Annotated in this window: 45 protein-coding genes and 1 riboswitch; all 45 genes read left to right on the top strand. The window is 49.1% G+C overall.

Annotated features, from left to right (window positions below):
* Nucleotides 1–378: 378 nt before the first annotated feature.
* The 45 genes from ychF to murA all read left to right on the top strand — a co-directional run bounded on the left by ychF (nucleotide 379) and on the right by murA (nucleotide 44,737).
* Entirely contained in the window at nucleotides 379–1,479 is a 1,101-nt protein-coding gene (ychF, locus tag ACESLK_RS23460; protein ID WP_373232140.1) for a redox-regulated ATPase YchF, read from the top strand.
* Nucleotides 1,480–1,661: 182 nt separating this feature from the next.
* Complete coding sequence (locus ACESLK_RS23465) at nucleotides 1,662–2,783, top strand: stalk domain-containing protein (protein WP_373232141.1); 1,122 nt, start codon at nucleotides 1,662–1,664, stop codon at nucleotides 2,781–2,783.
* A gap of 141 nt (nucleotides 2,784–2,924) precedes the next feature.
* A complete protein-coding gene (locus ACESLK_RS23470) occupies nucleotides 2,925–3,725 on the top strand; it encodes an ABC transporter permease (RefSeq protein WP_373232142.1) in 801 nt (266 codons plus the stop codon).
* A gap of 8 nt (nucleotides 3,726–3,733) precedes the next feature.
* Entirely contained in the window at nucleotides 3,734–4,546 is an 813-nt protein-coding gene (locus ACESLK_RS23475) for an ABC transporter permease (RefSeq protein WP_373232143.1), read from the top strand.
* An 11-nt stretch (nucleotides 4,547–4,557) separates the two neighbouring features.
* A complete protein-coding gene (locus ACESLK_RS23480) occupies nucleotides 4,558–5,538 on the top strand; it encodes an ABC transporter ATP-binding protein (protein WP_373232144.1) in 981 nt (326 codons plus the stop codon).
* Between the two features lie 95 nt (nucleotides 5,539–5,633).
* Entirely contained in the window at nucleotides 5,634–6,707 is a 1,074-nt protein-coding gene (gene prfA, locus ACESLK_RS23485) for a peptide chain release factor 1 (protein ID WP_373232145.1), read from the top strand.
* Nucleotides 6,691–7,635, top strand: a complete 945-nt coding sequence (prmC, locus tag ACESLK_RS23490) for a peptide chain release factor N(5)-glutamine methyltransferase (RefSeq protein WP_373232146.1) — start codon at nucleotides 6,691–6,693, stop codon at nucleotides 7,633–7,635. The genes prfA and prmC overlap by 17 nt, the downstream gene beginning before the upstream one ends.
* Nucleotides 7,636–7,853: 218 nt before the next feature.
* Nucleotides 7,854–8,576, top strand: a complete 723-nt coding sequence (locus tag ACESLK_RS23495) for a stage II sporulation protein R (protein ID WP_373232147.1) — start codon at nucleotides 7,854–7,856, stop codon at nucleotides 8,574–8,576.
* Between the two features lie 75 nt (nucleotides 8,577–8,651).
* Nucleotides 8,652–9,725 (top strand): L-threonylcarbamoyladenylate synthase, encoded by a 1,074-nt coding sequence (locus ACESLK_RS23500; RefSeq protein WP_373232148.1) that lies wholly within the window; start codon nucleotides 8,652–8,654, stop codon nucleotides 9,723–9,725.
* A gap of 118 nt (nucleotides 9,726–9,843) precedes the next feature.
* Nucleotides 9,844–10,404 carry a manganese efflux pump MntP gene (locus ACESLK_RS23505; RefSeq protein ID WP_373232149.1) on the top strand — a complete coding sequence of 187 codons (561 nt, stop codon included), beginning with the start codon at nucleotides 9,844–9,846 and terminating at the stop codon, nucleotides 10,402–10,404.
* 27 nt (nucleotides 10,405–10,431) lie between these two features.
* Nucleotides 10,432–11,022, top strand: a complete 591-nt coding sequence (locus tag ACESLK_RS23510) for a low molecular weight protein arginine phosphatase (RefSeq protein WP_373232150.1) — start codon at nucleotides 10,432–10,434, stop codon at nucleotides 11,020–11,022.
* 44 nt (nucleotides 11,023–11,066) lie between these two features.
* Nucleotides 11,067–11,149: riboswitch (ZMP/ZTP riboswitch) on the top strand.
* A 252-nt stretch (nucleotides 11,150–11,401) separates the two neighbouring features.
* Nucleotides 11,402–11,854: a ribose 5-phosphate isomerase B gene (gene rpiB / locus ACESLK_RS23515; RefSeq protein WP_373232151.1), complete on the top strand. Its 453-nt coding sequence runs from the start codon at nucleotides 11,402–11,404 to the stop codon at nucleotides 11,852–11,854.
* 12 nt (nucleotides 11,855–11,866) lie between these two features.
* Nucleotides 11,867–12,472, top strand: a complete 606-nt coding sequence (locus ACESLK_RS23520) for a TIGR01440 family protein (protein ID WP_373232152.1) — start codon at nucleotides 11,867–11,869, stop codon at nucleotides 12,470–12,472.
* Between the two features lie 45 nt (nucleotides 12,473–12,517).
* A complete protein-coding gene (locus ACESLK_RS23525; protein ID WP_373232181.1) occupies nucleotides 12,518–13,765 on the top strand; it encodes a serine hydroxymethyltransferase in 1,248 nt (415 codons plus the stop codon).
* 394 nt (nucleotides 13,766–14,159) lie between these two features.
* On the top strand, nucleotides 14,160–14,789 hold the full coding sequence (gene upp, locus ACESLK_RS23530) for a uracil phosphoribosyltransferase (protein WP_373232153.1): 630 nt from the start codon (nucleotides 14,160–14,162) through the stop codon (nucleotides 14,787–14,789).
* Nucleotides 14,790–14,825: 36 nt separating this feature from the next.
* Complete coding sequence (gene wecB / locus ACESLK_RS23535) at nucleotides 14,826–15,947, top strand: non-hydrolyzing UDP-N-acetylglucosamine 2-epimerase (RefSeq protein ID WP_373232182.1); 1,122 nt, start codon at nucleotides 14,826–14,828, stop codon at nucleotides 15,945–15,947.
* 239 nt (nucleotides 15,948–16,186) lie between these two features.
* Nucleotides 16,187–16,429, top strand: a complete 243-nt coding sequence (locus tag ACESLK_RS23540; protein WP_373232154.1) for an AtpZ/AtpI family protein — start codon at nucleotides 16,187–16,189, stop codon at nucleotides 16,427–16,429.
* Nucleotides 16,426–16,839, top strand: a complete 414-nt coding sequence (locus ACESLK_RS23545; RefSeq protein WP_373232155.1) for an ATP synthase subunit I — start codon at nucleotides 16,426–16,428, stop codon at nucleotides 16,837–16,839. The genes ACESLK_RS23540 and ACESLK_RS23545 overlap by 4 nt, the downstream gene beginning before the upstream one ends.
* Nucleotides 16,817–17,602 carry a F0F1 ATP synthase subunit A gene (gene atpB, locus ACESLK_RS23550; RefSeq protein WP_373232156.1) on the top strand — a complete coding sequence of 262 codons (786 nt, stop codon included), beginning with the start codon at nucleotides 16,817–16,819 and terminating at the stop codon, nucleotides 17,600–17,602. Before ACESLK_RS23545 ends, atpB begins: the two co-directional genes overlap by 23 nt.
* 44 nt (nucleotides 17,603–17,646) lie before the next feature.
* On the top strand, nucleotides 17,647–17,871 hold the full coding sequence (atpE, locus tag ACESLK_RS23555) for a F0F1 ATP synthase subunit C (protein ID WP_373232157.1): 225 nt from the start codon (nucleotides 17,647–17,649) through the stop codon (nucleotides 17,869–17,871).
* 100 nt (nucleotides 17,872–17,971) lie between these two features.
* A complete protein-coding gene (gene atpF / locus ACESLK_RS23560) occupies nucleotides 17,972–18,457 on the top strand; it encodes a F0F1 ATP synthase subunit B (protein WP_373232183.1) in 486 nt (161 codons plus the stop codon).
* Nucleotides 18,454–19,002 carry a F0F1 ATP synthase subunit delta gene (locus ACESLK_RS23565; RefSeq protein WP_373232158.1) on the top strand — a complete coding sequence of 183 codons (549 nt, stop codon included), beginning with the start codon at nucleotides 18,454–18,456 and terminating at the stop codon, nucleotides 19,000–19,002. Before atpF ends, ACESLK_RS23565 begins: the two co-directional genes overlap by 4 nt.
* Before the next feature lie 44 nt (nucleotides 19,003–19,046).
* A complete protein-coding gene (atpA, locus tag ACESLK_RS23570; RefSeq protein ID WP_373232159.1) occupies nucleotides 19,047–20,564 on the top strand; it encodes a F0F1 ATP synthase subunit alpha in 1,518 nt (505 codons plus the stop codon).
* 95 nt (nucleotides 20,565–20,659) lie between these two features.
* A complete protein-coding gene (atpG, locus tag ACESLK_RS23575) occupies nucleotides 20,660–21,520 on the top strand; it encodes an ATP synthase F1 subunit gamma (protein ID WP_373232160.1) in 861 nt (286 codons plus the stop codon).
* Nucleotides 21,521–21,541: 21 nt separating this feature from the next.
* Nucleotides 21,542–22,960: a F0F1 ATP synthase subunit beta gene (atpD, locus tag ACESLK_RS23580; protein ID WP_373232161.1), complete on the top strand. Its 1,419-nt coding sequence runs from the start codon at nucleotides 21,542–21,544 to the stop codon at nucleotides 22,958–22,960.
* A gap of 27 nt (nucleotides 22,961–22,987) precedes the next feature.
* On the top strand, nucleotides 22,988–23,404 hold the full coding sequence (locus tag ACESLK_RS23585; protein ID WP_373232162.1) for a F0F1 ATP synthase subunit epsilon: 417 nt from the start codon (nucleotides 22,988–22,990) through the stop codon (nucleotides 23,402–23,404).
* Nucleotides 23,405–23,590: 186 nt separating this feature from the next.
* On the top strand, nucleotides 23,591–25,351 hold the full coding sequence (locus tag ACESLK_RS23590; RefSeq protein WP_373232163.1) for a sensor histidine kinase: 1,761 nt from the start codon (nucleotides 23,591–23,593) through the stop codon (nucleotides 25,349–25,351).
* The gene (locus ACESLK_RS23595; protein ID WP_373232164.1) at nucleotides 25,348–26,955 is read left to right on the top strand and encodes a response regulator; all 1,608 of its coding nucleotides are present in this window, start codon (nucleotides 25,348–25,350) and stop codon (nucleotides 26,953–26,955) included. The genes ACESLK_RS23590 and ACESLK_RS23595 overlap by 4 nt, the downstream gene beginning before the upstream one ends.
* Nucleotides 26,956–27,067: 112 nt before the next feature.
* Nucleotides 27,068–28,411 (top strand): ABC transporter substrate-binding protein, encoded by a 1,344-nt coding sequence (locus ACESLK_RS23600; RefSeq protein ID WP_373232165.1) that lies wholly within the window; start codon nucleotides 27,068–27,070, stop codon nucleotides 28,409–28,411.
* Between the two features lie 109 nt (nucleotides 28,412–28,520).
* Nucleotides 28,521–29,402 (top strand): carbohydrate ABC transporter permease, encoded by an 882-nt coding sequence (locus ACESLK_RS23605; RefSeq protein ID WP_373232166.1) that lies wholly within the window; start codon nucleotides 28,521–28,523, stop codon nucleotides 29,400–29,402.
* A gap of 12 nt (nucleotides 29,403–29,414) precedes the next feature.
* Nucleotides 29,415–30,257, top strand: coding sequence for a carbohydrate ABC transporter permease (locus ACESLK_RS23610; RefSeq protein ID WP_373232167.1), 843 nt, complete (start codon nucleotides 29,415–29,417; stop codon nucleotides 30,255–30,257).
* 197 nt (nucleotides 30,258–30,454) lie between these two features.
* Nucleotides 30,455–30,826, top strand: a complete 372-nt coding sequence (locus ACESLK_RS23615) for an NADH-quinone oxidoreductase subunit A (protein WP_373232168.1) — start codon at nucleotides 30,455–30,457, stop codon at nucleotides 30,824–30,826.
* Entirely contained in the window at nucleotides 30,811–31,329 is a 519-nt protein-coding gene (locus tag ACESLK_RS23620) for a NuoB/complex I 20 kDa subunit family protein (RefSeq protein WP_373232169.1), read from the top strand. Before ACESLK_RS23615 ends, ACESLK_RS23620 begins: the two co-directional genes overlap by 16 nt.
* Entirely contained in the window at nucleotides 31,326–32,099 is a 774-nt protein-coding gene (locus ACESLK_RS23625; RefSeq protein WP_373232170.1) for an NADH-quinone oxidoreductase subunit C, read from the top strand. Before ACESLK_RS23620 ends, ACESLK_RS23625 begins: the two co-directional genes overlap by 4 nt.
* Before the next feature lie 7 nt (nucleotides 32,100–32,106).
* A complete protein-coding gene (locus ACESLK_RS23630) occupies nucleotides 32,107–33,207 on the top strand; it encodes an NADH-quinone oxidoreductase subunit D (RefSeq protein WP_373232171.1) in 1,101 nt (366 codons plus the stop codon).
* The gene (gene nuoH / locus ACESLK_RS23635; protein ID WP_373232172.1) at nucleotides 33,207–34,214 is read left to right on the top strand and encodes an NADH-quinone oxidoreductase subunit NuoH; all 1,008 of its coding nucleotides are present in this window, start codon (nucleotides 33,207–33,209) and stop codon (nucleotides 34,212–34,214) included. Before ACESLK_RS23630 ends, nuoH begins: the two co-directional genes overlap by 1 nt.
* Nucleotides 34,215–34,226: 12 nt before the next feature.
* Entirely contained in the window at nucleotides 34,227–34,673 is a 447-nt protein-coding gene (gene nuoI, locus ACESLK_RS23640) for an NADH-quinone oxidoreductase subunit NuoI (RefSeq protein WP_373232173.1), read from the top strand.
* Nucleotides 34,674–34,676: 3 nt separating this feature from the next.
* A complete protein-coding gene (locus ACESLK_RS23645; RefSeq protein WP_373232174.1) occupies nucleotides 34,677–35,201 on the top strand; it encodes an NADH-quinone oxidoreductase subunit J in 525 nt (174 codons plus the stop codon).
* Between the two features lie 2 nt (nucleotides 35,202–35,203).
* Nucleotides 35,204–35,506 (top strand): NADH-quinone oxidoreductase subunit NuoK, encoded by a 303-nt coding sequence (gene nuoK / locus ACESLK_RS23650; RefSeq protein ID WP_373232184.1) that lies wholly within the window; start codon nucleotides 35,204–35,206, stop codon nucleotides 35,504–35,506.
* 5 nt (nucleotides 35,507–35,511) lie between these two features.
* Nucleotides 35,512–37,380: an NADH-quinone oxidoreductase subunit L gene (gene nuoL, locus ACESLK_RS23655; protein ID WP_373232175.1), complete on the top strand. Its 1,869-nt coding sequence runs from the start codon at nucleotides 35,512–35,514 to the stop codon at nucleotides 37,378–37,380.
* Entirely contained in the window at nucleotides 37,380–39,002 is a 1,623-nt protein-coding gene (locus ACESLK_RS23660; protein ID WP_373232176.1) for a complex I subunit 4 family protein, read from the top strand. Before nuoL ends, ACESLK_RS23660 begins: the two co-directional genes overlap by 1 nt.
* A 1-nt stretch (nucleotide 39,003) precedes the next feature.
* Nucleotides 39,004–40,554: an NADH-quinone oxidoreductase subunit N gene (locus tag ACESLK_RS23665; protein WP_373232177.1), complete on the top strand. Its 1,551-nt coding sequence runs from the start codon at nucleotides 39,004–39,006 to the stop codon at nucleotides 40,552–40,554.
* Between the two features lie 230 nt (nucleotides 40,555–40,784).
* On the top strand, nucleotides 40,785–42,794 hold the full coding sequence (locus tag ACESLK_RS23670) for a S8 family serine peptidase (RefSeq protein WP_373232178.1): 2,010 nt from the start codon (nucleotides 40,785–40,787) through the stop codon (nucleotides 42,792–42,794).
* A 54-nt stretch (nucleotides 42,795–42,848) separates the two neighbouring features.
* Complete coding sequence (locus ACESLK_RS23675) at nucleotides 42,849–43,109, top strand: DUF1146 family protein (RefSeq protein ID WP_373232179.1); 261 nt, start codon at nucleotides 42,849–42,851, stop codon at nucleotides 43,107–43,109.
* Nucleotides 43,110–43,351: 242 nt separating this feature from the next.
* Complete coding sequence (murA, locus tag ACESLK_RS23680; RefSeq protein WP_373232180.1) at nucleotides 43,352–44,737, top strand: UDP-N-acetylglucosamine 1-carboxyvinyltransferase; 1,386 nt, start codon at nucleotides 43,352–43,354, stop codon at nucleotides 44,735–44,737.
* Nucleotides 44,738–45,165: the final 428 nt, after the last annotated feature.

Consider the following 45,165-nt stretch of genomic DNA (forward strand, 5'->3'; position numbering starts at 1 on the left):
AACTTCATAGTAGAGCATCTCCTAGGATAGAATGTAGTGCCTTCGTGGGGCCTACCTCTATCCTATAGGGGTGCTTCATTATTTACAAAGTGGAAATTTAACGCTCTACAGGAATGCTGAGCTAATGGGATATCGTCGTAAAGGGGCGTGAGTGAACCGTCCTGAGTTAATGGGATATCGTCGTAAAGGGGCGCGAGTGGACCGTCCTGAGTTAATGGGATATCGTCGTAAAGGGGTAAAACTACCTTAATTCACTCACTTGCTGTGGACGTTGCACCGTTCATCCGTTATAATTGCGTGAGAATTGAACAGCTTGACGATCGGTCCTAAGCGAATGCTAACGGATGGCGGTCGCGAGGAGTCAGGAGTGTTAGAATAATGGCATTATCGTGCGGAATTGTCGGACTTCCCAATGTGGGCAAGTCGACCTTGTTTAATGCAATAACTCAAGCAGGTGCCGAAATGGCGAACTATCCGTTCTGCACTATCGATCCTAACGTTGGAGTCGTTGAGGTGCCGGACGAGCGTCTGCAGAAGCTGGCTGAGATCGTTAATCCTAACCGGATCGTGCCCACTGCATTCGAATTCGTAGACATTGCGGGCCTTGTGAAGGGCGCAAGTCGCGGAGAAGGTCTAGGCAATAAGTTTCTAGCTAACATTCGTGAAGTGGATGCAATCGTACACGTTGTACGCTGCTTCCAGGACGAGAACATTACCCATGTTTCCGGTAAGATCGACCCGATTAACGACATCGAGGTTATTAACTTAGAGCTTGTCCTTACGGATATCGATTCCATCGAGAAGCGCATAGATCGTTCTCGTAAAGGCCTAAAAGGCGGCGATAAGAAGGTTGCTCAAGAGCTCGAGGCTTTGGAGCGCGTTCATGCAGCATTGCTTGAAGAAAAGCCGGCTAGAAGCGTTGAGCTCTCCGATGAGGAGAAGCTGCTCATTCGTGATCTCCACTTGCTTACAATGAAGCCAGTGCTTTACGCGTGTAATGTGAGCGAGAGCGAAGCGGCAAACGCGGACGACAACCCCTATGTTCAGAAGGTTCGCGAGTTCGCGGCCCTAGAAGGCTCCGAAGCGGTTTTCATTAGCGCGAAGGTGGAATCGGAAATCGCTGAGCTTGAAGGCGAGGACAAGGAGCTATTCTTCGAAGAGCTTGGGCTGACAGAATCCGGCTTGGATCGTCTGATTCGCGCTTCCTATAAGCTGCTAGGCTTATACACTTATTTCACAGCGGGTGTTCAAGAGGTTCGGGCTTGGACAATTCGTAAAGGAACGAAGGCTCCGCAAGCTGCTGCAGTTATTCATACAGACTTCGAGAGGGGCTTTATCCGTGCTGAGGTCGTTTCTTATGAGGCGTTAATTAGCACGGGCTCGATGAAAGCAGCCAAGGAAAAAGGGCGGACACGCTTAGAAGGTAAAGAGTACGTCGTTGCGGATGGCGATGTTATGCATTTCTTATTTAACGTGTAATTTTAATCTGATAAGCGGATGGGCAAAGGGGTAACCCTTGTCTATCCGCTTTTTTTGTATGGAAAGGCCTGTTTTATCTGATAATTTTCTAATGTAACCTTTATCTGCCTGTGTGCGTCTGAGAAATTGAAAACAAGTGAAACAATAATGGAGACAGCGCAAAGGCGGAAGGAGAAATTGTAATGAATAACAAAAGAATCATCGTTCTTATGACAGCGGTAGGCTTGCTTGGTGCAGCTGCAGGAGTCGGAGCTTCAGGCATGGTAAGCAAAGTAACCGGGGTTCTTCATAAGAACATCGCCGTTTCAGTGAATGGCACAGCAACGTCGATGCACCCGGTTTACATCCAAGGCAAGGCTTATCTGCCCGCTCGGGATACAGCATCCGCGCTCGGGTACAACCTGAATTGGAGCTCCAAAACTATCGAGCTTAACCAGAAGGAAGTGCTGCCGGTGGAAGTGGAATACTTGCGCACTATGGGTGTAATTGTAAGTGTGGAACCAACAGAGGATGAAGGCAGATACCGGCTCGAGGTGCTTGGCAAAGGGCCATACTCCTGGATTATCCTTTATGCGGACAAGGAAACTGAACTGACGGATTCTAGCGGCGCAGTCGTAGCGGCTAAGGATCTTAAAGCGGGTATGCGTATTGAGGCTGAGTTCGGCCCGATGATCGCGATGAGCTTCCCGGGGCAATCCCATGCCGCCAAAATCATCGTGGGCAGCCAGAGCTTAGTGAAAGAAGACGCCATTCAGTCCGTAACCAAGACCGATGACGGCTGGCAAGTACAGTTCGGAGAGGTCAAGAATGGTGTTACTGCACCTGCATTAACGCTGAACGCGGGCAAGGAAACAAGCGTATTGAGCGCCCAAGGACAACCGGTTGAATGGGCTGATCTGAAGATGGGGACCAAAGTGCGTGCTTATTATGGACCGCTGATGACGAAGAGTATTCCTCCTCAAAGTCCGCTGCATTATCTGGTGGTTCTTGATGAAATCGAGCAATTAGCCCCGGCAAGCGCTCAAGAATTTCGCGAGCTGGCTTGGAGCAAGCTTACTGAGGATAACAAAACTCACCTGATCACGAAAAAAGACGAAGCTAAGGTTGAGGTTATCGATTCGAAGAATGTCACGCTAATGGCGACTACGGATGCTCAGAAGAAGATGCTAGCGGATATTCAAACCGCGAATGGAAAGCTGATCACGGTTACTTTTAGCACCGATGACGATGCGCTTCTAGGACCTCTTACCTTGGCATTTGATCCTGACTCCAAAGAGCTTATAGGTTTATTCGCACGGAAGTAATAGCCTGAAATGAGGAAAAAACCAAATTTAGTTGCTATCGCGCAACTGGATTTGGTTTTTTTTGTGCCATCATCCCTATAACTATGTTATATTTTATACCAATTTGTACCTTTTGAGAGGCATGTTGGGGGATACGAAACAATGAGAGCGTATGCTTATTTTGTAAAAATGCGAATATTGACTGCCTTAGCCTATCGTTTTGAAGTTTGGATCGGCATGATTGGCGATATGATTATGCTCGCAGCTTCCGTCTATATATGGAAAGCGGCTTACGGTAACGGAGTGATTGGCTCAGGAGCTTCCGTCGTCGGACTAGAGAGTATGATTACCTATACGGTTATTTCCGTGCTGCTGGCGGCAGTGTTTCAAACGGGCGTGCAGAATACGCTCTACCAACAGGTGCGGGAAGGAAATATTGCGCTTGATTTCATGCGTCCGCTGCCCTTGCTCGGCATTTATTTCTCAGATGATCTGGGGAGTATGGTGAGCGCGCTTGTAAACAAAGCGGTTCCGCTTCTTATCGCAGCCTTCCTGCTATTCGGTTTCCCATTTCCTGATAGTGTTGGCGCATTGGCTGGCTTTATATTTAGTTGTCTTTTCAGCTTTCTGATTTTATGGCTGCTCAGCGCAATGATTGGGCTTGTTGCATTTTGGGTGGCGGAGCTCGGCAACCTGGGAATCGTTAAGGATGCGATCATACGTGTGCTGTCGGGGAGCTTAGTGCCTTTGTGGTTTTTTCCGGAGAGCGTGCAGAGAGTGTCTAGGTGGCTTCCCTTTCAATATACCTACCAGACTCCAATTGAGATTTATATCGGTGTGATGACGAAGGGTGATGCTTTTCGAGCGGTCGGTATTCAGGCGATCTGGGTAGTCATCTTGTCGCTGCTGCTAGCCTGGATATGGAAACACGCCCGCAGCAAAGTGATGGTTCAAGGGGGATGAGAGGGGCAATGAGTGAAGTTCGTCATTATTTAACCGTGTTCGGCTATTACGCCAAGCTCGCCATTCAACGGCAGCTGGAATACCCTTTATTCCTGATTAGCTGGCTTCTCATGATCCCGATCCAATATTTCTCAGGCATCTGGATGTTGAAAATCATCGTGGATCGCTTTCAGCCCTTAAGCGGCTGGGGCTTCGAGGATTTGGCCTTTCTCTATGGATTGGGACTGCTCAGCCATGGACTCGTCGTCGTTTTTTTTATCACAACCTGGCATACCGAGAATGCTGTCCTCCGCGGGGAATTCGACCGGCTGCTGCTGAGGCCGATGAACGTCTTTTTCCAATTCGTTACCGGTTATTTTAATTTTATCGGACTCATCGATTTGCTGCCGGGCGTTATTATTTTTCTGTATGCGTCTCATCTGGTTGATTTCAGCTGGAATACGGTGAATATGGTCAAGCTTGTTCTCATCGTCATCGGAGGCACCTTAATTCGCGCTAGCCTCTACACCATCGTGGGAGCCGTAGCTTTCTGGACGAAACGAAGCCGCAATCTGATTGGAATGACGGTTAATACACTTGAGAGGACGACTATGTATCCCATTACGTTGTATCCTCAATTGATTCAATCTATCATGACTTTCCTGCTTCCGATCGGATTTATCAGCTTTTATCCGGCGGAGCAATTTTTGGGGAAATCGACCTCTCTTGAGCTTCCGCTTGGAATGGCCATTTGGACTCCTGTTGTGGGAATGATTTTTTTCGCTGTTGCATACGCAGTATTTCGATCAGGCTTACAAAAATATGAAAGCGCTGGCTCGTGAGGTGATCTTCCATGGCAATGATTGAAGTTAAGGATTTGGTTAAGGAATTCGTAGTTGTTCGGAAGAAGACAGGTCTAAGCGGAGCCGTCAAAAGCCTGTTCCTTCCGGATAAAGCCATTGTACGCGGAGTGGATGGGCTTTCCTTCGACATTGAGCAAGGGGATATTGTAGGCTATATCGGACCTAACGGAGCGGGGAAAAGCACGACAATCAAGATGCTGACAGGCATACTGCATCCAACGGAGGGCGAGATCCGCGTGTGCGGCTTTTCTCCGCAGAAGGATCGTAAAGCCGTCGTCCGCCAGCTCGGCGTCGTCTTCGGGCAGCGCACGCAGCTGTATTGGGATTTGCGATTAGGAGAAACCTTTGAGCTATTGAAAAGAATTTATCGCATCGAGGACAAGCCGTTTAAGGATACGATGGATATATTGAATGAGGTGCTTCGCATCCAGGATTTTATCGATACGCCTGTTCGCCAACTGTCGCTCGGACAGCGGATGCGAGGAGATCTGGCTGCGTCCATGATCCATGACCCGACCCTGCTGTTCCTCGATGAGCCTACGATTGGGCTGGATGCGGACGCTAAGCATGCGATACGGCAGTTCATTCTGACGATGAACCGGGAGCGGAAGATGACGGTGGTCCTGACAACGCATGACCTCGATGATGTCGAGCAACTCTGCTCTCGTCTGCTTGTTGTCAATCGTGGCAAGCTTGTGGAAGACGGACCGCTGGAGGCTATTGTAAACAAGCTTGCACCGCATCGCCTGCTCGTTATTGAGCTGGCCGAGCAGGTGATTCTCCCGGAGCATGAGAGTGCCAGGATCATTGGCAAGGAAGGCTTGAAGGTGTGGTATCAATTCGACAAGTCTGTCATCACGGCTGCCGATTTGATTGCGGATCTGTCAGGGAAGCTGCCAATTCGAGATCTGAGCGTCCAAGAGCCGGATATCGAGGATGCGATCCGAGAAGTGTACCGCACGACCAGCTAATTAATGGAACCGCACGAGTGAGTCGAATATGGTATAATAATGGTCAGCATGTCTTGTGAAAGCAAGCCCTTAGGGGCAACGGAGGATGAGGAAAAGTGTTAGACCGTCTACAGGTTTTGGCGGATCGATATGAGAAGCTTAATGAATTGCTAAGCGATCCTGACGTAGTGAATGACTCTACGCGATTGCGTACCTATGCCAAGGAGCAATCCGGGCTAGAGGGAGCTTATCGCGCTTATGAAGAATACAAGGTTGTATTGACTCAGTTGCAGGATGCCAAGGCTCTGCAGAATGAGAAGCTGGACGATGAAATGCGCGAGATGGTTAAGCTGGAGATTGAGGAGCTTGATACTCGCCGGGCTGAATTAGAGGATGAGGTGCGGCTGCTCTTGCTGCCGAAGGACCCGAATGATGGCAAGAACGTTATTGTTGAGATTCGGGGGGCGGCAGGCGGCGAGGAAGCCAATCTGTTCGCGGCGGAGCTTTACCGGATGTATGCGAAGTATGCGGACAGCCAAGGCTGGCGTACGGAGATGCTGGAGTCAAGCGTGAGCGACCTTGGCGGGTTCAAAGAAGTTATCTTCACGATCAGCGGTCCGGACGCTTTCCGCAAGATGAAATATGAGAGCGGAGCCCACCGCGTTCAACGCGTACCGGAGACGGAATCGGGCGGCCGTATTCACACTTCGACCTCGACTGTTGTGGTTATGCCAGAGGCTGAAGAAGTCGATATCGTCATTCATGACAAAGATATTCGAGTCGATACCTTCTGTTCCAGCGGTGCAGGCGGGCAGTCCGTCAACACGACTAAATCTGCTGTGCGTGTATTGCACGTTCCTACTGGAATCATGGCTACGTGTCAGGACGGTAAATCGCAGAATGATAATAAAGATAAGGCGCTGCAAGTGCTTCGCACTCGTATTGCGGATGTTAAACGCCAAGAGGAAGAAGCGAAGTATTCCGGAGAGCGTCGGGAGAAAATCGGTACAGGCGACCGCAGTGAACGTATTCGGACTTATAATTTCCCGCAAAGCCGGGTAACCGATCATCGGATTGGGTTGACCCTTCATCGCTTAGAGTATGTGCTTAACGGCGATATGGAAGATATCGTCAAAGCCTTATCGCTTGCGGAGCAGGCTGAAATTCTTGAACGTGAGCAAATGGGATAAGCAGGAGGCGCTTGGCGTGAACGGAACCTATGAGCCTAAGCCTCAGACGCTTGGCAGCGTTTGGCGTGAAGGTGCACAATATTTACGGCAAGCCGGAGCAGGAGAAGCGGACGCGGATGCGGAGCTTCTTCTTCTTTATTTGCTCGGGATTGGGAAAACAGAGCTGCTGCGTGATTTGCGAGAGCCTTTCCCCGAGGGGAAGAGAGCGGCGTGGAATGAGATGCTGGAGCGTAAAATGAAGGGCGAGCCGGTACAGTATATCATCGGTGAGCAGCATTTCTATGGACGGGTATTCGGGGTAGCAGCGTCAGTGCTCATCCCCCGTCCGGAGACGGAGCTGCTGGCGGAAGCGGTGCTGCAGCTTGCGGGGCAAATCTGGCCGAACGCCGCAACCTCGCCGCTAACGATAGTGGACGTTGGCACGGGGAGCGGCATTCTGGCGATAACGCTCGCAGCCGAACGTTCTTCCTGGCGTGTCACCGCATCTGATTTATCGCCTGCCGCCCTGCAAATGGCGCAGCGGAATGCGGAGCGCAATGGCGTAGGAGAGCGTATAATCTTCGTGCAGGGGGACCTGCTGATGCCGTTCTTGGCAGGCGGCCCGTACGCCGAGCAAACGCGTATAGATATTCTTGTGTCGAATCCGCCTTACATTCCTTCCTCTGATATCCCGGGCTTACAGCGCGAGGTTCGCGAACACGAGCCTCATCTAGCGCTCGATGGCGGCGAGGATGGACTGGGCCCGTATCGGATCATGGCAAAGCAGCTGCTGCGGTTGCCGCAGCTTCCGCGTCTCGTCGCTTGGGAGGTCGGAGCTGGACAAGCGGAAGCCGTCGCCAACCTTCTCCGTGAAACAACGCAATGGGATGAGATCCGTTTCATCAAGGATTACGCAGGAATCGATCGACATGTTATGGCGGTTAGGTGAGATGGGTGTATTTAGTACAGGTTAATTCAATCGAATCGAAACAGCAAAATGAGCTCAACACCTGTAAAAACTGCAGGTGTTTGAGCTCATTTTGTCTGAAGAAGCTTATTCCAAATTATAATTGATAGGTTTATAGATTAAGGAATCGGACATAATGATGGCTAAGACGTTCCGGAACGCATAGTGATGCACCGACGGGTGCTCAAGGAGCGATAACTATGCGAAACACCAGCCATCATTCGAAATCTCATTCCCATTCCTTTCTCTTTTTCACAATTGGTATAACAAGTTTTATTATTTTAATAGGTTTATCAGCCATTATAGGTCAATTCGCTCCTGTTCCCGTCTCCGCAAACACGGGAGCTCTTATCCCAGAAGATGCCATACGTATCCGTATCATTGCCAATTCCGATAACGATGCCGATCAAACGCTTAAATATGCAGTAAGAGACGATGTGGCGGCTTTGATCGCGACTTGGGGCAGGATGCCCTCGACGCATGATGAAGCTCGCCAATTAATTAAAGCCAATCTGCCAGAGCTTCAGAAGCATGTAGATGCCAAGCTTCGTGAATATGGAGCAGCCTACGGCGGAGTCGTGGAGCTTGCGAAGGTTCCTTTTCCGGAAAAAATGTTCGACGGTACGAGTTACTCTGCAGGGAATTATGAAGCGCTTCGTATTACGCTGGGTCAAGGGATTGGAGTGAACTGGTGGTGCGTGCTATTCCCGCCTCTGTGCTTGACCGCTGCAACCGCGCCGGATGAAGAGGAGAAGCAAGAGCTGGCGACTCTGAAAGAGAAGCCTGCAATGGTAAAGACGCAAGCGGATGGAGCAGTTAAAGCGAGTGATGTAACCTCGTCGGACAATGAGCCTGACGCCAAGTTTTTCCTGTGGGAGATGCTGAAGAAGTTCATTACCTTCTTGTCTTCCTTATTCTCCTAAAGCCTGTGCTATAATAACGGAAAACAGATGGATGGCTATCCAAACTAAGGGCAGCCAGCAAGGATGGAAGACGACATGATAGGGAAAACCAACTATTGGCCGGCAGAGCAGCTGCAGGCTGGAGTGCTGGAAGCCGCCGCGGTGCTTGCCGAAGGCGGCATTATTGCATTTCCGACGGAGACGGTTTACGGGCTCGGCGGAGATGCGGGGAATACGAAGGCAGTGGAACGGATTTTTGCGGCCAAGGGACGTCCTTCGGACAATCCGCTTATCGTACATATAGCGAAACAAGAAGCGGTGTATGGGCTGGCAGAGCGAGTAAGTGAAATAGAGGAAATACTAATGGCGGCATTCTGGCCCGGACCGTTAACTCTAGTACTCCCGGTTAAAGCGGGTGCGGTGTCCGCTCTCGTGACAGCTGGCTTAGATACGATAGCGGTAAGAGTTCCTGCGCATGATGTGGCTAGACGGCTCATCGAGCAATCGGGGTGCCCCCTTGCGGCACCTAGCGCCAATCGTTCTGGACGACCTAGCCCAACCCAAGCCCGCCATGTAATGGAGGATTTAGAGGGGCTCATTCACGGCGTGCTTGATGGCGGGGCAACGGGTGTCGGATTAGAGTCGACGGTGGTTCGCGTGCTTGGGAATCAAATACACATTCTTAGGCCCGGTGGAATCACTCGCGAGCAATTGTTGGAAGTAGCAGGTGCGGAAGCAGTCATAATCACACCAGCTGCGGGAAGCGAAGAAGCCCCAAAGACGTCTGGGCTTACACAGGCTCCTCGATCACCCGGTATCAAATATGCGCATTACGCACCCAAAGGTGAGATGGTACTTGTAACTGGACATTCCGACGAGCAGATTGCGGTTGTTCAGGAGAAAATAGTTGAAGCTAAGCGACGGGGAAGTATGGTAGGTGTGCTTTCTTGTACAGAACACACTGTATACTACGAGGCTGATTTTGTTTTTGATTGCGGCTCCCGTAACCATCCGGAGCTCGCAGCGCATTCTCTATACGGGATTTTGCGTGAATGTGACGAGCGCGGACTGGATTTCATTATCGCCGAAGGTTATCCCGAACAGGGGATTGGAGCCGCGTTAATGAATAGACTGCGCAAAGCTGCGGGCGGTCATGAAATCACCGTCTAATTAAACGCCGATCGCCGATTACTCTAAGTGTAAGTCCCCATCCGAGGTGCATGTTCACCTTCTTGTCCGCATATGTTTGGAAGAGGACAAAGGTTGAGTGCATTGGAGGGGACAAGCAATGTTCGATGTGTCCGTGGCAACCGGGCAAATGCTAACTATACTGGTCATGGCGGTCGCTTTGGGCATGGACGCTTTCTCTCTGGGAATCGGCATCGGCTTAAAGGGTGTTCGGCTTCGCGATGTAATAAAGCTAAGTACCATTATTGCTTTTTTTCATGTATTGATGCCGCTTGGCGGGATGATAACGGGGCAATATGTAAGTGGATTACTGGGCGGAATTGCAACTTCAGCTGCGGGTGCGTTACTGCTGCTGCTTGGCGGGCATATGGTATATAGCTCCCTTCGGGGGGAGGCAGTTGATTCTATTGATCACCGCACGGTATGGGGCATGCTCGTATTTTCTTTTAGCGTCAGCATCGATTCCTTCTCCGTTGGGATATCCTTAGGGTTGTTCTCCGCGCACGTACTTCTGACTGTTCTGATGTTCGGATTTTTCGGCGGGTTAATGAGCGTGCTTGGCTTAATGCTCGGAAGACGGGCTAGTCGATCGCTGGGAGGATATGGTGAGGCGCTTGGCGGTGTTATTTTGTTCGCATTTGGTCTATTATTTCTAGTATGATCACATCAAGAGAGCAGGGGGGAGAAAATGAATCGGGTTTTAATCGTATGTACGGGGAACACTTGTCGCAGTCCAATGGCTGAAGTGATGCTGAAGGACTTGGCCGCTCGCGGCGGCAAGCCGCTGGAGGTCCGTTCCGCAGGAGTGTCTGCGGTAAATGGACAGCCGATTTCTCCCCACGCAGCTGCAACACTTAGAAAAAGAAGCCTGGAATTGCCCGGCACCTCAACGGCTCTATCCGGTGATGAGGTCGCTTGGGCTCATTTGATTTTGACGATGACAGCGGGTCATAAACGTGCAATATTACAGCGTTATCCCGAAGCGGTAGCCAAAACCTTTACGATGAAAGAGTACGCCCTTCGCGGAGATCCCGTCATGGATGACGTTGCGGAAGCCGAAAGACTATACTCCGAGTGGCAGGTTAGGCAGGCGCTGGGTCAGAACTTGACTGCTGAGGAGCATGCGAGGCTGTTCGAGCTTCAACGCCGGATACCCGACTTTGATATCGCGGACCCTTTTGGCGGATCATTATCCATGTATGAACGCTGCGCAGACGAATTGGAGGATATCCTGCTAACCTTGGTGGACAAATTGGACGGCAAATCGACAGAACAGTGATTGATTTTTGAGCCCTCCTTCGTTATTATAGAGCTATAACTTCAAGATTCCGATGTAACTGGCGACGCGAAGTGGATGAAACCACGGTGGAGCATTGGAATGACGGCCGGTCGCCTGGGCAAAGAGCAACGTGCGGAAGCACGTTTGCTCTTTTTTGTCTTTTTAAGACTTTATTGCGTTAACGGGGGGATGATCTCACTAGAAATTCACCGCGAATTGGTCAAACTGTTTGCAATAAGGGAATTCAGGTATAATACCTTTGTCTGGATGCGACCAAGGCAGCGATGCCTGCATCGTGGTTGGTCGTCATCAGTGCGACCGAGGTAGCAATGCATGTTTTGCGTTTGGTCGTCAACTTACTTCGGGGAGGTTTTTTTACATGAAAATCGCGATAGGTGCTGATCACGCCGGTTACCGGCTGAAGGATGAAATTGTACCTTTTCTATTATCTCTTGGGCATGAGTTAGTCGATCTGGGCTGCAGCTGCGGGGATTCTGTCGATTATCCCGACTATGCTGTTCCTGTATGCGCGGAAGTCGCCAGCGGGAAAGCTGAGCGGGGAATTCTAATATGCGGTACAGGAATTGGGATGTCCATTGCTGCGAACAAAACGACTGGCATTCGCTGCGCGCTTGTGCACGACATGTTCTCGGCTAAGGCAACAAGAGAGCATAATGATACGAATGTACTTGCAATGGGAGAGCGTGTTATCGGTCCTGGATTGGCGCAGGAAATCGTGCGGATTTGGCTGGAAACTCCATTTTCCCAAGGCGAGCGTCATCAGAATCGTATCAATAAGATGATGGCGGTTGAAGTTCAACAGTCCCGATAAGGAGGTCTTGTCATGACGCGGGATTCACAGTCGATAGCCGATCAAGTGGAACAGCTTGTGGAGGAATTGGTGAGAACTAGCGGATTGCGACCTGGCCAGATTATCGTACTTGGAGTGAGCACCAGCGAAGTGCAAGGCCATCGGATCGGCACCTCGGGTGCAGAGACAGTGGCTGAGCAAATTTACGAAGGAGCTAACCGAGTAAGAACACGCAGCGGGTTTCAGATTGTCTGGCAATGCTGCGAGCATCTCAACCGAGCGCTTGTAACCGAGCGGGCGGTCGCAGCAGTGCAAGGCTGGAATGAGGTGTCAGCCATCCCGGTCCCGACGGCCGGAGGCTCTATGGCTTCCTTCGCCTATCGTCAAATAAAGGAGCCTTGTCTCGTAGAAGCCGTTCAGGTCCATGCCGGTATCGATATCGGTGAGACTATGATCGGTATGCATCTTCGTCCGGTAGCTGTTCCTTTGCGCCCGTCCATTCGCTACATCGGGGAAGCTCGTGTGAATATGGCCATGACCCGTCCGAGATTAATCGGAGGGGCGCGCGCGGTATATACAATAGCTGAACCAAAGGGAAGCACGGGGACGGATGCGGCTTTAACTGATACCTGTGATTAAGGAAAGATCTATAACAAACATATACTTGGGAGGCTGATTACTATGTTGGAAAATCTACGCAAGCAAGACCCGGAAATCGTGGAAGCCCTGAATTTGGAATTGAAACGTCAGCGTGACAACATCGAGCTTATCGCTTCGGAGAATATCGTAAGCGAAGCGGTTTTGGAAACGATGGGTACCGTACTTACGAATAAATATGCAGAGGGCTATCCTGGGAAACGCTACTACGGCGGTTGCGAGTATGTAGATATTCCGGAAGAAATCGCCCGTAACCGTGCAAAGGAATTGTTCGGTGCTGAGCACGCGAATGTTCAACCGCATTCCGGCGCGCAAGCTAACTTGGCCGTATATTTGGCTGTGTTGAAGCCTGGCGATACCGTCCTTGGGATGAATCTTGCCCACGGCGGACATCTCACCCATGGTAATCCGGCGAACGCATCCGGCTTACTCTATAATTTCGTTGCTTACGGCGTTGATGAGCAGACGTTTACGATCGACTATGATGAAGTTCGCAAAGCGGCGTTTAAGCATCGCCCTCGCCTTATCGTAGCCGGAGCATCCGCTTATCCGCGGACGATCGATTTCGCTAAGATGGGCCAAATCGCAAATGATGTCGGCGCTCTGCTTATGGTCGATATGGCTCACATTGCCGGCCTTGTAGCCGGAGGAGAGCATCCGAGCCCGGTACCGCATGCGCATTTTGTTACTACGACGACGCATAAGACGCTGCGCGGTCCGCGCGGGGGCATGATTCTTTGCCGTAAGCCGTGGGCGGCAGCTATCGACAAGGCTGTGTTCCCTGGAACTCAAGGCGGACCGCTCATGCACATTATTGCAGCTAAAGCGGTAGCGCTCGGCGAAGCTTTGCAGCCTTCGTTCAAGGAATATGCTCGTAATGTAGTCATTAATGCTAAGGCATTGGCTGAAGCTCTAGTATCGGAAGGCTTGAACATAGTCTCCGGCGGCACGGACAACCATCTGATGCTGATCGACACGCGCAGCCTGAACATCACGGGCAAAGTGGCAGAGCACGTTCTGGATTCAGTTGCAATCACAGTGAATAAGAACGCCATTCCGTTTGACCCGACCAGTCCTTTTGTTACCAGCGGTATCCGAATCGGAACTCCTGCGATTACAACCCGCGGAATGGGCACGGAAGACATGAAGACGATCGCGAAGGTCATCGCGCTGACCTTGAAAAATCCTGAAGATCAAGCGACGCTTGAGAAAGCCCGCGGTCTTGTCGCCGAATTGTCAGCAAGATACCCTCTTTACCCGAATCTGCAATACTGATATCAGGCAAAAGAAAATCCTGAAGCGGAGCGTCTGCTCTGCTTTGGGATTTTGTCGTTTCACCGCGTGCTGGGTGGGGAGTCGCTCTTTTGCCCTTTTTGACGATATCCCTTTGGCTCAGAAGCTGGGGGGGGTCCGCAGCCTCCTAGGCCAAGGGGATTCCGCAGCCACCTGAGCGAGGGGGATACCGTCATAAAGAGTTAAGAGGGGTACCGTTCACACGGATCTTGCATAAGTTGATAATTCGACGAAATTCACAAGTGTTAAGTGGATGTAATGCGTCTGCTCGGAGACAATGATATAATGTACGGGCAAGCTACATAGAATGGCGTCCGACACGCCTCGCGGAGCAGTGCGTGCTCTCGTCGGATTGCAGGGGAAAGGGAAGAACATAATGGGAAGACTCGTCATATGTGATCATCCGTTGATTCAACACAAGATCACATTTATCCGCGACAAAATGACCAATACGAAGCAATTCCGTGAATTAGTTGATGAAGTAGCTATGCTGATGGCTTACGAAATAACGAGAGATGTTCCGCTTGCGACTGTTAAAGTGGACACTCCTGTCGAAACGGCCGAAGGAAAGGTCATCGCCGGCAGAATGATGGGGCTCATCCCCATTCTAAGAGCAGGTCTTGGCATGGTAGACGGCGTTCTCAAGATCATTCCGTCGGCTAAGGTTGGCCATATCGGTCTCTATCGCGATCATGAAACGTTGCAGCCTGTAGAGTATTACTGCAGCCTGCCTTCTGACGTTGCGGAGCGGGAACTGATCGTCATTGATCCGATGCTGGCAACCGGCGGTTCAGCGAATGCCGCACTCGATATGCTGAAGAATAAAGGCTGCCGCCCAACGAAGCTGGTGTGTCTTATCGCAGCTCCGGAAGGAGTAAAGGCAGTACAGGAGCGGCATCCGGATATTGATATCTACTTGGCTGCGCTGGACGAGAAGCTGAACGAGCTAGGCTATATTGTACCGGGTCTCGGCGATGCCGGAGACCGTCTTTACGGGACGAAATAAGGGAGAAGAACCGACGTGAGCAATAAAATTAAAGTGATGACCATATTTGGAGTAAGACCAGAAGCGATTAAGATGGCGCCGCTCATTTTGGAGCTTGAGCGGCATCCGAATGAAATTGAATCCATCGTTTGCGTTACCGCGCAGCATCGTCAGATGCTCGATCAGGTTCTTGAGGTGTTTGGAATTAACCCGGACTATGATCTGGACGTCATGAAGGATCGCCAGACGCTGAACGAGATTTCTATTCGCGTCCTTCAAGGATTAGAGCCTGTATTGAAAGAGGCTAAGCCTGACTTGGTACTCGTTCATGGAGATACGCTGACAACTTTCCTGGCAAGTTATTCGGCGTTCATGCAGCAGATTAAGGTCGGGCATGTTGAAGCAGGCTTACGGACATGGAATAAACTCTCTCCTTATCCGGAGGAGATGAACCGTCAGCTGACCGGTGTTCTAGCCGATTTGCATTTTGCCCCGACTGATTGGTCGGCGAATAATCTTCGCAAAGAGAATAAAAGCGAAGAGCAGATCTATGTCACTGGCAACACCGTAACAGATGTATTCCAATATACGGTGAAGCCGGATTTCACTCACCCTGTCCTCGACTGGGCTGCGGGTAAAAGACTGATCCTTATGACCGCCCATCGCCGCGAGGCACAAGGCGAGCCGCACCGTCAGATCTTCCGGGCAGTTAAACGGATTGCCGATGAATTCGAGGATATCGCCATTGTCTATCCGGTGCATCCAAGTCCGGCTGTACGCGAGCCGGCACAAGAGATTCTGGGCAATCATCCCCGTATTAAGCTTATCGATCCGCTTGACGTAGTGGAGCTGCACAACTTTTATCCGCATACCCACCTCATTCTTACGGATTCCGGCGGTCTGCAGGAGGAAGCACCTTCCTATGGTGTTCCTGTTCTTGTTCTTAGGGAAACTACAGAACGTCCGGAGGGAATCGAAGCAGGTACGCTTGAACTGGTAGGTATGGAAGAGGACAATGTCTTCAATCGTGCGCATGCCTTGCTGACGGACAAAGCTCTCTATGAGAAAATGAGTCAAGCTGCAAATCCATACGGTGATGGACAAGCCTCCAAGCGAATCGTTGAGGCGATTTTGCATCATTTCGGGAAATCCCATAGACCAGAGCCATTCAAGCAATAAAATGTGAAATTACTTGTCGAATAACTAATCAGGAACGTACACTATACAGTGCTGCTGTATGGTTTGAACACCCGGGAAGCATTGATATTACGTGGTTTTCTACAAAGTCGTTCACACAATATTTGATTTTTGTTTAATTGACAAACAGGTTCAGGCAAAGATACAATTAAACGTGGATTGTGGGAAGAAAGGGCTTACGTGAGACTTTCTGACCTGAAGCAGCGAAGGAGCGACGAATCATGGCGGATTCCCCACAGCGGACCCCGCAAGACGACAATCCTTGGCGGGCGGCCGGACTCGTAACGGCTATCGGTGCAGAGCTAGCCATCTTAATTGGCGTCGGCTGGTGGCTCGGTACGGTTTACGATGATAGAAACGGGACTGGTTACGGTTATTTGACCGGTTTAATCGTTGGGCTGATCGCTGGAATTGGTTCCGCCGCCGGGCTTATCCGTAAATTTACGGGAGGCAAGCGGACATGATGGAAGATTTGCCGGTTTTAATGCGCAAAATCAGTCGCATAACGTTCTTTTTTTTGTTCTTGGGTTGTTTGGGATGGGCGGTTCGTCCAGAGTGGGAAGCGGTCTTTGGCGGCTTTCTGATTGGGACGGTCGGCAGTCTCCTGTTTACTTGGCACCTCGCTTGGAAATCAGTACGCGTCGCAGATGCGACGGCAGGTGGACGACGCAGCAGAGGGGGCTTTGGGTTTTTGTCCCGAGCAGCTATCGGACTACTTGCAGCTGTCATTTCCGTAAGAACATTGGAATTCGATCCAGCAGCTACTGTGGCGGGATTAATTACGGCTCCGATGGCAACACTCGTACTGGGTTTATTGTCCATTCGCCGCAAACGCGGTGGACATCCCTCCGATGAAAGGGGTGAAAAGCAATAGTATGGATCATTTAGTACCTATTATTACAGTCTTTGGTATCGAATTCGATCTCGCGGCCATCATGATGGTTGTTATATCCAGTGTGGTCGTCTTCATCCTCGCAAGACTGGCTGTTCGGAATCTTTCCGTTGAAAATCCGGGCAAGCTGCAGAATTTCATGGAGTGGGTCGTCGAGTTCGTGTCGAGCATCATAGGCATGGCTACCGATTTCAAAAAAGGAAGAGTCTATCTCGGCCTCGGTTTGACGCTCATCATGTATATTTTTGTCAGCAACATGCTGGGTCTGCCGTTCGGGATCATTACAGAAGCGCATGACCATCACATTCCGGTCGTCTTTGGACAGGAGCTTGTGGTCAAAGGTGAACATGAGCATCTAGCATGGGTTTGGTGGAAATCACCTACAGCTGATGCTGCGATGACAATGGCGCTTGCATTGGCGGTAATCGGGTTGTCGCACGTTCAAGGGTTCCGTCATAACCGTAAGCATTACCTGAAGCACTACTTCGAGCCGTGGCCTTTCTTCCTGCCAATCAATCTGATTGAGACGGCTGCGAAACCACTTACGCTCGGTCTTCGTTTATTCGGTAACATCTATGCCGGAGAAGTTATGATTGGAATCATTGTGGGAATGGGATGGATTGGTATTCCTGCATTGATAGCATGGCAAGGCTTTAGTATTTTTGTTGGCGCAATTCAGGCATTTGTATTTACGATGCTCACCATGGTGTACATCGGACAAGCAAGTATTCACGAAGAACATTGATCGACTATTAAAAACAAACCTACATTTTCGAGGAGGATTTACAAATGGAATTTGGTCTATTAGCAGCAGCAATTGTATTTGGTCTTGGTGCGTTCGGTGCAAGTATCGGTAATGGTATGATCTTCAGCAAAACAATCGAAGGTATCTCCCGTCAGCCTGAGCTTCGCGGATCCCTGCAAACTACAGCGTTCATTGGTGTTGGTCTCGTTGAGGCATTGCCGATCATCTCGTTGGTTCTTGCGTTTATCTTGATGGGTCAAGCCGAATAGAACAATATTGCGAACTAGGCGGGGAGCGCCATTGCCTCCACGCCTTCGTTTTGCAAGGCATGAACTGAGAACAGCTGTGTGAAAGGAGTGAAGATCCGTGTTGAATATAGTGTGGAGCAACTTTGTTGTCCAATTGATCGCATTCGTAATTTTGTTCCTTCTGCTTCAACGTTACGCATTCAAACCGTTATTCGGCATTATGGAAAAGCGGCGTGAGCAGGTTCAAGAGCAGATGTCATCCGCGGAGAGTAACCGAAAACAAGCCGAGCTTTTGCTGGAAGAGCAGAAACAGGCGTTGCAACAAGCCCGTAAGGAAGCACATGACGTTATCGAGCAAGCTAAGAAAACGGGAGTCAAGCAAGCTGACGCAGTTGTTGAGGCTGCAAAAGCAGAAGCGGATCGCTTGAAAGCAGAAGCTCTGAAGGATATTGAAACCGAGAAGAACAATGCAGTTGCAGCATTGAAAGCTGAGGTAAGCGGTTTGTCCGTTCTGATCGCTTCCAAAATTATCGAGAAGCAAGTTGATGAGCAATCGCAAGCCGGGTTGGTTAATCAATATCTTGATAAAGTAGGGAATAAATCATGAGTCGCGGTACTGTAGTCGCTAAGCGGTATGCCAAAGCACTGTTCCAGCTAGCGCTGGAGCAAGGGCTCGTTGCCCAGACTGAGGATCAGCTTAAGCTGGTTGTTACTGTAGTGGAGAGCGATGCTCAAATTCGCGCATTCCTCACTGCACCCAATATTACGCTTGAAACTAAGATTCAAACGCTAAATAACGCATTTAGCGGCAAAGCTTCGCCCATTGTACTGAACACAATCAGCTTACTGCTCGAGCGTGGTCGGGAAGGCAGCCTAGCTGCAGTATTGGAAGCGTATCTGAACGTGGCGGGCGAATCGCTTGGCCGTGCGGATGCAGATGTTACCTCTGCGAAGGCGCTGTCGGATAGTGAGCAGCAGAAGCTTGCAGAAAAGTTTGGAACTCTGCTGGGTAAAACCATTCGAGTAACGAACACTGTAAATAAAGATTTGCTTGGCGGAGTCACTGTCCGTATCGGCGATACGCTGTACGACGGAAGTCTTCGCACTAAGCTAGATCGTTTGGAAAAATCACTGCTAACAGCAGTCAATTAAACAAATATCCTATTTGTTAAGTAATGGAGACAGGGGTGAACGAATTGAGTATTAGGCCCGAAGAAATCAGCACGCTGATTAAGCAGCAGATTCAAAATTATCAATCCGATATTCAAGTCGTTGACGTAGGCACAGTCATCCAGGTCGGTGATGGGATTGCTCGCGTACACGGCTTGGAGAAATGTATGGCCGGCGAACTGCTCGAATTCTCTAACGGTGTAGTGGGCATGGCCCTTAACCTGGAGGAAGACAACGTCGGTGTCGTTATCATGGGACCTTTCACAGGTATTCGTGAAGGAGATCAAGTAAAAAGAACCGGGCGTATTATGGAAGTTCCGGTTGGAGAACAGCTGCTTGGCCGCGTTGTTAACGCACTTGGTCAACCGGTAGACGGTAACGGCCCGATCAATACGACTAAATTCCGCCCAGTTGAATCTCCGGCTCCGGGTGTTATGGCTCGTAAATCGGTTCATGAGCCGATGCAAACGGGTATCAAAGCTATCGACGCTATGATTCCAATCGGCCGCGGCCAACGGGAGCTTATCATCGGCGACCGTCAAACGGGTAAAACAACGATCGCAATCGATACGATTGTTAACCAAAAGGGCAACGGAGTTATCTGTATCTACGTAGCCATCGGTCAAAAGCAGTCAACTGTACGCGGCGTTGTTGAAACGCTTCGTAAGCATGGCGCGCTAGATTATACAATCGTAGTTACTGCAAGTGCATCTGAACCAGCTCCGCTCTTGTACCTAGCGCCTTATACAGGCTGCTCGATGGGTGAAGAGTTCATGTACAATGGCAAGCACGTTCTCGTCATCTATGATGACTTGTCCAAGCAAGCCGCAGCTTACCGCGAGCTTAGCTTGCTGCTCCGTCGTCCTCCGGGCCGCGAAGCGTATCCGGGCGACGTGTTCTATCTCCACTCCCGTCTGCTTGAGCGCGCTGCGAAGCTGAACGATGAGCTAGGCGGCGGGTCCTTGACCGCTCTGCCATTCATTGAGACGCAAGCGGGCGATGTCTCTGCTTATATCCCAACCAACGTAATCTCGATTACGGATGGTCAGATCTTCCTTGAAGCCGATCTATTCTACGCTGGTCAACGCCCAGCGGTTAACGTCGGTATTTCCGTATCCCGTGTAGGCAGCTCTGCGCAAATCAAAGCGATGAAGAAGGTAGCAGGAACACTGAAGCTGGATCTTGCGCAATACCGGGAGCTCGCTGCGTTCGCGCAATTCGGCTCCGATCTCGATAAAGTAACACAATCCCGTTTGAACCGCGGTGAACGTACTTTGGAAATCTTGAAGCAAGGCGTTAACCAGCCGCTGGCTGTTGAACGTCAAGTGGTTTCCTTGTACCTAGTAACTAAAGGACATGCGGATGATATCCCTGTTCAAGATATTCGTCGCTTCGAAGCGGAGTTCTTGGGTTATGTGGACGCAAACCGTCCGGAAATCTTAGCTTCAATTCGCGATACGAAGGACATCACAGCTGATAACGACAAAGCGTTGGTAGAAGCGATTCAATCCTTCAAAAAAGGCTTTGCCGCATCGAAAGCATAAGCAAGCAAGTATTCAGTAATAGAAGCAATAACCGTTTCATAAAGCTTGAGCCGGGTTTCCTTCTGGCGAGCCCGGCAATAAGGTGGTGACAACGATTGGCTAAAGGTATGCGCGAAATTAAGCGCTCGATTAAAAGTAAACAGAATATGAAGCAAATCACGAAAGCTATGGAAATGGTTGCAGCCGCTAAGCTCAGAAGATCTCAAGAGGCTGCAGTCGCCGCTCGTCCTTACACGGACAAGATGAAGGAAGTCGTATCAAGCATCGCTTCCGGAGCAGGAAGCAGCAAGCATCCCATGCTGCAGAGCCGTCCGATCAGGAGAACGGCTTACCTGGTTATCACATCTGACCGTGGACTAGCCGGCGGTTACAACGCCAATATTCTTCGTAAGGTATTGCTTACGATCCAAGAAAACCATAAAACTTCCGATGAGTATGCCGTATTCGTAATTGGTCGTAAAGGCCGTGATTTCTTCAAGCGTCGGAATATTGAGCTAGCCGATGTAATTACCGGACTGTCCGATTCTCCGAAGTTCTCGGATATAAAGGAAATTGCGGCAAAGGCTGTTCAGGGATTCGAAACCGGAACTTTCGACGAGCTTTATCTCGCTTACAACGAGTTCCAAAATGCGATGACGCAGATTCCTACGCTCAAACAACTGCTTCCACTGGAGCAGCTTGAAACGAGCGGTGACAAAGCGGACTACGAATACGAGCCGTCTTCGGAGGAAGTACTGAACGTTCTTCTGCCGAAATACGCGGAAACACTTGTATTCAGCGCAGTACTCGAAGGCAAAGCCAGCGAGTTCGGAGCCCGGATGACGGCAATGGGCAACGCAACGAAGAATGCGACGAAGATGATCAGCGCTCTGACGCTCACATACAACCGTGCGCGGCAAGCGGCAATTACTCAAGAAATCGCGGAAATCGTCGGCGGAGCGAACGCTCAGCAATAAATTTTGTGAGGAGGTAAATCAATGAGCAAGGGGCGCATAGTTCAGATATTGGGACCGGTTGTCGATATCGAATTCGATCACGGCCATCTGCCTGATATTCTGAATGCGATTAAGATTGAACGCAAAGCGGAGAACGCTGGCGAGAAAGACATTAACCTTACGGTTGAGGTTGCCCAGCATCTTGGCGACAACAAGGTTCGTGCGGTTGCGATGTCTTCCACAGACGGACTTGTAAGAGGCTTGGAAGCAGTTGACCAAGGTGGACCGATTTCCGTACCGGTAGGTCCTGCAACGCTTGGCCGCGTATTTAACGTAATCGGTGAACCGATTGATGGAGCAGGTCCTGCGGATCGCAGTATCGTTCATCCGATTCACCGCGCTGCACCGCCGTTTGATGAGCTAATGACTCAACAGGAGATCCTGGAAACAGGAATTAAAGTTGTTGACCTTATGGCTCCTTATTCCAAGGGCGGTAAAATCGGCTTGTTCGGTGGCGCCGGCGTTGGTAAAACCGTATTGATGCAAGAGCTTATTCATAATATCGCGCAAGAGCACGGCGGGATTTCCGTATTCGCGGGTGTAGGTGAGCGTACTCGTGAGGGTAACGATCTTTACCACGAAATGAGCGATTCCGGCGTTATCGCAAAAACCGCGATGGTATTCGGACAGATGAACGAGCCTCCGGGCGCACGTCTTCGTATAGCTCTTACAGGTTTGACAATGGCTGAATACTTCCGTGATGAAGAGGGCCGCGACGTTCTTCTGTTCGTCGATAACATCTTCCGTTTCACGCAAGCAGGGTCCGAGGTTTCGGCTTTGCTAGGCCGTATGCCGTCCGCGGTTGGTTACCAGCCTACACTGGCAACGGAGATGGGTCAGCTTCAAGAGCGTATTACGTCCACGAAGAAAGGTTCTGTAACATCCATTCAGGCGATCTACGTACCTGCGGATGACTACACGGATCCAGCTCCAGCCACTGCGTTCGCGCATTTGGATGCGACAACGAACTTAGATCGTAATATTGCGGCAATGGGGATATTCCCAGCGGTTGATCCGCTTGCATCCTCTTCGCGTATTTTGACTCCCGAGACATTGGGAGAAGAGCATTATAACGTAGCACAAGGCGTTAAGAAGCTTTTACAACGTTACAAAGAACTTTTGGATATCATCGCCATCCTAGGTATGGATGAGTTATCTGAGGATGATAAACAGATCGTTACCCGCGCTCGTCGCATACAATTGTTCCTCTCGCAGCCGCTTCACGTGGCAGAGGCGTTCAATGGTATCCCGGGTGTTTACGTACCGGTTAAAGAAACCGTACGGAGCTTCAAGGAGATTCTTGAAGGGAAACATGACGATCTTCCGGAACCAGCTTTCCATAATGTCGGCTCGATCGAAGAAGCTGTCGAGAAAGCGAAGAAACTCGCTGCTGCAGTTTAATACTGCCGGCGGTTTGGAGGAATCGAAATGAGTACCATGCGATTGGAAATCGTTACTCCGGAGCGCAAGGTTTACGAGAAAGATGTAAACATGGTAGTCGTCAAGGGTGTAGCGGGTGAGCTGGGGATACTTCCTAATCACATCCCGTTAGTAACGCCTTTGAAGGTCGCTCCGGTTAAAGCCAAGATCGGCGATAAGGAAGAATACCTTGCCGTTCACGGTGGATTTATGGAAGTGCGTAAAGATAAGGTTGTAATCCTCGCGGAAGCCGCTGAGCTTGGCTCGGACATCGACGTGTCCCGTGCCCGCTTAGCGAAGGAACGTGCGGAGCGCCGTCTTGAGCAGAAGCAGAATGACCTCAATGCCCGTCGTGCAGAGCTCGCTCTAGCACGTGCAATCAGCCGTTTGGAAGCTACTGGCGGCGGTAATGGCAGGGAAGATTAATAAGTCCGACAAAGTGGTGGTGCAGGAGCTATTCCTGTACTGCCACTTTTTTTCACTATCAGAAAGTACAAGTTTCTAGAATCTAGGGATTGACGAGAGCACCCGGAAATCATATATTTGAAACCGATTACAACTTTAAGCCCTGGCGGCATTGGGAGTAGGAGAATAATGTTTTATCGCACCTTGATGTTACGTTGGCTGAGAAACGTGAATATTAGAAACAAAATCATTTTCATCTATATTCCACTTGTCGTTATACCATTGCTGGTTTCCGGATATGTATCCAACCAAATGTATACACGAAACATCGTTCAGAAAACGATGCAAAGCATATCGGATAATTCGCGTCTTATTGTCACTCGGATCGATGGCATTATTCAGAATGCTGAGGGCTGTGCGAATATTCTGACGCTAAATTTGAACCGTCTGGTTCAAGAAGAAGGTCAACCGACGGAAGAGACGGATCCTCGTTATGATTCATTATTGAGGAACCAGCTAAGTTTTGCGTTGCTTGTTTTTCCCGACGTGGATTCAGCGGTTTTTATAGATAACGGCGGTAAGACTTATGCATCCCATCCAAGTCTTGAAGTGAATGCGCATGAATATACAATGAGTGATATTTCTAAACAACTCATCGCCTCATCGGGAAATAATGTTTGGTTCAACATGCAGAAGAGGGATTTCCTTACCCGCACACCGGAGCAAACCGTTCTAACCCTCGGCAAAAAAGTGAGTGACATTGAAACCGGAAAAACCCTAGGTTGGCTCATCCTGAATATTGATGAGAACAGCCTGTCGAATATATTTCCCAGCAACGAAACCTATCAGTCGGAAGTTGATTTTCTGACCGATAAGAAAGGGACTGTAGTGTCCTCCAACGAGACAGAGGCTTTACTAAAGCCTGTAGCAAATGCAACGCTTCGAAACTGGATTCTAGACTCCCAGAAGCCCGGACAAGCATCGCCGTATCAGGAAGATGGGATATTGGCTGTCGGTTACCCTTTATCCAAGCTGAACCTGAGCTTAATCTCGCAAGTACCCATAAAGGAATTGTACCGGGAAACCGACCGAATCCAGCTGTTCATCCTGCTGCTTATTGCAAGCTGTCTACTGCTTGTGCTGGCAAGCGCCGGATTGCTTTCAAGAACGATTGCCTCACCTATTGTTCGCCTCACGCGAACCATGCGCAAAGTAAAAGAGGAGTCGCTCGATTATTCCTTCGAAGTCAAAGGGAATGATGAAATCGGTATGCTGGGGGAAGGCTTTAATTCGATGATCGTTAGAATTCGCGAGCTTCTAAACGAAATTGGAATAGAGCAGCGTCAAAAAAGAGAGTACGAGCTCGCCCTCATCCAAGCGCAAATAAAGCCTCATTTTCTATACAATACATTGGACGTGATCTATGCCCTCTCGGATATGGGGCGAACAAAGGACGTAAAGCGAACAACGAAGGCACTAGCTGACTTTTACCGCATCGTACTGAGCAAAGGCCAAGAGATTATTACACTAGGCGAGGAGCTTCAGAATGTGCGGGATTACTTGGCTATTCAGCGGATCAGATATACAGATGTGTTCGATTATCATATCGAGGTTCCCTCCGAACTCCACTCTTGCGCCATTCTGAAGCTGACTCTCCAGCCATTAGTAGAAAATGCGATTTATCACGGTCTCAAGCCAGCTAACCGGTTTGGCAAGCTTACGATTACTGGAGTGTCACGGGATGGGAAGGTCCAAATAACCGTGAAGGATGACGGAATCGGGATGGATGAGACTAAGCTGGCTGAGCTATGGAAACGCGAGGAGAAACAATCCAGCCCGTCATTTGGTCTCCATAGCGTTCATCAAAGGCTCCGATTGTATTTCGGTGAGCATTATGGCGTTCAGATCAACAGTCAACCGCATCAAGGCACGGAGATCATTATATCGTTACCGGAGGAAAAGTTATGAATATCATGATAGTGGACGATGAGACCATTTTTCGAGATTACCTGCGTCAGGCGCTCGATTGGGATCGATATGGCTTTCGAATCGCTGGGGAAGCGAAGAATGGAATGGAAGCACTCGAGCTCGCAGCACAGAGCCATTATGATATGGCGTTGATAGACATCAACATGCCAATCATGGACGGGTTAGAGCTTTGCGAGAAGTTGAAGCAGATGTACCCTCATTTGGACGTAGTCATTATAACCGGACATAATGAGTTTGAATATGCACGTACCGCGATCCGTCTGGGAGTGGAGGACTATATTCTTAAGCCCTTCTCGAAGGACGAGCTCGTCTTAACGCTGCTTAAATGTCGGCAGAAGCAGGAGAAAAGCCTTGAAGCCAAGCAAACTGAGCAGGCGGATCGACAGCTTATGGTAGAAAGCGTGCTCAATCGTCTTGTAACTGGAGAAACCGCCGAGTCTATCGATCGCTTGAATGAGCGGCTGGGACAATGGGGGATTCAGCTCGGGCAGGAGCAGGAGTTCTATAGCGTGGCCTGCATTGAGATCGATCATATGGAGAGGCGCTGGAATGAGACGTCAGAACGCGAGCTTTGGAAATTCGCCGTTACGAATATACTGGCAGAGGCGATGGAAAGTGAAGGAGCGCCGCTGCTGTTTAATGGTCCTGAAGGACGTATCGTATGCCTGAGTACGGATAAGAGGTCGGAAATAGAGGCTGGAGCCGCCCCGAAATTAGATAGCTATGAGGAGCTGTGCTTCTATATCCGCAAGTACCTGAAGCTCACTGTAACAATAGGCGTGGGCAGAAGATATAAGGGTGTAAAGGGAATACGCCGCTCATATGGGGAAGCAAGGGATGCTCTTAGACAGAAGTTCCTCTTAGGAGATGACAAAGTGATTCCGTTCGGGAATCAGACCCTCGAAGGGAAAGAAGGGACTGCTTTTCTGAAGGATACCAATGAAATGCTGCTTCATCAGCTGAGAATGGGAGACCAAGGTAAGCTTGAGAGCAAGCTGGAGGAGTTATTCCGCAGGATTAGGGAAAATAAGTTGTCTCTTGATTTTACCTATGTGACCTGTATGGGCTGGGTCTCCGTCTGTCTCTCTTATGTTTCCGAGCTTGGTCATCCGATCGAGGATTGTTATGGGGAGCATTTCTTCCCCTATTCAGAGATACGTACTTTAGACACGTCGGAGCTGGTTCTGGATTGGATGAAGACTTTGTTTGTTCAGACGTTAAGTTATGCTAATAAGCATAAGCAGACGAGATCGACCGTGATCGCGCGGAAAGCGCGCAGTTACATCGAGAAGAGCTTTCAGGACCCTGAGCTTTCGGTAGACGGGGTAGCGGCGCATGTGTATATTAACGCTAGTTATTTGCGGGCTGTATTTAAGAAAGCATATGGAATGACGGCAGGAGAATATATCACTCATACTCGGATGAATAAGGCCAAGGAGCTTCTAGGGATGAATATTCGTCTGTCTGAAATCGCAGAGCGAGTGGGATATCAGGATGCAGGTTACTTTAGTAAGGTGTTCAAAAAGTTTTATGGGACGACACCCAGCGAATACGAGAATGGATTGCACAATAACAAAGTTTAAAATTGAAGCGAATAGTACCAACCCTCATCGGTTTTTCCATTATCGTTTAATGGGCTGGATTTTATAATGAAATAGAACTCACAAGTATCCAGAAACCAGGGAGGTCTACTGAATGTTTAGAAAAACAACAGCACTACTTCTGTCCCTCGTACTTATGTTAAGTCTGGCCGCATGCGGAGGATCTAATAACAACGCTTCTCCGTCTGCGAGCGAGGCAGCTCCAAGTGAAAGCGCATCGGCAAGCGCTCCGGCAAGTGAAGCCGCAGCTCCAGAAGAAGCCGTTAAGCTAAGAATCTACGCACAATATGCGGGCGAGGATACTGAAGCCCCTTATGACTACGCTATAGCAGAGCTGAAGAAGGAAATGCCTAATATAGAGCTGGAGCTCGACATTCAAGCGCAGGACGATGGTCAGAAGCTCAAAACTTACGCGGCTACAGGTAATCTGCCGGATATCTTCCAAGCCGGTCAAGATATTATCAGTACCTTCAAGGAATCGGGTAACATCCTTGAGCTGGATTCTTATGCAGATAGTCTTGGATTTAGAGACGCTATGCTTCCAAGTGCGATGAACACGCTGGTGTCCGAGGATGGACACACGTATGCATTCCCTTATGCGGGTAATGAGATGATCCTCATCTATTACAACAAAGAGCTTTTCGAGAAATTCGGAGTAAAGGTGCCGACTACTTACGATGAATTGAAGCTTGCCGTGGAGACGTTCAAGAAAAACGATGTTGTTCCTCTATCTATGTTTGCGAAAGAAAAATGGCCTGGCGTTGCTTTGTTTGATATTTTTGCAACCCGCATGGATGAAGGCGGAGTTCTGAAGCTAGACAAAGGGCAAGCCAAAGCAAGCGACGAGACTTATCGCGCGGCTGCCGAGAAGCTTGCTGAGTTTGTTAAGCTGGGCTTGCTGGCCAAAGGCGCGACGAGCATGAACTACGATCAAGCTGCTGCCCTGTTTTACGAAGGCAAAGCTGCCATGTTCCTGAATGGCCAATGGGAAATCGACGGCTCAACCAAAGCTCTCGGCGACAAAGTAGGCTGGATGTTCTATCCGGGCGTTGATGCGGCAAACGCCGATGCGTCTAAGGCAGTATTCAGCGGCGGCGGCGGTCCTGGCGGTTACGCGGTTTCTCCTCATACCAAGGACCCTGCACTCGCAGCCAAAGTCGCAGCATTCCTCTCCCGTAAATATGCAGAATTCAAATACACGCAATACGGTACTCCCATCGTAGCGACTAAAGTAGACAAAGCGATCGAGAAGCAGTACCCGCCGATGATGGAAGAGCTGAGCAAGGTCATTCCTGAAATGAAGACGACTGCATTCGCATGGGGTCTATCTAATCCAAGATTCAAGGCTGCAATCGAAGATGCTTCCCAAGCACTGCTTGCTGGCATGTCTGTTGATCAATTCGTTAAAGACGTAGACAAGGCCATAGCAGCGAAGTAGATGAACTTTCGAAGAACATACACCGCGTGAGAACGCGGTGTATGTTTGTTTCAAGAGATAACGGCGTTTGAGTCCGCTATCGAATTGATTTACGGAAAGGAAGATAATGATGAACAAGTTTATGGGGAATAGAATGGCGATCGCTTTGTTCGCTTTGCCGGCTCTGCTGCTCTACTCCGTCATCGTTTTTTGGCCGGTCATTCAGACCTTTTATAGAAGCCTCTTCGATTGGGATGGTCTCAGTCCTGGAGTGTTCATTGCATTCGATAATTACAAAGAGCTTATAAACGACGATCTATTCTGGAGCTCCTTATATAATGGCGCGGTATTTGCGGCCGTAATCGCTGTTTTCCAGATTGCGATGGGTACGGTGCTAGCCTTTGGCGTAGCGGAATCGCGGATAAAAGGCCGCAAATGGCTGAGAATAAGCTTTTTTATTCCAGTTGTCCTATCCGTTACGGTCGTTTGCCAGCTTTGGATGGCTGTCTATAACAGTGAATATGGCTTGCTGAATAAGTTGTTCGAGCTGCTTGGATTGTCCTATCGTCAAGATTGGTTAACGGATCCTAAGCTTGTTATTTTTGCGGTTGCGGCCGTGAATGCTTGGCAATTCATGGGCTATCATTTCGCTTTGCTGTTCGCTGCGGTGAAATCCATTCCTCAACCTTTTCTGGAAGCCGCACGGATCGATGGAGCGAGCAAATGGAAGACACATCTGCTTATTACGATACCTCTAATGCGCGAGACGTATAAATTCTGTCTGGTTTTTGCCATTACGGGAGGCTTAAATGCCTTCGCCCAGATGTACATTATGACAGGCGGCGGTCCTGGGACCTCTTCCTATACTCTAACCTACATGATGTATCGCTCTGCATTCCGGATCAACGAATATGGGTACGGAAGCGCTGCAGCCGCGGTTCTAGTTATAGAGTGCTTGCTTGTAACGTTGCTGATTAACCGTTTGGTCGCTCGCGAACGGATTATATACTAGGAGGAGATCGGATTGAATGCAATTATGAACTGGAGAAAAAATCAGCCGATACTCCAACTATTTATGTGGATTTATGCGCTGATATCGATTTATCCGTTACTTTGGATGATTTTCTATTCCTTGAAAAACAATAATGAGATTTTCGTTACGAATCCGTTCGGTCTTCCAACTTCGTTTCGAGTGGAAAATTATGCGGCGGCTTGGAGCAGCTTCAAGGTTCCGGCCTATTTCTTGAATAGCGTGCTCGTCTCCGCGGCAACAGTTGCGGGAGCTATCGCATTGTCAGTCATGTTCGCGTATTCAGCGGCTAGGATGAGATGGCGATTCCAGGACACGGCTCGCATTTATATGCTAATTGGATTGTTTATTCCCGTTCAGGTTATTATGATCCCGCTAGCTGTATTGATGCGTGATTTCCATCTGTCCAACTCGCTTTTTGCACTCATTGTGCCGTATATCGCCTTTAATTTATCCTTCACGACGATGGTGTTTTATGGTTTTTTCCGTACAATCCCCCTCGAGCTTGAAGAATCCGCTTGTATGGACGGTGCTTCCATCTATCGCACGTTTTTTAGCATCATGATGCCGATTATACGGCCTGCTATTGCTACGATGATCATATTCGTTTTCTTGGCGGCATGGAATGAGTTTCCGATTGCCCTTATCATGATTAGTAAGGAAACCTTGAAGACGTTACCGCTCGGACTGTTATTCTTCCAAGGCCAATTTACGACCGATTGGGGCGCTATGGGAGCGGCAATGACAATAGCCAGCTTGCCGACGGTATTGGTCTATATTTTCTTCAGTGAGCAAGTAGAACAATCCTTGTCTGTAGATGCGGCGGTCAAGGGTTAATAAATGACGAACGCTGACGATTAGTTTGATAGATGTGAAAAAAGCCGCTGCGGAGTTTCATACGCAGTGGTTCTTTTGCATAAGATGGATATGCCTAAAGCTTAGCAATTGAACATGAAAACGCTATTTTCATAGACTTGGTAGAGGGCATTTGTTATAATTGTGTGGTGAATTTAACAGTTTGCGGAGGCGATGATGTGGAGAAATACATCAATTCATACGTCATTGTTACCGTCTTCCTGATTCTGGGCATCGCTTTTCCGATTTTCGTATTGTGGCTGGGTACGAAGGTGCGTCCGAATAAACCGACGCAAGAGAAAGAGACCACCTATGAGAGTGGAAATATCCCAGTAGGAGACAGCCAGATCCGCTTTAACGTACGTTATTACTTGTATGCACTTATGTTTGTTGTTTTTGATGTAGAAACCGTCTTTCTCTATCCTTGGGCCGTTGCGTATAAGCAACTCGGTCTCTTTGCGCTGCTGGAAATGGTCATTTTCGCTGGGTTACTGCTTATTGGGCTCGTCTATGCTTGGAAGAAGAAGGTGCTAAGATGGAATTCAATTTAGCGAACGTGTCGCCGGAAGATCGGAAGGAAATAGACCGCAATGTATTCTTCGGCACCATCGATCAATTGAAGGGCTGGGCTCGAAGCAACTCCTTATGGCCCCTTACCTTTGGTTTGGCATGCTGTGCGATTGAGATGATGGCTGCAGGGGGCGCTCATTATGATTTGGATCGCTTCGGTGTCATCTTCCGTACTTCGCCTCGCCAAGCTGACGTTATGATCGTTTCGGGAACGGTGACCAAGAAAATGGGGCCGTTGCTTAAGCGTTTGTATGATCAAATGCCAGAGCCGAAATGGGTAATCGCGATGGGTTCCTGCGCGACAGCAGGCGGTCCTTACGTGAAGTCTTACTCCGTTATTAAAGGAGTTGACCAGATCGTTCCTGTCGATGTATATATTCCCGGCTGTCCACCCAATCCTGCGGCGCTCATCTATGGAATCAACAAGCTCCAGGAGAAAATTCGCTACGAGGCGAAGACTGGGAAGCAGGTGACAAATCGATGAGCGATGAGAACAACCGAGAGGAAGAGGGCGCCGTCGATATTACGAAGTCCGAAGTGAACTCGGAAGCATCGGCCCCGACAACAGAAGCAGCGGCTCCAGTCACCCCTCGCAGGGTGGAGACGGACGAAGAGAAAGCGGCTAGACGCAAGGCGTCACTCGAGGCTCGCGAGGCGGCTAAGGCTGCAGCGGCTCAAGCGGCGGCCCAAGCTGCCCAAGCGGGCAATGAAGGCCGTGCCGCAGCTAAGTCAGCTGTCGAGGGCGAGCAAGAAGAGCAGACTCCGAAGGAGCCTTCCCCAAATCAGCCGCGTCTTGATCGCGTTGTAAATCTCCTGCGTGAATTAATTAGCGAGGATTCCGTTGAAGAAGCTTATATTAATGAGCCCAACGATCATCTTCCGACGATTGTTGTGAAGAATGATCGATGGCTGCAAGCTGCGAAGCTATTCCGCAGCCATGATGACTTGAGCTGCAATTACTTGCGCAATGTATCCGGTGTCGATTATGAGACTCATATGGAAGTTGTATATTATCCTCTTAATATGGATAGCCGCGACTGCTACTGTATTAAGGTTCGTGCAGATCGTGAACAGCCGTCCATTCCATCCGTTACGCCGATATGGGAAACGGCAAATTGGAACGAACGAGAAATCTATGATTTGCTTGGCATCGATTTCCCTGGACATCCCGATCTTAGGCGTATCATGATGCCCGATGATTGGGTTGGACATCCGCTCCGCAAAGACTACGTCCCGCTCGACCCGGAGGTGTGAAGCACGCGTGATTCGTACAGAAGAGCTGCTACTTAACGTTGGTCCACAGCATCCCAGCACGCACGGCGTGTTTCGGATTGTCGTTAAATTGGATGGAGAAGTCATTACGGAAGCGACTCCTGTCATGGGTTATTTGCACCGAGGTACAGAGAAGCTCGCAGAGAATTTAAATTTTACGCAAATCATTCCTTATACCGATCGTATGGACTACGTGTCTGCTATGACCAATAACTATGTACTCTGCCATGCGGTAGAGAAAATGATGGGGCTGGAAATTCCGGAACGCGCGGAGTTTATGCGCCTTATTGTCATGGAAATGCAGCGTGTCGCCAGTCATCTTGTCTGGTGGGGAACCTACCTGCTCGACATTGGCGCGATGAGTCCTTTTCTCTATGCGTTCAGTGATAGGGAGCGGATCCTTCAGCTGTTTAACGAGCTGTGCGGCGCCCGGCTTACTTACAATTACATGAGAGTCGGCGGAGTGAAGTGGGATGCGCCTGAAGGCTGGATCGCAAAGGTTAAGATCCTTGTGAAGGACATGTACAATCGTCTCGACGAATATCATAACCTTGTCAGCGGGAACGAGATTTTCCTTTCTCGTATTAAAGGAATTGGTAAATACGATGCGAAGACAGCCATCGAGTATGGCCTCTCCGGTGCGAATCTGCGCTGTACCGGCGTGAAGTGGGATTTGCGTAAGGCGGAGCCCTACAGCCTGTACGACCGCTTTGATTTCGATGTTCCAGTGGGCAAGAATGGCGATTGCTTCGACCGATACGAGGTGCGCATGGAGGAGATTGTCCAGAGTCTTCGTATTCTGGAGCAAGCATTGGAGCAATTCCCAGGAGACGGTGAAACGATGGGGAAGGTACCCCGTGTCATTCGTCCGCCTGCAGGAGAAATTTATGTGCGCATCGAATCCCCGCGCGGCGAGATTGGCTGCCATATCGTCTCCAAAGGAAAAGCGGAGCCTTATCGCTTGAAATTCCGACGCCCTTCATTCGTTAATCTCCAGATCCTGCCTAAGCTGCTCGTCGGGGAGAGTTTGACGAATTTAGTTACGATTCTTGGAGGTATTGATATCGTGCTTGGGGAGGTAGACTGCTAATGCAGCACTTCTGGGATCAACCCTTAAGCTGGGGGACGGCAGGCATATTCGTTGCCGCGGCGGTCGGCATACTTGGATTCGTTATCTTCTTCGTAACCTACGCGATCTATTTCGAACGTAAATTTATCGGATGGATGCAGTATCGCCAAGGTCCGAATCGTACAGGACCGCTGGGATTGCTGCAATCCGTGGCAGACGTTGCCAAGCTCCTCTTCAAGGAGGATACCATTCCCAAGAAGGCGGATAAGGGTCTGTTCATCCTGGCGCCGGTGCTGGCTTTCGTTCCTTCATTTGCCGTATTGGCCTTTATCCCTTATGGACTAAATCTTCAGTTCGCCGACCTTAATGTCGGTTTTCTGTATTACATCGCGCTTTCTGGAATTACAACCATCGCGATTGTCGTGGCGGGTTGGGCCTCCAACAACAAATACTCACTCCTTGGAGGCATGCGTTCGGCTGCTCAGATGATAAGCTACGAAGTTCCGTTAGTCATTTCTGTTGTCGGTGTCGTAATGATGTCCGGCAGCTTGAACTTGCGGGATATCGTAGTCGCGCAAGAAGGCTACTTCTGGGAGTGGAACTTCCTGCCGCAGATTATCGGCTTCGGGGTGTTCCTAATCGCTGCGGTTTCGGAGCTTAACCGTACCCCGTTCGACTTGCCGGAAGCTGAATCTGAGCTAGTTGCGGGGTATCATGTGGAATACAGCGGCTTCCGCTTTGCTTTCTTCATGCTTACGGAGTATATCTACGTCTATGCGATCGCGTGTCTTACAACGATCTTGTTTCTGGGCGGTTGGAATCCGCCGTTTCCGCAATTGGATTTCGTACCGGGTGTTTTGTGGTTTTTCCTGAAGTTCGCGGTCATTGTGTTCAGCTTGTTCTGGATTCGGGCGACTTTCCCGCGGCTTCGCGTCGATCAGCTGATGGGATTGGCATGGAAGGTTTTACTGCCGCTTGCGATTCTTAATGTTTTCTTGACTGCTTTAGGCATAGAATTGATGGGATAGGGGGCTAACGCCATGAAAGGAATGCTCAAAGGGCTCGGAGTAACACTGAAAACAATGGGTTCCAAAAAGTTGACGATGGCATATCCCGACATTCCAATAGAGATGCCGGACCGGTTTCGGGGGATTCAGTATTTTGAGCCGGATAAATGTATTGTTTGTAATCAGTGCGTGAAGATTTGCCCGACCGATTGCATCACGCTGACGGGGAAAGCAAATCCGGATCCGGAGAAAAAAGGAAAGATCATCGACACTTACGACATCAATTTCGAGATTTGTATCCTGTGCGATTTATGTACCGAGGTTTGTCCGACTGAAGCTATTGTAATGACGAATAACTTCGAGCTGGCAACCTACAGCCGCGACGATTTGTACAAGGACAAAGATTGGCTTTACGAGAACAACACGCACATTCGCGAGGACAACAATAACATTGGCTCTCCGAAGGGAGGCGCCAAATAAACCGTGTTAAACTTCAACATTGAATTTACCGGTGAGCTCGTGGCCTTCTTCCTGCTGGCGGTTTGCGCAATCATCGGTGCCGTTATGGCTATTCATTTCACGAAGGTCGTCCATACGGTACTTTCGCTTGCGTTTACATTTATTTCGCTTGCCGGACTTTACATCCTTCTCGAGGCGGAATTCATCGCATTTGTACAAGTACTGCTGTATGTCGGCGCGATCACCATTCTAATGATCTTCGGAATCATGATGACCAAGCATGACGATGCAGACCGAGAAACCCCGCGGCCGCTGCTCGAGACGTTAGCGGCAATCGGCTGTATCAGCCTGTTTGGAATTCTGTTCTATGGGATCCGTAATGCGAACTTCCCGGCTGAGGCAGCCCCCTTCATAGATGACAATACTCGAGAGATCGGCATACAGCTCTTCACGAAGTATGCCATCCCGTTTGAGCTAGTCTCGGTGCTGTTGACCGTTGCCTTCATTGGTGCGGTTGCGTTGGCGAAGAAAGAGGAGGATCCGCAATGACTATGCTGTCCTCTTACCTAACGCTGGCGGCTGTGCTGTTCTGCATTGGTCTTTATGGCGTACTGACGAAGCGTAATGCGATTATCGTCTTGCTGTCTATTGAACTGATGCTCAATGCGGCTAACCTTAACTTGATCGCCTTTTCTAAATACGGGGTAAACCCGTCCATTACCGGTCAAATCTTCTCCTTGTTCACTATTTCGGTCGCCGCTGCTGAAGCTGCGGTTGGCGTTGCGGTGTTGGTCGTGCTTTACCGAAGCCGCGCAACGGTGAATGTGGACGAATTCGACGAGTTGAGGAGGTAACGATCATGAGCACCTTCTTTGCTGAATACGCCTGGCTCGTCCCGGTGTTTCCATTGGCTGCTTTTGCGATATTAACGGCTATGGGGAGAGGCCTGAAGAAAACGGGAGCATGGATCGGTACGACAGCGACCTTCGTTTCCCTAGTTCTTTCGGTGTGTATCGCGATTGAACGTATATCAGGCAATGCTCCGGACTACAGCCGTCAGATTGATTGGCTGCAGATTGGGAATTTAAAGCTGGGAGCAGGCTTCGAGGTTACTAACCTAACCTCGCTTATGCTAGTCGTCGTAACGGTGGTCGGGTTTCTCGTTAACCTGTACTCGCAAGGTTACATGAAGAATGACGAGCGAATCTCTACCTTCTACGCATATGTCGCGCTATTCACAAGCTCTATGCTAGCGTTGGTCCTCTCGGATAACCTGCTTACCTTCTACATTTTCTGGGAGTTGGTTGGGGTCTGCTCCTTCTTGCTGGTCGGATTCTGGTATCAGAAGCCGGAGGCGAAAGCGGCGGCTAAGAAAGCATTCATAGTTACTCGGATCGGGGATTTAGGCTTATTCATTGCTGTGTTACTTCTGTTCTGGTACATGCCGGGTCACGCGCTTGATTTCTCGAGCCTGCACAACGTGTTCGACTCGCAAGGCGGGGTCATCTCGACTGGAATCACGACGCTGATCGCACTGCTTATCTTCTTAGGTGCGGTTGGTAAGTCCGGTCAATTCCCGCTGCATGTGTGGCTGCCGGATGCAATGGAAGGCCCAACGCCAATTAGTGCCTTGATCCATGCGGCAACAATGGTTGCAGCAGGCGTATTCTTAGTTGCCCGGACCTTCGATATCTTCGAAGCGTCACAGGTTGCAATGAATACCGTCGCGATCATTGGTGCATTTACCGCCATTTTCGCGGCAACCATCGGATTGGCGCAGAATGATATTAAGCGGATCTTAGCTTATTCTACTGTCAGCCAATTGGGTTATATGATGCTTGCACTCGGAGTTGGCTCCGTATCTGCAGCGATGTTCCATCTATTCACTCATGCATTCTTTAAGGCGTTGTTATTCTTAGGTGCCGGCAGCGTCATTCATAGTGTACATACACAGGATATTCGTGAAATGGGCGGACTGGGTGCCAAGATGAAGATAACGGCTTGGACATTCGGAATCGGAGCATTAGCGCTGTCCGGTATCCCTCCTTTCTCTGGTTTTTGGTCTAAGGATGCGGTTCTAACGGCTGCGTTGGATAAGGAGCCGATTCTCTTCATTGTTGGGATCGTAGCGGCTTTCTTCACTGCATTGTACATGGCCAGGCTGTATTTTCTCGTATTCGTCGGTAAGCCTCGAGAAGGCCAGCATGCGAAGGAATCTCCTTCGGTTATGACGATTCCACTTATTGTTCTAGCTGTTCTAGCAACTGTTGCGGGGTTCGTTGAAACTCCGTTTAACGGGTGGTTCGGTCAATGGCTAGAGGGTGACGATGCTCAGCATCATGTCAGCGGCCTGGTCATGGTCGTATCGGCTGCCGTCGGCTTTCTCGGTCTTTATATCGGATGGCTAATGTATGTGAAGGGAACAATTCGCCGCGACATGGTATCCTCCCGCGCGCCGGGTCTAGTGAAGCTGCTAGAACGCAAATATTACATGGATGAACTTTATCAGCTCGTATTCGTTAAGCCGCTTCAGGGGCTTGGCAAAGCGCTTACGCTCTTCGATGATTTTGTAGTCGATGGTGCCGTACGGTTATCAGGACATTCTGTCTCCGCGCTCGGCAAGTTAAATACAAGGCTGCAAAGCGGCCAAGTTCAAGCCTATGCTCTCACGGCATTAATCGGAATCGTGATCCTGCTGCTGGCGATCGCCGGAAGGAGGTTCTGGTAATGCTTGATCAAATACCTGTACTGTCGCTTATTGCTTTCACGCCGCTGCTTGGCGCGCTTATCGTATTGTTATTGCCTAGCAATCGCAGTCAGTGGCTTCGTTCAACAGCAATTCTTTTTACCCTGTTTCCACTCGTGTTGACTTTGTGGCTTTTCGTTACCTATCAACCATCGATGGGAGGCGGCGCGTTTACGGAGCATTCAACTTGGCTGTCTATTCCTCTGAACAAGGAAGGATTCGCTCAAGGTGTAACCTCTGTAGAGCTAGCCTTTGATTATCACTTGGCTGTGGATGGAATTTCATTGCCGCTTCTCCTGCTTACAAGCATCATCTCAACAATGTCTGCATTGGCATCGGTCCATATCCGAAAACGCTGGAAAACGTATTATGCACTGTTCCTGCTGCTTCTCACTGGTATTTACGGTGTGTTTCTGGCCCGCGATTTGATTCTGTTCTTCATCTTCTTCGAGGTGACGCTTATTCCGATGTTTTTCCTTATCGGAATTTGGGGATATTACGGCCGGGAGAAGGCAGCATTTCGGTTTCTGATCTATAACGGACTCGGATCAGCGGCGATGCTGCTAGCTTTCCTCATCTTGATCGCAACGCTTGGCTTTAGCGCGTTGGAAGGGGCGAACGGGGCAAGCTTGCTGTTCAGTGGAAATTACGACGTTCTGCTCAACAACTTAAGGGATCCGAACGTGCTGGCTAATATCGATACGGAACAGGCAAGGCATTACGGGCTGTTCCTTTCGGAGAATGTCCGATGGGGAGCATTTATCCTGCTGCTTATCGCCTTCGGTATCAAGGTGCCGATTTTCCCGTTCCATACCTGGATGCTCAAGGTGCATACAGAAGCTCCGCCTGCCATTGTCATGATTCACTCAGGCATTCTGCTTAAGATGGGCGTGTACGGCCTAATTAGATACGTTGTATACCTGTTCCCCGAGCAATTGCAATCTTGGTCAACTATACTGGCGGTATTAGGGGTCATTAACATTTTGTACGGCGCGATAATCGCCTGTGTGCAACGGGAGTTCAAGCTGGTACTCGCTTATTCCAGTATTAGCCACATGGGGATTGTTCTTCTCGGGATCGCATCTCTGGAAGAGGTAGGCCTGCAAGGGGCTGTTTTCCAATCTGTCTCCCATGGCCTAATTTCCGCGTTACTGTTCCTAATCGTAGGCAGCTTGTACGAAAGAACAAATACGACTCAACTGGATGAACTAGGCGGACTGGCCAAATCTGTTCCGTTTATGTCGGGTATTCTGCTGCTCGCAGGTCTTGCTTCTCTGGGATTACCAGGGCTGTCCGGTTTCGTTGGGGAATTCCTATCGTTCTTAGGACTGTTCGGCGCGATGAAGATTTTAACTGCAATAGGCGTTCTTGGTATTCTACTGGCGGCTGTCTATGTTCTGCGCAGTATTCTGGGCATTACGTACGGTCCAATGTCCGAGAAATACGCCAACATGAAGGATGCACGCTTTATCGAGGCTCTTCCAATGATTTCGCTGGCTGCGCTTATCGTATTGCTCGGCGTTTACCCATCCATATTAACCGATGTCATGCAGCATAGCTTCATTGATTTGCTCGAACAACTTCAAACGAGGATGGGGGGATAACATGGAAGCTTTACAGGCCTTAACGTGGAGCGATACGTGGTTCCTAGCCCCTGAAATCGTGTTATCACTTTTTACGGTTGTGCTTGCGCTTGCGGACCTTTTCTTACCTAAGCGAATTAATCGCGATGTCATTGGCTGGTTGACGTTAGTCGGGCTTATCGCTGCCGCGGTATTTGTTGTCCTGCATCTTCTTGATCTGCAGAGCTTAGCGGAGTCGGGCGAGATAGCATCCTTCAGCTTGTTATCAGGAAGTTATCGCGTGGATGACTTCGGTAATTTACTGAAATTAGTATTCCTCGGTTCTTCGGCATTTATTGTTCTTTCGTCGCTCGGCGCCGTTAAAGACGATGATATCTCGATTAAGGGTGAGTTTTACTACTTGCTCCTTCCTGCTGTGCTAGGCGCAATGGTCATGTCCTCCTCTGGAGATTTGCTTACGCTGTTCGTAGGGCTGGAGCTGCTTAGCATTACCTCCTACATTTTAGTGGCTACCCGCAAAAAAAACCGTCAATCCAGTGAAGCGGCGTTTAAGTATGTCGTTATGGGTGGAGTGGCTTCGGCGTTTATCCTTTACGGGATGTCTTTTCTTTATGGCGTAACGGGGGGGACAAATTTACTGGACATTGTTCAGCAGATGGATCCTGCACTGGAAAATTTCCGAGCGTTGCTATACATCAGCTTTTTCTTGATGATTGCAGGGTTTGCAGCGAAGCTGGCGTTAGCGCCATTCCATGCATGGGCAGCAGACGTTTACCAAGGTGCACCAACACCTGTAACGGCTTTTCTGGCAGTTGTAGCTAAGGGTGCGGCTTTTGCGATGCTCTACCGGATTTTTATGAATTCAGCGTTCTTCACCTCAGGCGGGGATGGAGTCATGAAGAACGATATCTTTATCGGCTTAGCCGTTCTTGCAGCAGCAGCAATGATTATCGGTACTGTCGGCGCTTTGCGGCAACGAAACGTGAAGCGACTTTTAGCTCTGTCCGGGGTAGCGAATGCGGGGATTTTGTTAACTCCGCTTGTCCTAGACCTTACTGAATTACATGCATCCTTCTTCTCTGAGTTTCTTTATTATTTTATCGCTTATGCGTTCATGAATATCGGCGCGTTCGCGGTGCTGATGATTGTATCTAGAGACGCTGGTAATGACTATCTATCTGGCTTTGCAGGCTTGTATCATCGTGCGCCATGGACTGCTGGAGCAATGACGATCCTGTTATGCTCTCTAGCGGGGCTGCCGGTTACGGGTGGGTTTTTCGGTAAGTTATTTATTCTCTTTGGCACGATTCAAACCCACACCTATTGGCTTGCCGCTATTTTGCTGATTACGACGGTCGTCTCCTATGCGGTGTACTTTGCGTTTATTCGCCAAATGTATATGAGAAGCGGAACCAACGATTCACAGCTACAGTTGACGGGTCCTGCGGCCGTTACAATCTGGATATGCACGATAGCGACACTAGCGCTTGGCTTCCTTCCGATGCCGATTCTGGATTGGATCAATCAGATCTTCTCTATTCCAATCGATCTTCTGATGCGGGGAGATCTATGATTTTTGCAATGAATAGGGGTTACCTTAAGTCGAAGGACTAAGGTAACCCTTTTCATTTGTTTGGATTTCGACAGAGTGCGACCTTAGACCCCATTTTTCGATCGAAAGCAGGGAAATCGTGTCGAAAATAGAAACAATAACTTAAGGCAGGACAAGGAAAGTTGGTTACGAACAAAATGCGAATTTCTATTTTAGCCGTTTCCACGGTTGTTTGTGCGGCGTCTCTTTTCATGTCCTGTAATCTAACTGACGAGCAGCGAATACAATCTTCACAGCCTTATCATGAGGTACATGCTGCTGTATACTCTCAAACCTTAGATTCTGTTCCTACGAGCTCGGCGCCACCCGTTTTTCTGAAATCGACGGGAATAGCAAAAGCATGGACGATTCTAAATAAAGATGTTACGGCAACCATAGCGATAGTAGATACGGGAGTTGATTTCAACCACCCTGAGCTCAAGTCATATCTTCTCGAAGGTAAGAATCTGATTGACGAGGGGAAGCCTCCGCAAGATGACAATGGACATGGAACTGCTGTCGCCGGAGTCATTGCTGCTGTTGCCAAAGCAAGTGAGGCTTCCGAACAGGCTATGTGGAAGGGGCGCGTGCTTCCAATTAAAGCGCTGGATCAATATGGCTCAGGAGATGAAGGTAAGCTAACGCAAGGGATACATTATGCTGTGGATCAAGGGGCAGATATCATTGTTCTTTCTCTAGGCTTAAGGCGTGATGCGCCCGGATTGCGGGATGCTGTGAGCTATGCGGAGAGCAAGGGTGTTCTGCTCGTTGCCGCGAGCGGTAATGATGCGGCTGTTTTTGGAGCGAAAGCCGCCGTTCAATATCCAGCGGCTTATCCATCCGTACTAGCCGTCGCAGGCTCTGAGGGTACCCAGCCTATATCTCAGTCTACAGCAGGCCCAGAGAATGATCTTAGTGCTGCATGGCGGGTTCAAACGCTCGCAATTGGCGGTGGTATAGTCAAGACTGAAGGGACTTCGATGGGGGCGCCGCAGGTAGCTGCTGCTGCGGCAATGCTGATGGCTGTTCATCCTGATTGGAAGCCGCTTCGTTTGCGTGAAGCTTTACGCAGATCAGCTCAGAACAATGGGACGACGGTTTGGAACAAAAATATTGGCTATGGCTTTCTTTCCGTTAACAAAGCGCTGCAGGCAGATCTTCTAATGGATTGGCGTGAGCCCAATGATAAGAGAATATTATCGTCCGTATTTCCTATAGGAAAAGAAGTATCGGGTTCATGGAGAAGCTCAACTGATAAAGATTGGTATACGTTTGAGGTCCTCTATGACGGCATTTATTTTCTAAGCGGGGATGAGATGAGATTAACACTATACAATAACGAAGGTTTAATCGAGCCCTCAACAAAACCATCACCGCAGTCAGGTATTATCAGTCAATGGACGGTCAAAAAAGGTCGTTATTGGTTAGAGGCTTCAAGTTCTGAAGATACTCCTTCGGCTAGCGAAGGGTATCGCCTTGTATCTCAGTTTAGGATGAGCGCGGACGCTAGAGAGCCCAATAACAGCGCAGTATCTGCGGGCACTCTTCCTGCTCGTAGTCAGCAATGGTCCGGAAATTTCCATCAACTTAACGATGAGGACTGGTTCGTGGTTACGTTGCCTAAAGCCGGATCATTAAGGTTATCAGTTACTACTAATACTACAAGGATCGACCCCAAATTGTGGGTACAACCAGCAGGCGGCACGGCCAAAATCGTAGATAAAGGCGGGGATGGGGATAACGAGCAATGGAGTTTGAAGGGAGCGAAGGCCGGAAAATACTATCTTCGCATTACAAATGCAGTTTCGTCTAATCCAGAAGCAGTAATCGGGACGTATGCCGCTACTTTGGAATATATTACCGAGAAAGAAGATGCCTTCGAGCCAAATGAAGGTCCGTTAACATCCACTCCGCTTTCACCTGATAAAGTTTATTACGGGTTGATGAATTCGAACAAAGATCAGGATTGGTATCGGTTCACAATTACTCAAGAACAGAAAGTGAAGCTTTCTCTAGGATTGGGCAGCCATTCAAATGCAAATCGTGTTGAATTACGGGATAAAAAGCTGCAAACCCTAAAGAAATGGAATATGGGCTTGGAACAGAAGGCCTTATTCGGAGAGATCATCTTACCGCCAGGTATTTATTATGTAACCGTAACATCAGACAAAGCGATCAGGAATCAGGGTTATGGAATCAGAGTGAAGTATGTAGACAATTAATCAAGATGAGCCCGTTTAGAGCGCAAAAGTTGGAAAAATGGAGGATGCTTGAAGATGGGGAATGATACGGGGTTGTTCGCTTTAGCGGGCTGGAACGGTTTATTTTCAATTTTTGTTACCTTAGGTTGTGTGTTGCTCGCTTGGATTGTCCTGCAGGAAATAAATTTTGATAAGTTTGTGCGCCATCCGAGAACAACTCGTGCTAGGCTGCTTCAGTTGCTCATTGCCATTGCGTTAGGACATTTGGTTGCAGCTTTTGTGCTCGATTATTGGTCATGGGTTGGAACACTTAAATGGTTGTTTAGTTCAGAGTGATGATTTTTTTCGCATAACGATGTGTCGTATTGATAACAATGGGTAATAGTGTGCAAGGATAAATAAAGGAATACCAGTTCTAATGTCATTGAAAACAATGTCGAAAAATAAGTCTTAGGAACCAGATGCTGACACTTGTGCCAATGAAGTGCTGGATGGTATGATGTAATTTGGGTTTTTCGGGGCTGGGTTAATCTTAACAGCTCGCGGAATGAATCTATTATGCGCGGAGGGAACCACCCATGAGCAAAATCATCGTCCGCGGCGGACGTACCCTATCGGGAACAGTCCGCGTGCACGGCGCTAAAAATTCCGTCCTACCGATCCTTGCTGCTTCTTTATTAGCAGAAGAAGGATTCAGCGTCATTCATGACGTACCCGCCCTGGACGATGTGAAGAACATCCTGCAAGTGCTATCGACTTTAGGAGTTAGCGCGCAGCAAGGCGATGGCAGTGTCCGGTTACATGCTGAAACGCTAACTTCGTTTGAAGCACCATACGAGCTTGTCAGGAAAATGCGTGCATCGTTCTTGGTAATGGGACCATTATTAGCCCGTTTGGGCAAAGTAAGAATTTCACTTCCAGGCGGATGTGCAATCGGTACGCGTCCTATCGACCAGCATTTAAAGGGGTTTGAAGCGATGGGTGCGGAGATCGGATTCGGTCAAGGTACCATTGAAGCCACCGTAAAAGGTAAATTACACGGGGCGAGAATTTATTTGGACATAGCCAGTGTAGGTGCCACTGAGAATATTATGATGGCGGCCACAACGGCAATAGGTACAACAATTATCGAAAATGCAGCGAAAGAGCCTGAAATAGTGGATTTGGCTAACTACCTTAATGCAATGGGCGCCATAGTACGAGGTGCAGGAACTGGTATCATTCGAATTGAAGGCGTTGACTCTCTGCGAGGTGTGGAGCACCATGTGATTCCAGATCGTGTAGAAGCTGGTACTTATATGATCGCTGCTGCTATTACTGGCGGTGATGTGTATATAGAAGGCGCTATTCGCGATCATCTGGGACCTATTGTTGCGAAGCTGGAAGAGATGGGCGTTGTCGTCGATTGTGACGAGAATGGTATCCGTGTTAAGGCAACGCATCCTCTGCGTGCGGTTGATGTCAAGACATTACCTTATCCCGGATTCCCTACAGATATGCAAGCTCAGATGATGACACTTCTTCTCGTTGCTGACGGTACAAGTATCGTTACGGAAACCGTCTTCGAGAATCGATTTATGCATGTAGATGAATTGATTAAAATGGGCGCTGAAATCAAGGTGGATGGACGTACGGCGATTGTGACCGGAAGTACTAAGTTGTCTGGTGCAAGTGTTTGTGCAACCGATCTGAGAGCAGGGGCAGCACTAATCTGCGCCGCTCTTGTGGCCGATGGCAGCACCGAAGTAAGCGGAATTCACCACATAGAACGTGGTTACATGGACATCGTTAATAAATTAGCAGTCTTGGGCGCAGATGTTTACCGCGCTCCTTCCCCTGAAGATGTGTTAGAGGAAAGTGAGCAAGCATCCTTACAGCCTGACACTCTGCTTCAACAGATGGAACAGCGTGCGGCGGCAACATCGGAAATGGGTATTCGCAACATTCAACCAACACTCGCCTAATTCCTATTGATTTAGAGCTAATAATGATGTTCTTATACTTAGATTCTATATTGTCAATTCCATCCCCTTGCCACTATTGGTGAGGGGATTATTTCATATGTTTAACGATATCTCCTAGGCTTAGGAATCATTCTTCAGGTTTATACCTCGCCTAAACTACTTAATGACGATATCCCCTTGACTCAGGAAAGTGGTTTGAAACTCGCATTCTTCAACATAGTAATTTATAAAAATAAGGCGCTTTTACTGGGAATAGACGATCTAATTTAGAGTAAAAGTTGAAGTTTAAAGAATGAAAAATTCAACAAGCCTTCTGCGATTCGCGAGCAGTTTGTCTTGTTCGATTTAATGAACGTACAAGAGAGGACTTCCCTATTAGGTCAGGGTAAATTAGGGTAGAGGTAAGGGCGCATTCTATTAAGAGATGC

The sequence above is a fragment of the Cohnella sp. genome (assembly GCF_041640265.1).
Classification (GTDB): Bacteria; Bacillota; Bacilli; order Paenibacillales; family Paenibacillaceae; genus Cohnella.

Excerpts from the sequence above, each read along its gene's own strand:
- ACESLK_RS23670 (WP_373232178.1), top strand. The coding sequence starts at position 40,785 with ATGTCCTGTAATCTAACTGACGAGCAGCGAATACAATCTTCACAGCCT.
- upp (WP_373232153.1), top strand. The coding sequence starts at position 14,160 with ATGGGAAGACTCGTCATATGTGATCATCCGTTGATTCAACACAAGATC.
- ACESLK_RS23545 (WP_373232155.1), top strand. The coding sequence starts at position 16,426 with ATGATGGAAGATTTGCCGGTTTTAATGCGCAAAATCAGTCGCATAACG.
- murA (WP_373232180.1), top strand. The coding sequence starts at position 43,352 with ATGAGCAAAATCATCGTCCGCGGCGGACGTACCCTATCGGGAACAGTC.
- ACESLK_RS23595 (WP_373232164.1), top strand. The coding sequence starts at position 25,348 with ATGAATATCATGATAGTGGACGATGAGACCATTTTTCGAGATTACCTG.
- atpE (WP_373232157.1), top strand. The coding sequence starts at position 17,647 with ATGGAATTTGGTCTATTAGCAGCAGCAATTGTATTTGGTCTTGGTGCG.
- ACESLK_RS23495 (WP_373232147.1), top strand. The coding sequence starts at position 7,854 with ATGCGAAACACCAGCCATCATTCGAAATCTCATTCCCATTCCTTTCTC.
- nuoH (WP_373232172.1), top strand. The coding sequence starts at position 33,207 with ATGCAGCACTTCTGGGATCAACCCTTAAGCTGGGGGACGGCAGGCATA.
- ACESLK_RS23675 (WP_373232179.1), top strand. The coding sequence starts at position 42,849 with ATGGGGAATGATACGGGGTTGTTCGCTTTAGCGGGCTGGAACGGTTTA.
- ACESLK_RS23520 (WP_373232152.1), top strand. The coding sequence starts at position 11,867 with ATGACGCGGGATTCACAGTCGATAGCCGATCAAGTGGAACAGCTTGTG.
- rpiB (WP_373232151.1), top strand. The coding sequence starts at position 11,402 with ATGAAAATCGCGATAGGTGCTGATCACGCCGGTTACCGGCTGAAGGAT.
- ACESLK_RS23505 (WP_373232149.1), top strand. The coding sequence starts at position 9,844 with ATGTTCGATGTGTCCGTGGCAACCGGGCAAATGCTAACTATACTGGTC.
- ACESLK_RS23600 (WP_373232165.1), top strand. The coding sequence starts at position 27,068 with ATGTTTAGAAAAACAACAGCACTACTTCTGTCCCTCGTACTTATGTTA.
- ACESLK_RS23465 (WP_373232141.1), top strand. The coding sequence starts at position 1,662 with ATGAATAACAAAAGAATCATCGTTCTTATGACAGCGGTAGGCTTGCTT.
- ACESLK_RS23665 (WP_373232177.1), top strand. The coding sequence starts at position 39,004 with ATGGAAGCTTTACAGGCCTTAACGTGGAGCGATACGTGGTTCCTAGCC.
- ACESLK_RS23470 (WP_373232142.1), top strand. The coding sequence starts at position 2,925 with ATGAGAGCGTATGCTTATTTTGTAAAAATGCGAATATTGACTGCCTTA.
- ACESLK_RS23510 (WP_373232150.1), top strand. The coding sequence starts at position 10,432 with ATGAATCGGGTTTTAATCGTATGTACGGGGAACACTTGTCGCAGTCCA.
- ACESLK_RS23660 (WP_373232176.1), top strand. The coding sequence starts at position 37,380 with ATGCTTGATCAAATACCTGTACTGTCGCTTATTGCTTTCACGCCGCTG.
- ACESLK_RS23475 (WP_373232143.1), top strand. The coding sequence starts at position 3,734 with ATGAGTGAAGTTCGTCATTATTTAACCGTGTTCGGCTATTACGCCAAG.
- ychF (WP_373232140.1), top strand. The coding sequence starts at position 379 with ATGGCATTATCGTGCGGAATTGTCGGACTTCCCAATGTGGGCAAGTCG.
- nuoL (WP_373232175.1), top strand. The coding sequence starts at position 35,512 with ATGAGCACCTTCTTTGCTGAATACGCCTGGCTCGTCCCGGTGTTTCCA.
- ACESLK_RS23500 (WP_373232148.1), top strand. The coding sequence starts at position 8,652 with ATGATAGGGAAAACCAACTATTGGCCGGCAGAGCAGCTGCAGGCTGGA.
- nuoI (WP_373232173.1), top strand. The coding sequence starts at position 34,227 with ATGAAAGGAATGCTCAAAGGGCTCGGAGTAACACTGAAAACAATGGGT.
- ACESLK_RS23585 (WP_373232162.1), top strand. The coding sequence starts at position 22,988 with ATGAGTACCATGCGATTGGAAATCGTTACTCCGGAGCGCAAGGTTTAC.
- ACESLK_RS23540 (WP_373232154.1), top strand. The coding sequence starts at position 16,187 with ATGGCGGATTCCCCACAGCGGACCCCGCAAGACGACAATCCTTGGCGG.
- atpB (WP_373232156.1), top strand. The coding sequence starts at position 16,817 with ATGAAAGGGGTGAAAAGCAATAGTATGGATCATTTAGTACCTATTATT.
- ACESLK_RS23565 (WP_373232158.1), top strand. The coding sequence starts at position 18,454 with ATGAGTCGCGGTACTGTAGTCGCTAAGCGGTATGCCAAAGCACTGTTC.
- ACESLK_RS23620 (WP_373232169.1), top strand. The coding sequence starts at position 30,811 with ATGGAATTCAATTTAGCGAACGTGTCGCCGGAAGATCGGAAGGAAATA.
- ACESLK_RS23625 (WP_373232170.1), top strand. The coding sequence starts at position 31,326 with ATGAGCGATGAGAACAACCGAGAGGAAGAGGGCGCCGTCGATATTACG.
- wecB (WP_373232182.1), top strand. The coding sequence starts at position 14,826 with ATGACCATATTTGGAGTAAGACCAGAAGCGATTAAGATGGCGCCGCTC.
- atpD (WP_373232161.1), top strand. The coding sequence starts at position 21,542 with ATGAGCAAGGGGCGCATAGTTCAGATATTGGGACCGGTTGTCGATATC.
- nuoK (WP_373232184.1), top strand. The coding sequence starts at position 35,204 with ATGCTGTCCTCTTACCTAACGCTGGCGGCTGTGCTGTTCTGCATTGGT.
- ACESLK_RS23480 (WP_373232144.1), top strand. The coding sequence starts at position 4,558 with ATGGCAATGATTGAAGTTAAGGATTTGGTTAAGGAATTCGTAGTTGTT.
- ACESLK_RS23605 (WP_373232166.1), top strand. The coding sequence starts at position 28,521 with ATGAACAAGTTTATGGGGAATAGAATGGCGATCGCTTTGTTCGCTTTG.
- ACESLK_RS23590 (WP_373232163.1), top strand. The coding sequence starts at position 23,591 with ATGTTACGTTGGCTGAGAAACGTGAATATTAGAAACAAAATCATTTTC.